Consider the following 56,140-nt stretch of genomic DNA (forward strand, 5'->3'; position numbering starts at 1 on the left):
TTTCGGCGCGCATCAAGGCCGATCTGGCGAAATGGAAGCCGGTCATCGAGGCCGCGGGAATCCAACCGGAGTGAACGGTCAGCGAGCACGCCGCCGGGGCGGGCGGCGGCGTGCCGCAGAAGGGCTTTGCGCAACCGCGCCAGGCGCACGGCTATGATGCCGGATGCGCGGGCCGACCGGGCAGGCTGGCCGCCTTGAACCGTTTCCAGCGGCGGCGCAGCGGCTGCCTGTCAGCGCCGACACACCGTGCGATATAGCCGCGCGCGTAGCCGCAGCCAACGGCCAGCTCCTGTCGCTCCGTGCCCAGGCGCAACAGCAGTTTCTCGGCAACCGCCATATCGTTGCGCCATCCCAGGTCATCCTGCAGCCGCGACAAGTGCCGGCGATAGCCGTGCACCTGGTTTGCGGCAAACAGGGATCCAAAAAACTCGGTGGCGTAACGCAGCTTTTTTGCGGCGATACGCGCACGATGGCGCCGTTGCTCATCGATCTTTGCCATACCCCGCCCACGCTTGAGCAACCTGCGTTGCCGCTGGCGCAACGTGGTCAGCGCGAAGTCGCCGGCGGGGCCGGTGAGCGCCGCGCGCTGCGCCTCGTCAAGACCGTGGCGCCAGTCCGCGCTGCCCAGCCAGTGACTCAGTGTCAGAATCAGGCGCGTATAACGGTCAGAGTTCACGGCCTGGGCGGCGCGCTGGCGGGCATCGGCCGCGGCCGCCTTCGCCGCGGCAAGCACCGCATCCGCCCTCATGTCTTGCGGCGCTCCCTTGAACGCGTCCCGCAGGGTGGTGTTGGCGAGCACTTCCCAGTCACGCGCGGGGCCGAGTTCATCGGCAATCCATTTGAGTTCCGCTTGCAGTGCCGGCGGGCAGGCAATCAACGGTTCGAAGATATCGAGCGCGGAACGCAGGCGACGCAGCCCGACCCGCATCTGGTGCACGCTTTCCGGATCTGAGCCGTTGACCACGCCACGTTCGTTTCGCGAGATTTGCGCCAGGCAGTTCCGGGCAATGCACTGAAAGGCCGCTTCAGCCGAACCGGCTGCGTTCAGTTCGAGGGGCTCCGCCCGCGCCGCCTGACCGGCATCGTCAGCGATCAGCGCATAGCCACGGTCGCTTTTGCTGAGGCGGCTCACGCGCATGGGAACGGCATCGAGCAATTGCAGGGCAAAGGCTGACAGATGGGCCGGCTCCCCGGCCTGGATCTCCATCTCAAGCTCGCGGATCGGCTCGGTGAGATCGTTGGCACGGACAACGCCGCGATCGACGGCCAGTTCGACCTCGTCCCCCTGTGGCAAGCGCAACAGCAGGACCATGCGCCGGACATCGGTGACGAAGACCGGCCTGAGGCGCTCTGCCAGATCGCCTTCCCGGAGCAGTATTGCCAACGCCGTGCCCTCGGGCACTTTGTCTCGAAGCGCGCCAAGATCCGGCACGTTGCCGGGGATGGCCGCCTCAAACTCTTCCCGCTCGTATAGCGCCCCGTGCTGCGTGCCCGTGGTTTTCAACGTCTGCACAAAACGCTCACCCGCTTGGCGCACGCGCAGCGATGCGTGCAGACGCCGGAACGAAAGCTCCGGCGTATCGAAATACGTGCTGACGAGCCTCTCTTCGTGTGGCGGTTCCACGCTGCAGGCGGACACCAGGGGCAAGCCGATCAGCCCTTCGGCCTGGTCCTGCAGCAATTCGAGCTTGAGTTCGCGTTCCATCTATCCAGGCATCTGGATTATCTGCTTAATAAATTGCTTTGCCCCGGACCTCGCCACCAGCCCGCAGAGTCAATGCGGCGGGTTTGCATTCGGCGCTCTGCCTGCGAACGGGGTTTCGTGCTCGCGCAAGCGCTGCAGTGATCTGGTCAGCCTGGCACCGTATGTGCGGTCCGCGGCCAGCAGCAGGGTCTCTATGCTCTGCTCCAGTCCTGCGAGCTCACTGCTGCCGGATTCCCTGCTCGCCTTCATGCCCTGGAATTCGTTGGCAATGCGCTTGCCCAGCTTGCGCACGAACTCCGGGTCGAGGTGGCCAAGTGCCGCCGCACTTCCAATATGATCGATCAGGCCCTTCAGGCCCTCCGGGGTGGTCTCGGTGGCAGTTGGCAAATCGTGGGACATGGGAAACTCCAGTGGGCAGTCAAATCATTCTAGGCATCGGATGCCCGTGCCGTGACACGTATTTCGCGGGTGCGGCGCGATCAAATTCGCCTCGGTATGCGTGATGCGCCAGCTAGAATCTGGAAGGATTCTCCCCGCAGGCACTCAAATCATGAAACACGATTCCGATCCCGTGCAGAACGCGTCACCGACCGTCCCGGAGATGCGGAGCCCCGATACCCTGGTGGAACCGGGTGCCCTGTTGAACGGCAATGAGCTCTACGTCAACCGCGAACTCAGCCAGCTGGCGTTCTTTGCACGCGTGCTGGAGCAGGCCGCCGATGCCGCGGTGCCACTGCTGGAGCGCCTGCGTGCCCTGTGCACCTTCAGCAGCAATCTGGATGAGTTCTACGAGATCCGCGTGGCGGGCCTGAAGGAACAGTGCCTGCTCCAGTCGCCGGTTGCCGGCCCGGACGGGCTGACGCCGCAGGTGATCTATGCCAGGGTCAATCAGCGGGTCCGGGAGCTGGTGGATCAGCAGTATCGGCTCTTCAATGACGTGCTGGTGCCGGCCATGGCCGGGCAGCAGATCTGCTTCCTGCGCCGGCCCTCGTGGAACCCCGCGCAGGCGGCATGGATCCGGAATTTCTTCTTCGCCGAACTGATGCCGGTCCTGACGCCGATCGGTTTGGACCCGGCGCATCCGTTTCCGCGGATTCTCAACAAGAGCCTGAACTTCGCCGTTGAACTCGAGGGCAAGGATGCGTTCGGGCGCAACTCCGGCTATGCGATCGTGCAGGCGCCACGCGCGTTGCCGCGCGTCATCGCGCTGCCGGCGGATATTGCCGGATGCGAGCATGGCTTTGTTTTCCTCTCCTCCATTCTGCATGCCCACGTCGGCGAACTGTTCAGTGGCATGGCAATACGCGGCTGCTACCAGTTCCGCGTGACCCGCAACAGCGAGCTGTTTGTGGACGAGGAAGAGATCAAGAATCTGCGCGAGGCACTGCAGGGCGAACTGCCGCACCGGCATCTTGGCGATGCGGTCCGGCTGGAGGTGGCAGACAACTGCACGCCGGCCATGACGGCGTTCCTGCAGGAACAGTTTGGCCTGGCGCCAGGCGAGGTGTTCTCAGTCAACGGGCCGGTCAACCTGGTTCGCCTGATGCAGGTGCCGGATCACGTGGACCGGCCGGAGCTGAAATACCTGCCTTTCCGGCCGGGCCTGCCAAAGGTCCTGCACGAATGTTCCGATATCTTCCGCGCCATCCGCGATGGCGACATCCTGCTGCATCACCCGTTCCAGTCCTTTGCACCGGTGGTGGACTTTGTCAGGCAAGCGGCGCGGGACCCCGACGTGGTGGCAATCAGCCAGACGGTATATCGCGCCGGGCACGACTCGGTCCTGCTCTCGGCACTCCTCGAGGCCGCGCGCAACGGCAAGGAGGTCACCGTTGTGGTGGAACTGCTGGCCCGCTTTGACGAAGAGGCCAACCTGGGCTGGGCCGCGCAACTGGAGGAAGTCGGCGCGCACGTCATCTACGGCGTCGTAGGTTTCAAGGCCCACGCCAAGATGGTCATGGTATTGCGGCGCGAGGGCGGGAAGCTGCGGCGCTATGTGCATCTCGGAACGGGGAACTATCACAGCCAGACGACGCGCACCTATACCGATTTTGGCTTGCTGACAGCCAATGAGCCGCTCACGCAGGACGTGGCGCAAGTGTTCAGCCAACTGACCGGACGCGGCCAGACCCACGGCATGACGCATATCTGGCAATCGCCTTTCACCATGAAGAAGGAACTGCTTGCCGCGATCCGGCGCGAAGCCGGGAATGCCAGGGCCGGCCGCAAGGGATGGATCATTGCCAAGATGAATGCACTGCTTGAGCCGGAACTGATCCAGGCGCTGTATGACGCCTCACGTGACGGTGTCCGTATCGATCTGATCATCAGGGGTGCCTGTGCGCTGCGTCCAGGCGTTGCCGGTCTGTCGGAGACCATTGAGGTCAAATCGGTCATGGGCCGGTTTCTCGAACACTCGCGCATCTTTTATTTTCACGATGACGGGGCGCAAAGGGTCATGCTGTCCAGCGGTGAATGGATGGAGAGAAGCCTGTCGCGGCGGATCGAGATCTGCTTTCCCGTTCTCGATGCCAGCTTGAAGGAACGCGTCATTGCGGAAGGGCTGAAACCCTACCTGACTGACCGCTGTGACGCCTGGCAGATGGCGCCGGATGGAAGCTACATGCGTCAGCCCTCGCGTGAGGGGGAGGCTGCGCAGAATGTGCTGCTGTCAGCGTTGACGTGAGCCCATGTGGCCCAGCGTGCTTCAGCCCGCCACGAAGCGCCTGGCCAGGCCCGCGTTGCGGAACGCGTCGACCACGAAATCGATAAACACGCGCGTCTTGAGGGGCAGCAGCTTCGTGCTCGGGTAGTACAGAGAAATGGGGCCGTTGTCGGCATGCCATCCTGGCAGCAGGCGCATCAGCGCGCCGGTTTCCAGCCATCGCGCGGCATGCGGCGTCGGCAACAGCGCGACGCCGTAGCCGAGCATGGCCGCATGCGCCATGGCTTCCGGGTCATCGAAAATCATCCGTGTGCGTGGCGCGGCCAGCGCCTCGTCGCCGTTCTGGTGGCGCAGCGTCCATGCACGCAATCGTCCGGTCGGGCCTGAGCGCCGCACGATCCCGTCCAGCATGGCAAGGTCGCCGGGGTGCGCCGGCATGGGCCTGTCCTTCATATACGCGGGCGATGCCGTCACGACAATGTGGGTATTGACGAGTTCTCGCGCCACGACGCCCTCGGTCAGTTCGATGCCGCCGCCGATCGCGGCATCGAAACCATCCTGGATCAGGTCCACCGGCCGGTTCTCGAAGTGCCAGTCCGGCACGATGGCGGGATAGCGTGCCAGGAACTCGCCCAGCAGCGGCACCAGGTATTCCCTGCCGAAGGCAAGCGCCAGGCTGATCTTGAGCACGCCGGCGGGTTTGCCTGCGTCTTGCGAGGCGCTGGCAAATGCATCGCGCAAGGTGGAGAACGGACCTGACACCTGCTGGAAGAACTGCTCGCCGCCGTCGGTCAGGGTGAGCTGGCGGGTGCTGCGCTGGAACAGCCGCACGCCCAGGTTTGATTCCAGCCGCGCAACGTTCTTGCTGACCGCCGCAGGGGTGATGCCAAGGCGGCGTGCCGCCGCCGAGAAACTGCCGGCTTCAGCACTCCGCACAAAGGATTCGAGCAGGTTCAGGGCTTCCATGCCACCAGCTTATACCAATGGTTGAAGAAGTTGATGCTGACTCACCGCTACCGGCGACGCAATGCACAGACCATACTGACTTCACCAACCTCTCTTGCTCAGGAGCACTTCATGACCACCCTCTCCGGAAAGATCGCCTTTGTCACCGGCGGCGCCCGCGGTATTGGCGCAGCCATCGTCCGCCGCCTGGCGCGCGAAGGCGCAACCGTCGCCTTCACCTATCAGCAGTCTGCAGCGACCGCCAATGCACTGGCCGCCGAGGTCGAAGCGGCTGGCGGCCGCGCACTGGCGATCCAGGCAGATGCCGCCGATGCCGCTGCGCTCACTGGCGCGATCAATGATGCCGCGCAGCGGTTCGGCAGGATCGATATTCTCGTGAACAATGCCGGCGTGCTGCGGCTGGGCCCGGTCGAGACCCTCTCGCTGGAGGACTTCGACCAGACGCTCGCTGTCAACGTGCGCGCTGTCTTCGTCGCCGCCAAGGCTGCGCTCGCGCACATGGGGCAGGGCGGCCGCATCATCAATATCGGCAGCACCAATGCCTACCGGATGCCGTTCCCTGGCGGCAGCGCGTATGCCATGAGCAAGTCCGCGCTGCTGGGGCTGGTGCAAGGCATGGCCCGCGACCTGGGCCCGCGTGGCATCACCGTCAACAACGTCCAGCCCGGTCCGACCGACACCGACATGAATCCGGAAGCCGGGGAGTTCGGCGCCACCATGCATGGCCTCATGGCGTTGCAGCGCCACGCGGCGCCGGACGAGATCGCGGCGATGGTGGCCTACGTCGCGGGTCCGGAAGCGGGATTCATCACGGGCGCCGGTCTGACGATTGATGGCGGATTCAGCGCCTGATCCAACAGCGGCGCAACGGTTATCGCGCAAGGCCGTACCGGGCGGCGGGCTGGTCACGTGAAAGATTGGGGCCGAGCGCGGCGCGTGCAGCGTCGAACGTGTTCCAGTCGGCCACGTCGGGCAACGACGGCACGGTGATCACCTCGCCCTGGTCCAGCCCTGCGAGGGCCGCATCGACCAGGTCGTCGCCCTGACGAAACGGGGCAGACCCCCGCCAAGGCCGTGGAGCACCTGCGCGTGGAGGCGGCCAGGCTGATGATGGAAGGCGGCCGCCATGCCATCGATGTAGTGGCGCGGGATACCGGCTTCGGCGACCGCGAGCGCATGCGGCGTGCCTTTCTGAGGGCGTTCGGCCAGCCGCCGCAGGCGATCCGGCGCATGGCGCGCGGCGATGCATTGCAGACTGCCTAGCTGCTGCTCGGGGCGACGGTGGCAGAGTTGCACATTGCTGTCCATACGGCGGATTTTGACTACAAGGGCCAAGTGCATCCCGCGTCGAAGGACGATCCGCAGTATGAGATCAAGAGCGACAAGACCGACCACGTCGCTGCCCATCGCGGTGCTGTCCTCGAACTGGTACGCCGCAAAGGCGCGGTGTGACACTGCCGTTCTTTGCCATCGGCCATTCCAACCGGGAATCTCCAGAGTTCCTCAACTTGCCGCACAGGCCCCGGGGCTGCGCGCCCGCGCAGAGGGAGGCGCAGGCGCATCCGAAGACTCAGCCCGCAGCGCTCTCCTGCGCCGCGTCGTATTGCCCCAGGCAGGCCATGCCATTCAGCCGTGAGCGCTGCAGCAGCGCCCGTTGCGCTTGCGCCGCGTTGGCGGCGTCGCCGCGCCAGGCCAGCAGGGGCGGCTCCTGCAAGGCGCGCCCGTAGGAGAAGGACAGCCGCCAGGGCAACGGAGCAAGCCGGTTCATGGCGTCGAGATTGACGGTGGCCTCGGTGGGCGTCTGGCCGCCGGACAGGAAGAAGATGCCCGGCACCGCCGCCGGCACCGTGCGTCTGAGCACCTGCACGGTCTGCATGGCGACCTCGGCCGGCGCCGCGTGCCCGGCTTCCTTGCCGGGCAGCACCATGCTCGGTTTCAGCAGCATGTGTTCGAGCACCACCGCATGCCGGTGCAAGGCGTGAAACACTGCATGCAGCACGGACTCGGTGACCTCGGCGCAACGGGCCATGGTGTGCGCGCCGTCCATCAGCACCTCGGGTTCGACGATCGGTACCACGCCAGACTCCTGGCAGATCGCGGCATAGCGTGCCAGCGCCTCCGCATTGGCCTGGATGGCAGCCCAGCCCGGCAGTTTGTCCGATACGTTGTAGACCGCACGCCACTTGGCAAAGCGCGCACCCTGCTGGCGATAGCCGGCAAGCCGCTTGGCCAGCCCGTCGAGACCCTCGGTAACCTCGTCCCCGGGCGCAAGGGCGAGCGCCAGCTTGCCCTTGTCCACCTTGATGCCGGGCACGATGCCCTGGCGCGCGGCCAGTTCCGGCAGCGGCGTGCCGTCGTCGGCGCGCTGTCCCAGCGTTTCCTCGTACAGGATCACGCCGCTGATGAACGCGCCAAGACCCGGCGTCGACAAGAGCAGGTTGCGCCATGTGCGGCGGTTCTCCTCGCTCGATTCCACCCCGATGCGTTCGAACCGCTTGGCGATCGTCGGGCCGCTCTCGTCGGCCGCCAGCAGTCCTTTGCCCGCTTGTGCCAGGGCGTCGACGGTGGCTTGCAGTTCGCTTCTTCTATCCATGATCAGGCTCCGCGCAGGTGACATAGGAACAAGCATTGACGCGAAAATGCCATCGCGCAAGCAAGGCGGGGCGGGTGGCGCGCGCTTATGGTGGCCGCCCGAACGCTTCGCGCAGCTCGGTGTGGGATAATTGCCCCTTTGCCCAGGGCGCAGCTCAAGAGGTTGTTCGCACGGGCATGCCAGGGCCCTTATTCCCGCGGCCCGCTTCCTATCGCGATATTTCTTCAGCAATAAAATGCCCACATACCGTTCCAAAACCTCCACCGCCGGCCGCAACATGGCGGGGGCGCGCTCCCTGTGGCGCGCCACCGGCATGAAAGACGAAGACTTCTCCAAGCCCATCATTGCGGTGGTCAATTCCTTCACCCAGTTCGTGCCCGGGCACGTGCACCTGAAGGACCTGGGCCAGCTGGTCGCGCGCGAGATCGAGGCCGCGGGCGGCGTGGCCAAGGAATTCAACACCATCGCGGTCGATGACGGCATCGCCATGGGCCACGACGGCATGCTGTATTCGCTGCCCAGCCGCGACATCATCGCGGACTCGGTGGAGTACATGGTCAATGCGCATTGCGCCGACGCCATGGTGTGCATCTCCAACTGCGACAAGATCACCCCCGGCATGCTGATGGCCGCCATGCGGCTCAACATCCCGGTGATCTTTGTCTCCGGCGGCCCCATGGAAGCCGGCAAGACGCGCCTGACCAACCCCGTCACCAAGGCCATGGAGTTCAAGAAGCTCGACCTGGTGGACGCCATGGTGATCGCGGCCGACAGCGCCTATTCCGACGCCGACGTGGCCGAGGTGGAGCGCTCCGCCTGCCCGACCTGCGGCTCGTGCTCGGGCATGTTCACCGCCAACTCCATGAACTGCCTGACCGAGGCGCTGGGCCTGTCGCTGCCCGGCAACGGCACCGTGGTGGCCACGCACGCCGACCGCGAACAGCTGTTCAAGCGCGCCGGCAGCCGCATCGTGGAACTGGCCCGCCAGTATTACGAGCAGGAAGACGCGCGCATCCTGCCGCGCGCGGTGGGCTTCAAGGCGTTCGAAAACGCCATGACGCTGGACATCGCCATGGGCGGCTCCACCAACACCATCCTGCACCTGCTGGCGATCGCGCGCGAGGCGGAAATCGACTTCGACATGACCGACATCGACCGCCTGTCGCGCGTCGTGCCGCAGCTGTGCAAGGTGGCGCCCAACACCAACAAGTACCACATCGAAGACGTGCACCGCGCGGGCGGCATCATGGCCATCCTGGGCGAACTGGAGCGCGCCGGCAAGCTGCACACCGACGTGCCCACGGTGCATGCCCCCACGCTCAAGGACGCGCTGGAGCAGTGGGACATCAGCCGCACCCGGGACGAAGCCGTCAGGAACTTCTACCTGGCCGGCCCGGCGGGCATCCCCACCCAGGTGGCGTTCAGCCAGAACACGCGCTGGCCCAGCCTGGACCTGGACCGCGCCGAGGGCTGCATCCGCTCCTACGAGCACGCCTTCTCCAAGGAAGGCGGCCTGGCGGTGCTGACCGGCAATATCGCGCTCGACGGCTGCGTGGTGAAGACCGCCGGCGTGGACGAGAGCATCCTCGTGTTCGAGGGCACGGCCCACGTCACCGAATCGCAGGACGAGGCGGTGGAGAACATCCTCAACGACAAGGTCAAGGCCGGCGACGTGGTGATCGTGCGCTACGAAGGCCCCAAGGGCGGCCCCGGCATGCAGGAGATGCTCTACCCCACCAGCTATATCAAGTCCAAGGGCCTGGGCAAGGCCTGTGCGCTGCTGACCGACGGCCGCTTCTCCGGCGGGACCTCGGGTTTGTCCATCGGCCACTGCTCGCCCGAAGCAGCAGCCGGCGGCGCCATCGGCCTGGTGCGCGACGGCGACAAGATCCGCATCGACATTCCCAACCGCACGATCAACGTGCTGCTGTCCGATGAGGAACTGGCGCGCCGCCGCGAGGAACAGAACGCCAGGGGGTGGAAGCCGGTCAAGCTGCGTCCGCGCAAGGTGTCTGCTGCGCTCAAGGCTTACGCCAAGCTGGTGATGTCGGCGGATAAGGGTGCGGTGCGGGACTTGTCGTTGCTGGACGATTGAGTCTGCGGCGAAGCGCTGGTCCGTTTGCCGGGAAGGCCGCTCTTTGGAGCGGCTTTTTCTTAGGTTCTTTCCAGGCACCAGCTTTTCTTGTACGGTCGGTGAAAGGCGTCGGATAAAACCAGGCCGGCAGCGGCCAAAAACATAAGGGCCGGTAAACCGGCCATGGCAGACTCGTATCCTTGCCTTCTAACGGCACCGTTTGTCAACGATCGATCATCACAGCTTCATCGGCACTTTGGGAGGTGCCGGGTCAGGTGTATTCAATAACTTGTCAATATCGTGAATAACACCGTAAAGCTCAACAAGGGCTTTTTCCTTGGCTACATCGTGTCCACCAACGATACGGGTCATTTGGGAAGAGGGCAGTTCGTCCTCTTGGTGCAGGTCAGCAATAGTCAGCGTGTTCATTTCGAATCTCCAATCAAAGTAGTCTGGTAACAGGGTTTGAGCAGTTGCTCGCTAACCTGCAGGGCACGATCTGTGCCAACTCGATCCCTGCACGCGCTGTGGCGTAACCTACTGTTTAATATAGAGATTCAAGGCCTCCCGCATCACTGGCAGCGATTCAGGGTACGCAGCATGTCGGCTTTATTCCAACAGGTGACAATCTTCTGTTGGTTATTTGACCGGGCTGTCCGCAAGGTCAAACGGTCCCCTCTTGAAATTGCATACGTGGCCAGCCGTTTCCGAGATGACATCCAGGGCCCTTGAGAAACCGGATTGCCGATACACCGCCGAGTAGATGAGAGGAGGCGGCATCGGATCGGTGCGCACCACGCGCAACAGGCCTGCATGGATATCTGAGGCGAAGTAGTCGACTGCCAACTGGCTGATGCCCAGTCCCTCGATGGTCAGCTCTCGCAACACCGTGAGGCTGTTGGTGGAAAAGACCTTCTTGAATCGGAAACCGTGCTCGCGGTTCCATTGGCCATAGAACGCATTCTTTGCCGATCCGGCTGCTTGTTCCAGCACCGGGTACTCTGCAAGCTCGTCGGGTTTCAGCGGGCGATCGGGGATGCCCAGCTTCGGGCTGGCCATCCAGAGATCCTCCACTCGGCCGACTTCGACGCACCGGTAGGCATCGCCCCAGTAGGTCCCGGGCAAGATGGTCAGATCAATCGTATTGGCTTCCAGTGCGGCGAACAGGTTCAGGCCCGCATCGACCACTGGTTCGAGCTCGAGCGCCGGGTGCTTCAATTTCAATTCGCGCAATAGCCGTGTGAGCCAGGTCAGCGCGACGAGTTCGGTCACGCCGATGCGAAACGTGCCGCGCACCTCGTCGTCGAGGCCCACTTCACGCGCGATCCGCTCCCTGAGCCCCATCGACTCTTCTGCAATCGGCATAAGTCTTGCGCCGGCCTGGGTAGGCACCAGGCCCTTGGGCATCCGGTGCACCAGTTGCACACCCAGCGCTTGTTCAAGCTCGATCACGCGCTTCGATACTGCCGATTGCGTCGTAAACAGCTTGGCCGCCGCGACGGTGAATGATGCGCTCGTGACGCTGAAATAGAACGCCTCAAGCTGTTTGAACGTCACATTCATGAATACCCCACCAACCGAATCGTGCAATAAGCACCACTATGGATCAGTGCACGAATATATGGAATGGCAAAATATTCATATTACTCGTTTGTGGCATGTAGAGACGGCTCACATACTGACGGCCATCGACACACCCATGAACCGCCATGCTGAAGCTTTCTGACAGACTCAACCGCATCAAACCATCCCCCAGTTCCATGGCCGGGCAACGCGTCCGGGAACTCCGGGCCGCCGGCCGCGATGTCATCGGCCTGACGGCCGGAGAGCCGGACTTTGCCACGCCCGCGCACATCTGCGAGGCCGCCCTGGTGGCGATGCAGTCAGGCAAAACCGGATACACGGATGTTGGCGGAACGACCGAACTGCGCGAGGCGGTCGCCCGCAAGTTCTTGCGTGAGAACGGGCTGAGCTATAAGCCTGGCGAGATCATGGTCAGCACCGGCGCGAAGCAAGTGATCTTCAACGCGATGCTCTGCACGGTGCAGGCAGGGGACGAGGTCATCATCCCCGCGCCGTACTGGGTGTCCTACCCGGATATCACGCTGTTTGCGGGCGGTACGCCCGTAATCGTTCCCGGCACACCGGAAACCGGTTTCAGGCTGACGCCGCAGGCGCTGGAGGGCGCGATCACGCCGCGCACCCGCTGGCTCATGCTGAACGCGCCGAACAATCCGAGCGGCGCCGCATATAGCCGCGACGAACTGGTCGCGCTGGGCGAGGTCCTGGAACGGCACCCTCACGTCTGGATCATGACCGACGACATCTACGAGCACCTGATGTACGACGGCACCGGCTTTTTCACCATCGCGCAGGCGTGTCCACAGTTGGCCGACCGGACGCTGACGATCAATGGTGTATCGAAAGCCTATGCCATGACCGGATGGCGAATCGGCTATGCCGGCGGCCCGGCGGGGCTGATCAAGGCCATGATCAAGCTGCAATCGCAAAGCACGTCGTGCGCCAATGCCGTGGCACAGGCGGCCGCGCTCGCCGCGCTCGAAGGCCCGCAAGACTTTGTCGCCGCGAACCGCGACGTCTATCGACAGCGCCGCGACTTCGTGGTGGATGCGCTGAACCGTATAGAGGGTATCGCGTGCGAACCCCCAGCCGGCGCCTTCTATCTCTTTGCGTCATGCACCGGACTGTTCGGCCGCAGGACCAGCGCAGGCCTGACTATCCACAATAGCGACCAATGGACGGCATGGGCGCTCGACGCTGCCAATATCGCCTTCCTTCCTGGCTCTGCTTATGGAGTCGATACACATTTCCGGCTCTCGTTCGCTACCAGCATGGACATGTTGGCCGAAGGCACCAGGCGCATTGCGCACGCAGCCGAAACATTGCTTGCGTAACGCCACGACGGCACAGGCACACCTAAACGCAGAGATCCGCCGGCAACTCCGCCAGCGCACCACGCCCCCCACGATGACGAACCGAAACATCATGCGCAGCCCGCCCAGCCCCCTGATCCGCCCACATTTCCTGAAGCTTCTCACCGTCTGCGTCGCGCTTGCCGCCGCAAACGCCGCGTCCGCGCTGGAATCGTGGCCGACCCGGCCGATCCGCATTCTCGTCGGCTTCTCGCCAGGCGGCTCGAACGACATCGTCGCCCGCCTGATCGCGCCCAAGCTTGCCGACGCGCTAGGAAAACAGGTGTTGATCGACAACCGGCCTGGTGCTGGCGGCAACATCGCCGCGGACGCCATGCTCAAGGCTCCCGCCGATGGCCATACGCTCATGATTTGCACGACCGGCATGCTGTCGATCCAGCCAAACCTGCAAAAGATGAGCTATGACGCCCAGGCGGACATCGTCCCGGTCTCGCTGATCGCCAATACACCATACGTGGCACTGGTCAACGCCTCGCTGCCGATCCACAACGTCAAGGAACTGATCGCCTATGCCAAGGCGAACCCCGGCAAGCTTAACTACGCTTCGTCGGGCAATGGCACGGCAGGGCACCTCGCAGGCGAGATGCTCAAGCTGCGCACCGGGGTCGATATCGTGCATGTGCCGTACAAGGGCACGGGCCAAGCCATGGCTGATCTGCTGGGCGGACAGGTATCGCTGATCTTTGACCAACCGATCAGTTCGATGCAATACGCGAAGTCGGGCAAATTGCGGGTCCTCGGCGTGGCCGCGGCCCATCGGCTGGACGGACTGCCCGATGTGCCTACTTTCGCCGAAGCGGGCGTGAAGGACTTCGAGCCCGTGGCCTGGACCGGCCTCTGTGCCCCGAAGGGAACGCCGGCGTCCGTGGTCGCGCGCTTGCAAAAGGAGGTGCAGCAGGTGCTGCGGCAGCCCGACATCGCGCAGCGGCTGCAACAGGATGGCATGGAAGTCGTGGGCAACTCGCCGGAGAAATTCCGCGAATTCCTGAAGGCCGACAAACAAAAGTGGGCCGGCGTGATCAAGGCTGCCAACGTTACCGTGAACTGAGAACCATCAATGAAAGACAGTCAAGACTTCCGCGCGATCGTGACAGATATCGCCCGTGTTCCACCGGAGCTTGTAACGCTTGCTTCCCAATTCGCATCTTCCCTGCTGGCTGATGTCAATGGCCGCCGTGGAGGGCTGCATGGCCGCGTCGCACCGCTGGACCGACGATTCCGCGTGTGCGGGACGGCGCTGACCGTCGAGGTTCGGCCCGGTGACAACCTCATGATCCACGCCGCGATCGCAATGGCCAGACCCGGTGACGTCATCGTTGTCGATGGCAAGGCGGATCAGACCTGCGCCCTGATGGGCGCAATCATGGCGAACCAGTGCCAGGCCAAGGGTGTGGCGGGCGTCGTCCTGGACGCTGCCGCGCGCGATGGCGACGAGATCCGCGAACTGGGTTTCCCGATTTACGCCGTAGGCACAAATTCCAATGGTCCGACCAAGCTTGTCCCCGGCTTGATCAATCACCCGGTCCAATGCGGTGGCGTGACCGTGCGTCCCGGCGATCTGGTGGTGGGCGATGCCGATGGTGTGGTCGTTATCGAGCGAGAGAAGGTCGCCACCGTACTCGAACTTGCGGCGGAAAAGCTGGAAGCGGAGCGCAGGCGCATTGCCAATATCCAGTCCGGAGCGGAGACCAGGCCTGCCTGGCTGGCCTCTGCGCTATCGGCTTCGGGGGTGCTCGCGCCGGGGCAGGTGCTATAGCACGGAGCGGCAATGCGCGCAGGAGCCGAACCGAGCGGGAAATGGCAAATTCCTACGTCAATCGCAGATCCCACAACGCATCGAGTACATGTTGCGTGGAACGCTCGACGTGCCCTGCACGATGCGCAATGCCGAGCCGACGCCACAACGCCGGGCGCAACGGGCGCATGACAATGCGCCCGTCGGGTAATGGCGTGGCGGCCTCATGAGGCAACAGCGCGGCGCCATAACCTGCCGCTACCAGACTCTTGATCGCATCGTTGTAATTGAGCTGAATGCGCGGCGCAGGATGGTGCCCTCCGGTCGCAAACCACTCCGCGGTCAGGCGCGAGAGGCGCGTAGTCGCATCATTAAGAATGAGAGGTTGAGCGGCGAGCCATTCAGGCGTAATGCGAGCCGGACACCGCCAATGCGCCGGCACAAAGGCCATCACGGGGTCGCGGCGCCAAGGCTTTATCACAACTCCAGCCGCCGGAGGCTGAGGCAGTGCGACCAGCCCGATATCCAGCGTCCCATCCGCCAATCGGGTTAGCGTTTCATGCGAGGTGAGTACCGCGATCTGAATATCGATAGCGGGGTGGTGCTGACGAAGCACTTCAAGCGCTTGCGGCAAAAGGTGCGCAATCGCGCCGGTCGATGCTCCGAGCCGAACGCGTCCGACAAGCCCTTGAACCTGGCGGTGAACATCGTCTAACGCCTGTTCCGCGTCGGCCAACAGTCGACGCGCGCGCTCGACCAACAACTCGCCTGTTGCCGACGGCCGAACATGTCCACGCTTGCGCGACAGGAGCGGAGCCCCGATGCGCTCTTCCAGTTCAGCGATGTGGAGGCTGACCGTTGGTGGCGCCAGATGCAACGCACGCGCCGCGTCGGCGAATGAGCCACGGTCGGCAATAGCGACCAGGGTGCGCAAGCGGTCCAGGCTGATCTCTCGCATGTCGGCGTCCAGATTCAGGGAAAATGAATGTCCAGGTTATGAAATTCAACTTTCGCTATTCTAGCGGTGCGCGGAAGATAACAGGCTCATTCCACCTGTTACCAGTCACCGGAGTATCGCGCGCATGAGCTCTCCCCTTGTTTTCATCGACGGCGACCAAGGCACCACCGGGTTGCAAATTCACGAACGGCTTCGTGGCCGGACCGATCTGAAACTGGTCACGCTTCCCGCAGCGGAACGCAAGGATTCCAGGCGTCGCGCCGAAGCCATCAACGCCTGCGACATCGCCATCCTCTGCCTGCCCGATGGCGCCGCGCGCGAAGCGGTGGACGCCATTGTTAACCCTGCCGTCAGAGTAATCGACGCAAGTTCCGCCCATCGCACAAAGCCGGACTGGACCTACGGCTTTCCGGAAATGAGTCCCGGACAGGCTGAGCGCATTGCGACCGCACGTCGGGTCACCAATCCAGGTTGCTATCCGACCGGTGCAATTGGCCTGCTGCGTCCCCTGCTGCACGCCGGACTCATTCCAGGGAAACACCCGGTCAGCATTTACGCGGTGTCTGGTTACTCCGGACGCGGGCGTGCCGGCGTGGAAGAACACGAGGGGCCGGGGGCTGTCAACGCGCCGCCGTACCAGGTGTATGGTCTGCAGCTCGCGCACAAGCACACCCCGGAGATCCAGCAGCACGCCGGCCTCGCGCGGCGTCCGATCTTTGTCCCTGCGTATGGTGCGTTCCGGCAGGGCATCGTGCTGACGGTGCCCTTGGATGTGCGACTGCTGGCACCCTGCGTGGACGGCGCCACGTTACACGCGTGCCTCGCACGCCACTATGCCGAGGCGGCCCACGTACATGTCGTGCCGCTGCACGAATCGTGCGCTTTAAAGCAGCTGGATCCGCAGGTACTGAACGGTACGGACGATATGCGCTTAAGCGTGTTTCCTAACATGGAACACGGGCACGTTTTGCTATCCGCGGTTTTCGATAATCTCGGCAAGGGCGCTGCCGGCGCTGCGGTTCAGAACCTGAACCTGATGCTCGCGCAGTAATGGTGGCCGATGGCTTACGCTGATGTTCGGCTGCACCTATATGCCACCGATTGTTGGCAATCTGGTCGTGGCAGTCGAATGTCTCCCCTGTGGCGCATGAGGATGCGGAGACTGCTGGCATGCATATCGACCAAGACTCTTATAGATCCTTGAGAGCGCTGTCGCGAAAATCAGAAGGACTGACGCCATTGGCGCGACGAAAGGCCCTGCTGAAGTTGGCAACGTCGGTGAAACCGAGTCGGTAGGCGATTTGCGAGATCGGGAGCTTTCCATCGAGCAGAAGCTTCCGCGCGCGTCTGTTTCGCAGTTCAGTTGCGAGCGTGCGGAAGCTGCTCTCTTCTTTCTTCAGATAGCGGTCAAGCGTGCGTGCCGAGATGCAAAGCAGATCAGCCAGCTCCTCCAGCGTAGGCCGGCTGTCCTCCGCTTCGTTCAGCATCATGGCCACCCACCCGGTCCAACTTCCTTGCTCACGGTACCGTTGCAGGACTGCCCGGCATCGCTCCTCCGCCACGCGTACGGCATGCGCATCGGCCATCGGCAGCGCTGCGTCGAGGCTCCACGTATCCGCCACCATGCGGATCTCCGGCAATGGTGAGGCGCCAAAATGCACGCGTGCGGGCGCCAGCTCGCGATAGCGTGCCGCATGCAGTGGCGCTTCCATTGACATGTAGATGTCGTAGACGCGCGAGGGGTTCTGCAACAAGGGCTTGCATTGCAGGTGCGTCGAAACGGCGATTGTCTCTTGAAGGAGGTTCAGCGTGTCTCTCGCCATTGGCATCGCTGGCCTGAAAATGATCTCCATGCGATTGCCGGCGCGTTGATAGCCCATCCGGAACATGGGCGTCACAAGCCCGTAATAACGAGAACACAACCGGATCAGTTGGTCCAGGGTGGAGCACGAAAGCATCGCATACCCCAGGATATCGTGCGAGTTCAACTTGAGGCGGCAGCCCCATTCGAAGCCAAAATCACTATATCCAGTCAACCTCCGGGCTTCTGCCGGCAAGCAATCGATCTGCTTTGTGGTGAGGCCAAAATCCGTTCCTGTGAGCCGGACAGGGTCGATGTCCAGGGCACGTAGCAGCTCGTCCAGTGAGGTGCCCACTGACCTGAGGTAATCGCCCATCAGCACGAGATAGCGGGCCGGTAATAGAGGGAGGGCAGAGGCTTTCATCAACCGGCAGGGAAATGTGGTGCAGTAGGTGGCGCAGTGAGTGGCGCGAACGGTGTCTGGAAATGATAGATCGTTGTCGGAAATGACAAGTCAAGGCAAAGGGGTCTCCCCAGAATGGATCCCTACAAGAGCCCACCGTCCTGGAGGGGGCGACACCACCGGAGACAGTCCCATGCTGTTCGAATCCATCAACACCGGTTGCCTGGACGGCAACGATACCCCCTGGATGCCATGCGCGCCCTACAGCAACGACGTAATGATCAAGTACTTCAAGATCGATCCGGTACGGGGGGAAATCATCACTTTGTTAAAGGCGCCTGCCGGCATGGAGATGCCACGCCATCATCACACCGGTACGGTGATCGTGTACACCGTTCAGGGGAGCTGGCGCTACAAGGAGCATGACTGGATCGCCCGTGCCGGCAGCGTCGTGTATGAAACTGCCTCCACGCGGCATACGCCCCAGGCGGCCTATGCCGAAGGCCCGGACATCATCACCTTCAACATCGTGGCGGGTGAGCTGCTTTACCTGGACGACAAGGACAACATCATCACCGTCGAGAACTGGAAGACGTCGATGGACCGCTACCTCAACTACTGCAAGGCCAACGGCATCAAGCCCAAGGACTTGTCTACCTTCGAAGACTGACTTCCTCCGCGGGGGCATCGCTCGGGCGCGAATCACGCTCTCGAAAGGGTCGGCAGCAGTGACGCGCGTTTGAGGCCAATGCGCAGCTGAGGGAACTGCCTGGGAGAGCCAGGGACGCGATCGTAACGTTTAAAGAAAATACAGGAGGAGACATGATTGCATTGACTCACACCCCGTGGCTGCGGCGCGTTCTGTGCGTGCTGCTTGGCTCGGCCGCATTTCAGGTTCAGGTAACCGCCGGCGCAATCGCGGCTCCGCCAAGCGCGGCCGATGCACGGGAAATCGCCACGGAGGCCTACATTTACGCCTATCCAATGGTGCTGATGGAGGTGACGCGGCGTGTTTCCACCAACGTCGAAGCGCCGGATTCCAGCCGCATTCGTGCGCCGATGAATCAGTTTGTGCACGCGGCCGCGTTTCCGGACGACAGGTTCGACACGGTGGTTCGCCCGAATGCGGATACGCTGTACTCAACGCTCTGGTTCGACGTCACGCGTGAGCCGCTCATCATCTCCGTGCCGGACTCCGGCGAGCGCTACTATCTGCTGCCGGCGCTCGACATGTGGACGGACGTCTTTACCTCGCCCGGCACGCGTACCACCGGTAATGGACCGCAGCACTTCGCTATTGTCGGCCCGCACTGGCACGGCAAGCTTCCGGCCGGCATCCTGGTCTACGTTTCACCGACAGGCTTAGGCTGGATGATCGGCCGGACACAGACCAATGGCGTTGCCGACTACGCATCTGTCCACAAATTCCAGGCCGCCCTCAAGGCCACGCCGCTCAGTGCATGGGGTAAGCCCGGCTATGTGCCACCAAAGGGCACCGTCAATTCACAACAGGATATGACGGCCCCCGTGGAGCAGGTGGCAAAGATGGACGGGGACACTTACTTTGCGACGTTTGCCCGGTTGCTGAAGGCCAATCCGCCGCATGCCAACGACTATCCGATTCTTGCCCGCATCGCGCGCCTTGGGCTGATGCCAGGGCGGGATTTTGATCTGAATCGCTTGCCGCCGGAGTTGCAGGCGGCGTTGCGCGCGGCGCCGGCCGCCGGGCGCAAGTTGATCGTGGCAGCGCTACCTCGCTCCGGTACCGTGACCAACGGCTGGAGACTGATTGGCAATCCGAGGACCGGGGATGTCCCCTCCTTCTGATTGGACCGTCTGGCGCATTAAACCTATGCCCTGGCACACTTGATGACCGTATCGAGCGTGCGCGTGGTGATGTCCTTCCCGAACGAGCGTTCGAGCAGGCTCATGAACACCGGGCCTTTCTTCGGGTCAGGCACATAGGCGCTGAAGACCTCCGCGGCATCGGCCCTGAAGATGCTTGCGCCGTCGCGCTCGATGGGCAGCTTCACGTCTGGCGGCACTGGGCTGCGCAGAAACGTGACCACCCGCTTGGCCGAAGGGGCAAGGCTGAATCCGGCGAAGGGGTCCGCGTCGATGAGGTTCTGGAGATAGCGGGCCGGCCGGACGAAGGTGTCGAAGCTGCGGCCCAGTTCAGACTGCATCGCCTTTTCGGCGCGTCGCTCCAGGCTGGCCAGTGACGACGATTTCGCGTTGAATACGACATTGCCGCTGGAGAGCAGGGTTTTCACTTCGGAGAAGCCCGCCGCCTCGAAGCAACGCTTGAGTTCTGGCATCCGGGCGTTCATCGGGCTGACGCCGCGAAGAAAGGCAACGTATCGGGACATGGCTATCTCGTCAGGGCCTCGGGTTCGTGGCAAACCACTTCGATGTTGTGCCCGTCCGGACCAATGACGAAAGCTGCATAGTAGTTCGCGTGGTAGTGCGGGCGCAGACCAGGCGCACCATTGTCTTTGCCACCCGCCTCCAGAGCCGCGCGATAGAATGCTTCGACCTGCTGGCGATTCCCGGCCGTGAACGCCAGATGAAGACGCGCCGGCTTCTCGTCGGTTTGGTACAGGCACAATGAAGCCTGGCCCTTTGGACTAAGCTCGACACCATACGTCGGCGGTCCCTCCGAGACAACCGCTACGCCGAGCGGTTCGAGTGCCTTGGGGAAGAACGCTTTGCTCGCTGCATAGTCGCTGACTCCGAATTTGACATGGTCAAACATGAGCTCTCCTGACGTGTGTGGGCCTGCGCGAGCATCCTAACCCGTCCGTCAACAGGACGTCCACCAGCGGGCTTCGCCCACCTGCGGCCGCCCCTCATTGCGCGCTTGTCTCGCCCGTTTCATGCCATCTTTATGCGTTCTTTATACGCGCCGGCCACCTTTCTACAATGTTTTTACTGCCCCGTCGCTAAGCTTCAAACCGAAAACCACGCAAAGGTGTTTTGTCATGGACGGGATCTTTCTGATCGTATTGATTGGCTTCGCTTTGCTGAGCGCGGCGCTGCTTGGGCTTTGCGTCGTGCTGGCCCCGCAATCTTCGCCGGGCACCGCGCAGGGCGGGCCGCATCAACAGGTGCCGGGAAAGCACAGCGCGTCGGACAGGGGGCAGTGATGAGCTGGACCGATCTGTTGAGCGGCGTGCTGGCCGCAGCCATTTTTGTTTACCTCCTCATTGCGCTGTTCCGGCCGGAGAAATTCTGATGTCCTCGCAATTTGTGGGCCTGCTGGTCCTGTATCTTGCAATCCTCCTGGCTTGCGCGCCATTCCTCGGCCGCTATATGAGGCGGGCCGTGGAGGATGGCCGCTACACGCTGACCGCGTGGGGCCGCCCCCTCGAGCGATTGCTGTATCGCCTGGGCGGCGTGCATGCCGACGCCGGGATGGGCTGGAAGCAGTACACCGTCGCGGTGCTTGCCTTCAACCTGCTTGGCGTGGTGGCGGTCTACGCGCTGCAGCGCGTGCAGGGCCTGTTGCCGCTGAATCCGCTGGGCTTTGGTGCGGTTACGCCGGACTCGGCCTTCAACACCGCCATCAGCTTTGTCACGAACACCAACTGGCAAGGCTATGCCGGTGAGTCGACCATGGGCTATCTGACCCAGATGCTCGCGCTCACGGTGCAGAACTTCCTGTCGGCCGCAACCGGCATCGCGGTGGTGTTCGCACTGATTCGCGGCTTCGCGCGCCAGAGTGCGGCCACCATCGGCAACTTCTGGGTCGACGTGACCCGGATCACGCTCTATGTACTGGCGCCGATTGCCACCGTGATCGCGCTGGCACTGGTCAGTCAGGGCGTGATTCAGAATTTCGATGCCTACAAGGAAGTCAGCCTTGTGACGCCGGTCGAATACAGCCAGCCCAAGGTCGATGGCGCCGGCCAGCCGCTGCTCGATGCACAGGGCAAGCCGGTCATGGAGGTCATGAAGACAGACAAGCAGACGCTGGCGATGGGGCCGGTCGCCTCGCAAGAGGCCATCAAGATGCTTGGCACCAATGGCGGCGGCTTCTTCAATGCCAACTCGGCGCATCCGTTCGAGAACCCGAATGCCCTGGCCAACTTCATCCAGATGCTGGCGATCTTCCTGATTCCCGCGGCGCTTTGCTTCACGTTTGGCGAGATGGTGGGAGACAGGCGACAGGGGGTGGCAGTGCTGGCCTCCATGACGGTGATTTTTGTCGCCATGGCTTGCGTCGCCGCGATGTCCGAACAAATGACCAATGCTGCGTTGTCCGGCTTGCCGGTCGACCATGCCAGATCCCTGTTGCAGGCCGGCGGCAATATGGAGGGCAAGGAGACGCGCTTCGGCATGGCGGCGTCGGCGCTGTTCGCCACCATCACGACCGCGGCTTCGTGCGGCGCCGTCAATGCCATGCATGACTCCTTCACCGCCATCGGCGGGCTGGTGCCGATGCTGCTGATGCAACTGGGCGAAGTGGTGTTCGGCGGCGTCGGTTCGGGGCTGTACGGCATGCTCGTCTACGCGGTGCTCGCCGTGTTCATCGCCGGCCTGATGATCGGCCGCACGCCGGAGTACCTGGGCAAGAAGATCGAAACCTATGAAATGAAAATGACCGCCGTCGCGATCCTGGTCACGCCGCTGCTGGTGCTGCTCGGCACGTCCGTGGCGGTGATGGCCGAAGCGGGGCGCGCGGGCGTATTCAATCCGGGTACGCACGGCTTCTCGGAGATCCTTTACGCGCTGTCGTCGGCGGCCAACAACAACGGCAGCGCGTTCGCCGGCCTTTCTGCCAACACGCCGTTCTACAACACGCTGCTGGCCGCGGCCATGTGGTTCGGGCGCTTCTGGATCATCATCCCGGTGCTCGCGCTGGCAGGCTCGCTCGCGGCCAAGAAGCGCGTGCCGCCCAGCGGCGGCACCATGCCCACGCACGGTCCCCTGTTCGTTGTCCTGCTGGTGGGGACGGTGCTGATGGTGGGCGCGCTGACCTACGTGCCGGCCCTGGCGCTCGGACCGGTTGCCGAGCAGCTCCAGGGCGCGGTGACGGCCACCGCGGCGAAGTAAGACGACCACTGACGAAGACATATCGAGCATTCCGACACGTCTGGTACCGCGCTGCGATGCAGCGGCGGGTGCCGGGTGTCTCCAGCGGATTGCGGAGAATCCATGCAACATGATTCGATGGCCCCAGCGGCCAAGCGCAGCGGCACGACGCCCGACGCTTCTACTTCCGACACGCTCCAGGCGAAGGGCGCGCCGGTGTCCGGGCTGCAACGCGATGCCTACCCTCCCCACCATCATCGCCCGGCCCCGCGCAGCATGTTCGCGCCGGAACTGGTCAAGCCGGCGCTCGCAGCGGCCTTCAGGAAGTTGTCGCCGCGGGACCAGTTGCGCAACCCGGTGATGTTCGTCGTCTATGTGGGGAGCATCCTGACGACCATCCTATTCTTCCGGGGGCTGTTTGCGCCGGCCGCGGCGCCTGGCGGAGAAAGCGCGGGGTTCATCCTGGCGGTGTCGGTCTGGCTGTGGTTCACGGTACTGTTCGCCAATTTTGCCGAGGCCATGGCGGAAGGGCGGAGCAAGCAGCAGGCCGAGGCGCTGCGCGGCCTCAAGACCACGGTCACCGCGCGTGTGCTGAAGGAAGGAAAGCGCGGCGGCGCCACCGAGGCCCGTCCAGCCACGGCGCTGCGGCGCGGCGACATCGTGCTGGTGCAGGCCGGCGAGATGATCCCCGGCGACGGCGAAGTGATCGAGGGCGTGGCCTCGGTTGACGAAAGCGCCATCACCGGCGAATCCGCGCCGGTCATCCGTGAATCAGGCGGCGACTTCTCCTCGGTGACCGGCGGCACGCGCGTGCTGTCTGACTGGATCGTGGCGCGCATTACGACCAACCCGGGCGAGAGCTTCATCGACCGCATGATCACGATGGTCGAAGGCGCCAAGCGGCAGAAGACACCGAATGAGCTGGCCCTGACCATCCTGCTGGTGGGCCTGACCCTCGTGCTGCTGCTGGCCACGGCCACGCTGCAGCCGTTCTCGCTCTACAGCGTCCTGGTGACAAAGGCCGGCATGCCGGTGACAATCACCGTCCTGGTGGCGCTGCTGGTCTGCCTGATTCCCACCACGATCGGCGGGTTGCTGTCGGCCATCGGTGTTGCCGGGATGAGCCGGATGATGGAAGCGAACGTGATCGCCACGTCGGGCCGTGCGGTCGAAGCCGCCGGTGACGTGGACGTGCTGCTGCTCGACAAAACGGGCACGATTACCCATGGCAACCGGCAGGCATCGCGCTTTATCCCGGCGCCGGGCGTGTCGCTGCTGCAGCTCGCGGAAGCGGCGTGGCTGTCGTCGCTGGCCGACGAGACCCCGGAAGGCCGCAGCATCATCACGCTGGCGCGCCAGCAGCCGGGGCTGACGGCGCCGGCGATGGCAAGCCTGAAGCCGGAGTTCGTGCCGTTCAGTGCCCAGACCCGCATGAGCGGTGTCGATCTGAGCGATGGCGGCAGTGAGCGTAACGTGCGCAAGGGCGCAGCCGATGCCGTGCGCCGGTACGTGACGGAACGCGCCGGAACGTTCTCCGATGCGGTCTTGCAGGCCGTTGATGAGGTCGCCCGTGTCGGCAGCACGCCGCTGGTGGTGGCGGACGGCAACGGCGCCACAGTGCGCGTGCTTGGCGTGATTGAGCTGAAGGACATCGTCAAGACCGGCATTCGCGAGCGCTTCAGCGAACTGCGCAAGATGGGCATCAGGACCGTCATGATCACCGGCGACAACCGCCTGACAGCGGCCTCGATCGCCGCCGAAGCCGGCGTTGATGACTTCCTGGCAGAAGCCACGCCCGAAGCCAAGCTCAAGCTGATCCGGCAATACCAGGCCGAAGGGCGGCTGGTCGCGATGACCGGTGACGGCACCAACGATGCGCCGGCGCTCGCGCAGGCCGACGTTGCCGTGGCGATGAACAGCGGCACGCAGGCGGCCAAGGAAGCCGGGAACATGGTGGACCTGGACAGCAACCCGACCAAGCTGATCGAGATTGTCGAGATCGGCAAGCAGATGCTGATGACGCGCGGCTCGCTGACGACCTTCAGCGTCGCCAACGACATCGCCAAGTACTTTGCGATCATTCCGGCTGCCTTTGCCACCACGTATCCGCAGCTTAACCTGCTGAATGTGATGGGGCTGGCCACGCCGGCATCGGCCATCATGTCGGCAGTGATCTTCAACGCGCTGATCATCGTCGTGCTGATTCCGCTTGCGCTGAAGGGCGTGGTCTACCGGCCGCTGGGCGCCGCGGTATTGCTGCGCCGCAACCTGCTGATCTACGGTCTTGGCGGCATACTAGTGCCGTTTGCCGGCATCAAGTTGATCGACATGATCCTTGCCCTGTTTGGCTGGGTCTGATTTCCCTCGGAGCTTTCATGAATACGCAAGCGCAGTCCCCGCAGGCATCCTCGCCTCCCGAGCAGGCGGGTCTTGTCCGGCCGATGGTGACGGTGTTTATCGCGCTGTCGCTGATTACCGGCCTGTTGTACCCCGGCGTGATTACCGCCATCGCCAAAGCCGTGTTTCCACATCAGGCAGGCGGCTCGCTGCTCGGGAAGGACGGCAGGGCCATCGGATCGGAACTGATCGGCCAGCCCTTCTCCGACCCGAAGTACTTCTGGGGCCGGTTGTCGGCGACGGCGCCGATGCCGTATAACCCCGCGGCTTCGGGCGGTTCGAACCTGGGCCCCACCAATCCGGCGCTGACCGACGCCGCCCGTGCGCGCATCGACGCGCTGCACGCCGCTGACCCCGGCAACCAGGCGCCGGTGCCGGTGGACCTGGCCACGGCATCCGGAAGCGGGCTGGATCCGCATATCAGTCCTGGCGCGGCCGAATACCAGGCGGCGCGCGTCGCCCGGGTCCGGGGGATTCCCGTCGAACAGGTGAAGCAGCTGATCGCCGCGAATACCGAAGCGCCGCTGCTGCCGGTATTGGGTGACCCGGGCGTCAACGTCCTGACGCTGAACCTAGCATTGGACGGCGTTGCGCCCGGGCGATGAAGAACCTGAAGAACGGGCGATGCTGTGGGACGGCACGCCCGCCACAGCGGCAGAGGCCCCCGGATGCGAGGCTGACCGGGTCTGCCTGCGCCAGGGTCAAGGGTGGGCCTTCCCATGCCTGACATCGAATCCCGCGATGCCGATGCACGGCCCGACCCCGACGCGCTGCTGCAGTTGGTGCAGGCCGAAGGTGAGCGGGCATCGCGCGGCAAGCTCAGGGTCTATTTCGGCGCTTCGGCCGGCGTAGGCAAGACCTTTGCCATGCTTGCCGCGGCGCGGGCGGCGTCCGCGCAGGGCACGGATGTCGTCATCGGCATCGTGGAGACCCACGGACGCGCGGAGACCGAAGCGCTGATTGCCGGTATCGAGCGGCTGCCGATGAAAGACGTGCCCTACCGCGAGCGGGTGCTCAAGGAGTTCGACCTTGACGCGGCCCTGGCCCGGCAGCCAGCGCTGATCCTGGTGGACGAACTGGCGCATTCCAATGCGCCGGGAAGCCGCCATCCCAAGCGCTGGCAGGACATACAGGAACTGCAGGCGGCCGGCATTGACGTCTGGACCACAGTCAACGTGCAGCACCTCGACAGCCTGAACGAGGCTGTGGGTGGCATCACGGGTATCCGTGTGTGGGAAACCGTGCCCGACATCGTCTTCGACAGCGCGGACGAAGTGGTGCTGGTCGACCTGCCCGCCGATGAACTGTTGCGCCGGCTGAAGGAAGGCAAGGTCTACCTGCCCGAGCAGGCCCGGCATGCGGCGCGCAACTTCTTCAGGAAAGGCAACCTGATCGCCCTGCGCGAACTGGCGCTGCGCCGCACCGCCGATCGCGTCGACGACGATGTCCGGGCCTGGCGTCAGTCCGAGGCCGTGCAGTCGGTCTGGCGGACCCGCGAGGCAGTGCTCGCCTGCATCGGCAGCGGCGACGATGCCGAGCACGTGGTCAAGAGCGCCCGCAGGCTTGCCGGCCAGCTTGATTGCGACTGGCATGTGGTGACGATCGCCACGCCGAGGCTGACGCCGCCGTCCGATGCCGCCAGGGTCCGCCTGCAGACGGCCATGCGCCTTGCCGAGGAGCTGGGCGCGCGCACCGAGACACTGGCCGGCAACGACATGGTCCAGGCGATCGTCGGCTATGTTCGCCGCCACAACCTGACCAAGGTGGTGATCGGCCGGGCGCCGGCAGACTGGCGCCGGGGCGGGGCCTCGCTCGCGCAACGGGCGCGGTCGCTGCTTGGCCTGGCCTTGTCGCCCTTTGTGAATGCGCCGGCCTGGCTGTTCGGCCGCCGCAGCTTTGCCGATGCGCTGGCGCTCGGGTGCCCGGAGATCGATATCATCCGCGTCGCGGCCGATACGACCCGCGCCGATATTCGCCCGCGCCACGGCGCAGAGGAGCCCGAAGCCCCCGAGGCCACCGAAGGAGCGACACGCAAGGACTACGTCTGGGCCGCGGTATGGTGCGCGGGTGCGACGGCACTGTCGGCGCTGGCGTTTCCCTGGTTCGACATCGTCAACATCGCCATGCTGTTCCTGGCGGCGGTGGTCGGGGTCGCGCTGCGTCATGGCCGCGGACCGGCCGCGCTGGCCTCGGTACTGGCCGTGGCCGCTTTCGATTTCTTCTTCGTGCCGCCGCGGCTGTCATTTGCCGTGAGCGATGTGCAGTACCTGCTGACTTTCCTGGTGCTGCTTTCCGTCGGACTGGTCATCGGGCAACTGACTGCCGGCTTGCGTGAACAGGCGCAACTTGCGGTGCGGCGGGAGGAAGACGCGCGCACGCTGTATGAACTGGCGCGCGAGCTGTCGGCCGCGCTCATGCCGGACCAGATCGTTTCGATCGGCAGCCGCTTCCTGCGCGCCGCATTCGATGCCAACTCGGCCTTCTTCCTGGTTTCGCCGCAGGGGCGCCTGCTGTCGCCGGTCACCGATGCCGGCCAGCAAGACACCCGTGCGCGCACCGACTCGATCGACCGTGTGCTGGCGGAGTGGGTATTCCATCACGGCCAGCCGGCCGGCACCGGCACGCACACATTGCCGGGCAGCACCGTGCTGTATCTGCCGCTGAAGGCGCCGATGCAGACCCGGGGCGTGCTGGCGGTGGAGCCCGCGGTCACGCGCGCCTTTGCGCAACCCGCGCTGCGGCGCCAGGCCGACGTATTCTGCACCCTGATCGCCATCGCGATTGAACGGCTGCACTACGTCGAGGTCGCGCAGCAGGCCTTGCTGTCGATGGAGTCAGAGCGCTTGCGCAGCTCATTGCTGGCCGCCGTATCCCATGATCTGCGCACCCCGCTGACCAGCCTGATCGGCATGGCGGAAACCATGCAGCGCAGCGAACCCGCGCTGGCGCCGCCGCTGGACGAAACGGTAGCCGCCATGCTTGAGCAGGCCAAGCGGATGCGGACGATGGTGGTGAACCTGCTCGACATGGCGAAGCTGCAGAGCCGCGATGTCCGCACGAACAAGGAGTGGCAGTCGGTGGAGGAACTCGTTGGCGCCAGTCTGGCCGCCATGCGCGATGCCCTGGGGCGGCATCGCGTTGTCGTCGCCGACTTGTCCAGGGTACCCCTGGTCGAATGCGACGCCGTGCTGATTGAACGCGTGCTGTGCAACCTGCTGGAGAACGCAGCCAAGTACACACCGGCGGGCACCGAGATCCGGCTGTCGGCCGCACAGGTCGACGACGAGATCAGGATCGCCGTCGAGGACGATGGCCCCGGCGTCCCCAAAGGCAAGGAGCGGCAGATCTTCGAAAAATTCACGCGTGGCGAGCGCGAGTCTGCCACGGCGGGTGTCGGCCTGGGCCTTGCCGTGTGCGAGGCCATCATGCAAGCGCATGGCGGGCGCATCTGGGTGGAACCGGCGCAACGGCCGGACTGGCCCGGCGGGCAGGCGGGCGCGCGCTTTGTGTTCGCATTGCAGCGCGGCAACCCGCCGGCAGTGGAGCCGGAGCCGGCTGATGCCGGGTAAGCCGCCGTAAGCCCACTGAAGCCAGACGCCTGTCAGCACTTCTACGAGCCCCTGTAGCCGAGGCGCTTCGAAACTGCCTGTGCACAAGCATTCAATGCTTTGGCCACCGGCCCCTCCCAACCGGTATCAACCGTGCCGGTCGGTCCCATGATGGTGATCGTCAGCGCAATGTTTCCCGAATAATCGAACACCGGCGCAGAAAAGGCGACGATCCCTGGCGTGGGATGGTTGATGCTGCGGGACATGTGGCGCGCCCGCGCCTCCTTGATCATTTCCTCGACCACGGCGGCGTCCAGCGGATGCGCGATATCGGGGCCCAGCCGTATGCGATCGTCCAGCAACAGCTTTTCGGTGAACTGACGAGGCAGGAATGCCGAGAAAACCCTGCCGGTCGCGGTATTGGCCAGCGACATGACGGTGCCGGTGCGGATGTTCGTGTGGATGGGATAGGACGCATCGATCAGCCGCACGATGACCGGCCCAAGGTTTCCCCAAACAGCAAGCGCGACCGCGTGCGACGTTTCTTCCGAAAGCGCCTCGGCGAATGGCGTGGCCTCGCGGATCGGATTCAGCGTCTGCAGGCTGGTCAGCCCGAGCTGGATGGCCATCGGGCCGAGCAGGTAGTGACCCGTGACCGGGTCCTGGGCGACGAGCCCGATCTTGCCAAAGCTCACCAGATACGGATGGATCTTGCCGGACGGCATGTTCGCCGCCTTCACGAGATCGCGTAGCGCCATCGGCCTGGCCTCGGAGGCCAGCACCTTCAGGATTTCTCCTCCCACTTCAATCGACTGGATGCCGCGGCGCTCTCGCTCGGGTGCCTGGTCGGTCTGGTCCACGGTATGTCCCTGCCATGAGATGGATCGTGCGCACAGTATAGCACTAGACATTATCTAATGAGCAAGCGTAGGGTTAATATGTAGATATTTCCAAGCGCGCTAGTACTAATCTAGCAAGCATGGTGGCGCCGCTCTTGGCGGCCATACCGCCCGCACTTGAATGGAGAGGTCGATGTCTACACTGCAACAGGAAAAATGTGATGTTCTGGTCATCGGATCAGGCGTCGCCGGCATGTCCGCGGCCATTGCCGCCGCCAGCCGGGGGCTGAAGGTCATCGTGGCCGAGAAGGCGAGCTACTACGGCGGCACGACGGCCCGCTCGGGCGGCTGGCTCTGGGTGCCGAACACCCATCTGGGCAAGGCATACGGCCATCACGAACTACCGGACCAGGCGCTGACCTATATCCGGAACCAGGCCGGCGCCGGGTTCGATGAGGCCCGTGTACGCGCCTTTCTGGCGAACGGCCCGAAAGCGATCGAGTTCTTCATGACAAAGACCGCCGTCCAGTTCGACATGCCGCTCACGTTCCCGGACTACCACGCCGAGGCGCCCGGCGCCGCGCAAGGCGGCCGCTCCATGGTGACGCGCCCGTACGACGCCCGCGAACTCGGCCCGTTGCTCAGGACCCTCGGCCCCGTGCTGCCGGAACTGACGGTCTTCGGCGTAACGATCGGCTCCGGCAAGGAGATTGTCCACTTCATGCGGGTGACGCGATCGCTGGAGTCCGCGTGGTATGTCACCAAACGCCTGACCAAGCATTTCCTGGAGGTAGTGAAGTACGGACGGGGCATGACGCTGACCAACGGCAATGCGCTGGCCGCGCGGCTCGCAAAGTCGGCAGCCGACCTGTCGATCCCGGTATGGCTGTCGTCGCCTGCCGTGCAGTTGTTGCAGGAAGGGGGGCGCGTCACCGGCGCGGTGCTTGAGCGCGACGGCCAGAGCGTCAGCGTGAAGGCGCGTCACGGTGTGGTGCTGGCCAGCGGCGGATTCCCGCACAACCTCGAGCGGCGCAAGGAGACTTACCCGCACGTGAAGGCCGGGCACGGCCACTTCTCGCCAACGCCGCAGACCAATGTGGGCGACGGCATGCGCATGGCCGAAGCGGTGGGCGGTGTGTTCGACAAGACCCTGTCGAATGCCGCTGCGTGGACGCCCATGTCGCTCGTGCCGCGCAAGGACGGCACGACCGGCATCATGCCCCACTTCATCGACCGGGCGAAACCAGGCGTGATTGCCGTCAGCCTGGATGGCAAGCGCTTCGCCAACGAGGCGAACTCGTACCACGATCTCGTGCAGGCAATGATCGCCGCCTCGAAGGGCAAGCCGGAGACGGCGTGCTGGCTGATCGCCGACCATGCGGCGATCCGGCACTACGGCCTCGGCTTCGTGAAGCCGTTCCCGATGCCGCTCGGGCCGCATCTGCGCAACGGCTACCTCAAGCGCGGCAAGACGATCGAGGACCTTGCGAAGCAGATCGGTGTCGATCCGGCGGCACTCGCCGCCACCGTTCGCCAGTACAACGAAACGGCGCAGTACGGCCGCGATCCCGAGTTTGGGCGCGGCAGCAAAGCCTACAACCGCTACCAGGGCGACGCGCTGCACACGCCCAATCCCTGCGTCGCGCCGCTGGCCAACGGTCCGTTCTATGCGCTCAAGCTCGTACCGGGCGACCTGGGCTCATTCATGGGCATTCGTACGAATGAGCACGCCCAGGTCGTCTCCCGGGACGGCGATCCGATCCCCGGCCTCTACGCAGCGGGCAACGATGCGGCAAGCATCATGGGCGGCGAGTACAGCGGTGCGGGCATCACGCTCGGCCCGGGTCTGACCTTTGGCTATGTCGCGGGCAACCACATCGCCGATCAGGTTCAGGCCACGCCCCCGAAAGCGAGTGCGGCCGCCGCGCGCGAGCCTCTGGCCATGCACTGAATTCCCTACCCGATTTTTTGTCACCCGCGCGGCCGCATTGCGGCGGCCGCGTGGCGGCGTTCACCCTGAAGTTCCCTCGACTGCAATCATGATGATTCCTCAACTCCTGACCGGGAAGGTCGCTTTCATAACCGGCGCTGGCCAGGGCAACGGCCGGGCCATCGCCATCGGCCTCGCAGAAGCCGGCGCGACGGTCGTCGTGACCGACATGAACGAAGCCAATGCCGATGAGACGGCGGCGATGATCGATGCCCATGGACATGCGGCACGCGCCTGCGCGCTGGACGTGACCGATGCCGCGCAATGCCGCGCCGTCGCCGAAGCGATCACCGCCTGCGTCGGCCCCGTCGACGTGCTGGTGAACAACGCCGGCATCCTCATTCGCGAGGGCATCGACAGCGAGAATGCGCTGGCCAACCTGCAGCAGGTGATGAAGGTCAACCACGAAGGGACGTTCAACGTCTGCCACGCGTGGCTGCCGGCCCTGCGGCAGACCCGTGGTGCCATCGTCAATGTCGCCTCGATCGCGTCGTTTTCGGGCCAGTCGAACACGCTCGGCTACTCGCCCTCGAAGGGCGCGGTGAAGATGCTGACCCAGTCGCTGGCAGCCGACCTCGCGCGCGACGGTGTGCGCGTCAATGCCATTGCACCGGGCGTCATCGAAACGCCCATGACCGTTTCCACGCGCACGGACCCGGCGAAGCTCGAACGCTTCATGTCGCGCATCCCGATGAACCGGGTCGGGCAACCCGAAGAACTGGTGGGCGCGGTGCTGTTTCTCGCCTCGTCGATGTCCACCTATGTGACCGGCGTGACCCTGCCCGTGGACGGCGGGTACCTCGCCGCCTGACTCTCACAAACGAGGCAAGCGCGCACAGCGCGCTTGCCCGCCCATCCAGGAGACAACGATGAAACAGGCATCCCGCACGATCGACGTGCAGTCCTTCATCGACGCCGAACGCTTTTCCCCTTGCCAGTGGCTGGTCCTCGCCTTCTGCTTCCTCGTCGTGGCGGCCGACGGCTATGACACGGCGGCAATCGGTTTTATCGCACCGTCGCTGGCGCACGAGTGGGGCATCGGCCGCGGCGAACTCGGTGTCGTCATGAGCGCAGCACTGGCTGGCCTGAGCCTGGGTGCGATCTTCGCGGGACCCGTGGCCGATCGCATTGGCCGCAAGACGGTACTGGTGGCGGCTGTCGCGTGCTTCGGAGGATGGACACTCATTGCCGCCCATGCACAGACCGTCGGCACATTGACCGTCCTGCGCTTCCTGACCGGACTCGGGCTCGGTGCGGCCATGCCGACGACCATCACGATGATGTCGGAATACGCGCCGTCGCGTCTGCGCTCCCTTGCGGTGAATGCCATGTACTGCGGCTTCTCCGGTGGGCTGGTGGCGGGCGGCGCGGCATCGGCCTGGCTGATTCCTCATTTCGGCTGGCGCAGCGTGTTGACGGCTGGCGGCATCGCGCCGCTGATACTCGCCGTGCTGCTGCTTGCGCTGCTTCCGGAGTCGGCCCAGTTCCTGGCGGTGCGCGCCGGGGGGGCCGAGCGGATCGCGCGCATCCTGAAGCGCATTGCCCCCTGGCAATCGCTCGAACACTGCGTGTTCGTCGCGCCGATGGCATCGGCAGGCAAGGCGGGAAAGGCTTCGGCTCTTGCACTCATCCTGTCGGCCGGATACCGGCGGCGCACGTTCCTGCTCTGGCTGTCGTGCTTCATGGGTCTGGTGATCTATTACCTGATGACGAACTGGATGCCGACGCTGTTCCGTGAAGCCGGATTCAGCGTGGAACGTGGCGCGTTGCTGGCCTCCCTGTTTCCCCTTGGCGGCTTGCTCGGCAACCTTGTTGCGGGCTGGCTCATGGACCGCTTCAATGCCAACCGTACCATCGTCGTAGCGTATCTGCTGGCCGCTGTGCTCGTCATCGTGGTGGGACGCGGTGTCGATCATCCGGAGTTCCTCGGCATCTCGCTTTTCCTTTGTGGCACCCTGGTCACGAGTGCGGCAACTTCGATGTCCACCTACGCCGCAGGCCTCTATCCTACCGAGGCGCGTACGACGGGCGTGGCGTGGATGCAGGGCATCGGGCGGATCGGGGGCATGGCCGGCGCCTTCATCGGCGCAGGCCTTCTCGGTCTTGGCTGGGGCTTCGGCGATGTATTTGGCCTGCTCGCCGTGCCGGCGCTGCTCGCGGCAGGGTCGGTCTTCATGATCGCGAAGCCCCGGCACGCCTATCCGATGGCAAGGGTGGCGGAGTGAGGCGGTTCGGAGCTCTCGCCATAGCGGCGGTCATAAGCATGGCGTCCATGCGCGCCTGTGACGCGTTGCTTCCGGCACTGTCGTCGGACTTCGATGTACCCATCGGCATGGCGGCGTGGTCCATCTCCGCGTTCGCGCTGGCCTATGGCCTGATGCAGCTCGTAGTTGGACCGCTCGGCGACCGCTTCGGCAAACTCCGCGTCGTCACTCTTGCGCTGACAGGCTGCGCCGTTGCGAACGTCATGGCCGCCGTGGCCCCGACCATGGCCGCCCTCGCGCTGGCCCGGGGACTCTCGGGCGCAGCCGCGGCGGGTGTCATCCCCATGAGCATGGCGATGATCGGCGATACAGTTCCGCTCAGGGACCGGCAGCAGGTACTTGCCCGCTTCTTCCTCGCGACCATCGGCGGGATGATCGGTGGCCAGTGGATGTCCGGGCTGATCGCCGACTGGCTGCACTGGCGCATTGTCTTCTGGGTGCTGGCGGCGGGCTCCGGCGTCGCGGCGCTCGTCGTGCGGATGCAGGGATCGGGCATGGTCTCCGACCTGATTGCCAGGCGTTCATTCGGGGAGCAGTTCCGCAGCGTGCTGGGTCAGCCACGCGCCAGACTGGTGTTCGCAGTGACGGCGATCGAAGGCCTGTTCACCCTGACGGGATTTGCCTTTGTGCCGACCTATCTGCACGGCCGCTTCGGGCTCGGCCTGGGTAAGGCCGGCGCGGTGATGGCGATGTATGGCGTCGGTGGCCTGGTATACGTGGCGCTGTCCGGCGTGCTGATCAGGCGTCTGGGCTCTGATGCGCTGGCCGCCCTCGGAGGCGCGCTCCTGGGCGCCGCCTTCGCCATCGTCGCGGTCGGACCACGGTGGGAATGGAGCGTGCCCGGATGCTTCCTCGGCGGACTCGGCTTCTACATGCTTCACAACACCTTGCAGACCCAGGCGACCGAGGTATTCCCGCCATCGCGCGGCACGGCGGTCGGGCTGTTTGCCGCGAGCCTGTTCCTTGGGCAGGCGCTCGGCATGAGCGGCGCTGCTGCCGTCGCCGGCACCCTCGGCGAGCGATGGCTGTTTGCCGCCGCCGCCGTGGCTCTCCCCCTTCTCGGCATGGCATTCGGAGGACGGCTCCGCACAGACGTTCCCCGTCACCGTCCCGGATAGCGGCGGCCGGGGGAAGGTGCCAGTCATGTCAGCTATCGGCGCATAGATCCGGGTCATCCCGCCTACCAGGCCGCGCTGCATAGGACGACCCGCTACCCTGCGGAGCACGTCACGTTGACGGCTAGCTCCAGGAAGAGGCTGCGCCCCTGTGTGCCGCATCGGAAGGTCGGGCGCGGCAAGGTCGGCATCGGCGGCAAGCGCAGCGGCAAGTAGGGCGTGAAGCGCTGATCGCCACGGCACGACGACACGCCGTTCTATCACGGCGGCGCCAGACCAGACGATTCAGGCGTTGGCGAATGGGAAAGTGATTGCCCGTTTCGGCCGAAAGCGAACCGGTCACCGTCGCCAAGCGTGCGGCCGATGCCGGCCATGAAGCGTCGTTCGCCAGTTCCGTGGTTCGGACTCACTGATGGCGCCTTTACGCACGATGATTCCTCGACCCTTGCATCATTGTTCCATGGTATAGCGAGTCAGCCCGACGGGCCACGCTCGACCGCGATACGCAATGCTTCGAGATCCAGAATGTCGATGGCGCGGTAACGGGTCTCAATCAGTCCGGCATCGCGGTATCGCCGCAAGGCCGCCGCGACGGCTTCACGCGTCACGCCCAGTGCGTCCGCAATGTCCGCCTGTCGCACGTCAAGAGATCGCCGTTCTACGCCGGCCACCTCCGCGACGAGAAATTGCGCAACGCGTTGCGGCACCGTCAGCCGGAGCGCGCTGTCGAGCTTGTCCGCCGCATGAATGAGCCTTTCGGCCAGTTCGGCGAGCAGGTAGTCACGCAAATCTGGCTTTCGGTTCAGCAGATCCCGGAACCGTTGATCGGAAATACGAAGCAACCGTACCGCACCGACTGCCACCGCGTCATGGGTGCGTGGACGCCCCGTCAACAAGGGCAGTTCGCCAAATGCTTCGCCGGGGCCAATAACGGCCACACTCACCCGCCGGCCCTCGCTATCCATACGGCTGAAACTCACCTTGCCTTCCAGGACGAACTGGAGCGAGCGGTCGTGGTCGCCCTGGCGGTGAATCGTTCTACCTGAGCGGTAGCGAACTTCCGTTCCCGCCGCCAGCAACTCCGCGCGCATCGTCTCCTCGAGTGCGGCAAGCAGCAGATGGGGGTCGATTCTGGCGTGGGCGGCCATCTGTCACCTCATCATTGTGAATTTGTTCACATTCTATATGGAAGGCGGCTGATATAAAGCCTGCATGGCAACAGTGGCGCGACCGTCTGGCCAGAGCAAGGCCGCGCCGACCATTGGGCAAGCCTGAGAAGCAGATGATGAATCACGCAGACAACACCGGCATGGCGAGCGGCGCCACATCGATTGGCGGCGTGGCCGTCGTGCCGGCCTTGTCCGCCATAGCCGGCGTGCCCCAACCACATTCTGAATGGAGATTCCGATGACTGAATCCGAAGTGAGAACGCTGATGGCCAAGTTTGGTGCCGCCTTCCGTGCAGGCGATGCTGACGCGGCCGCCGCCTGCCTTGCCGACGACTTCACTTGGCAGTTACCTGCCGGCAACGGCGATCCGCGCGGTCAGGTCCTGCAAGGCCGTGACGCTGCGCTGCGCTACTTGCGCGAGCGATTTGCAGAGCAGCAACGCGGCGGCAACGGCGTGGTCTTTTCGGACAGCCGCATGGAGGTGTTCGGCGACATGGTGATTCTGCGCTATCGCGTCCGCGGCATGGCTGAAGGTGGCCTGCCAGTGGATGCAATGGGGCTTGACGTATTCCGCGTTGCCAACGGGCGGCTTCTGTCGAAGGATGCGTACTGGAAGCAGGTGACCTGGCCGATCTCGAGCCAATGAGTGGTTCGGCTTCGCGGCCCACGCTGTGTCAGGGTCTGGCCTGCCATTGAAACTGCGGCGGACACTGCCCAGCCCGCAGATCTGCGATGAATCATCTTTATTGAATTTGCACGCAGGCATTGCGGCTTTTGACACCTTTTTTAGGTGTCAGGCCATATTGTGACAAAGCTCCCGGCAACGGGGATTTTCTCAACTTTCGTCACAAGAACAATGACTGACCTGCGCCATACCGCGGCTGCGCTGCTTGCGTGTTCCGTACCTTCCATCATCCTGTTCGCCGCCATGCCCGTCATGGCACAAGCCCAGCCGGCGTCGCCGCATGCGTTCACGGCCAACGTGTCGCTGGCCTCGGACTATCGCTACCGCGGTATCAGCCAGACCAACCTGCGCCCGGCCATCCAGGGCGGTTTCGACTACGCGCATCAGAGCGGCTTTTACGCGGGCAACTGGAACTCGAGCATCAGCTGGCTCGGAGATGCCAACCCGTCGGTGTCGGCGCCGGTCGAAATGGATTTCTACGGCGGCTTCAGGAACACCTTCAAGGTGTCCGGCCTCGAGTTCAGCTATGATCTGGGCGCGCTCGAATACTACTACCCGGGCGGCTACAACAACCCGCGTCCGTACACCACGGAACTGTACGCCGGCATCGGCTGGGGCCCGGTGTTCCTGAAGTACTCGCATGCCGTGACAAATCTGTTCGGGTTCAACGACAGCAAGAACAGCCACTACGTCGACCTGAGCGCCAACGTGCCGCTGAATTTCTGGGACCTGACGCTGAATGCGCATGTGGGCTACCAGGGCGTGATGCACAACAGCGACGCCTCATACACCGACTGGAAGATCGGCCTGAGCAAGGACCTGGGCAAGGGCTTTGCGCTGGCGGTGGCCTACGTGGACACCAACGCCAGGGAATCGGCCTACACCAGCGTCAACCGGGGCCGCTACCTCGGCAAGGCCGCGGCCTGGGCTTCGCTGACGAAGACGTTCTGAGCGTGTGAGCCTTGCCGGAACAGGGAGCAGCCGACCATCGCCGCCCTATTGACTCTCAACCCACTGAATGGCGAAGCGCATCAGCTCCTTGCCGTTGGCAATGCCCAGCTTTTCCTTGATGTTGGCCTGATGTGCCTCGATCGTCTTGATGCTCCGGTTCAGTTTCCCGGCGATCTCGCGGGTGCTGAAGCCTAGTCCGATCAGGTGCAGGACCTCGAACTCCCGTTCCGAAAGGCTCGCGATCGAGCCCGCCGGGATTCTCTCGGGAACCGTCAGGGCTCTGGCCAGCTTCTCATGCATGGCGGCGCTCAGGTAGATATTGCCGGCCAGCACCTCGCGGATGGCATTCACAATATGCTCGGTGGCCTCGAGTTTCATCAGGTACCCGTTTGCGCCTGCCCGCAGTGCGCGTTCGGCAAACAAGGCTTCATCATGCATGCTGAGCACGAGAATGGCCAACTCGGGGTAGTGCTGCCGGAGCGCCTTGACAAGGTCCAGCCCGGAGGTCGAGTGCAGGCTCAAGTCCACAATGGCCATGCCCGGCCGGCAGACCATCGCCGCCAGGGCTTCTTCGGCATTGCCGGCCACGCAGCAGACATGCAAATCGCCATGCAGATTCAGTAACTGGCTTAATCCGTCCCGGATGACGGGGTGGTCATCCACGATCAGGATCTGCGTCGCGCGGCCCGGACTAGACGGCTTGCCTTTCATGGCCAGGATTCTCTGGTATGGGATAGCTGATGGCAACCGTGGTGCCACCCAAGGCATTGCGGGTGACCGTGCAAACGCCGCCCAGCAGGCTGGCCCGGTGACGCAGGTTGTGCAGTCCCAGTCCCGATGCGCGCTCCATTTGCTCCGCGTCGACGCCGACGCCGTCGTCACTGACGGATAGCCTCTGTGTTCCGCCTTCGCGCTCGAGGCTGATCCAGATGTGGTGGCCGTGGCTGTATTTCAGCGCGTTGTTGACGGCTTCCTGTGCTGCACGGTATAGGTTCATCTGCATAGGCGGATCGAGCAGGTCCACATTGGCGTCGATGTGCAGCGTGCAGTCGATGCCATTCAGTGTGCTGGTGCTCTGCGTCAGCCCTTGCAGGGCCACTGCAAGGCCGCCGGATTCCATGGCCACCGGATCCAGGCCATGAGCGATCTTGCGAGTCATCAAGGACGCCTGCTTTACCAGCCTGGCAATGGTGGCCGCCTCGGCGGCGGCCGGGTGGTTGTGCTTCTGCAGTTCCTGGTTCAGGGTGGCACAGTAGAAGCCCAGGCTGGTGAGGTGCTGTCCGAGGCCGTCATGCAGTTCCCTGCCGATCAGTCTCTGCTGCTGATCGCTGATGCGGATCAGCTCCGCTTCCAGCAGGCGGCGCCGCGCCATCTCCTGCTTCAGTTCGTGGTTTGTCCGCTTCAGGGCCCGGGTTCGCGCTTGCACATGCTGTTCCAGCTCGAGGTGGGATGCGAGCAGGAGTTCATGGACGTGTTTCTCCTGGGCACGCGCGGCTACCAGCAGCAATCCGGTCACTGCCACGACGTTCGCAAAGGCGCACCATCTGACGAGGCTGTCCACTGGAGATTCGACGGCAAAGGGGCCGGTGCCGTGGGTCGTGCCCCAGATGGCCACGATCGATACCAGCAAGGTTGCCAGGCTCGCGCCCACGTGATCGAAACGCAGAGCGGCCCAGATAATGAACGGGAAAACCGCCAGGGCTGCCGGGTAGTAGCCGTGCCCGGCAAGTTCGGTGGCGCCGAAGATGAGGTAACTGATCCAGAAGAGGGATGCGGTCAGTCCGCACGCTTCCGTGGCCTGCCTGACAGAGCGGACAGGACTCGGATACGTGAACAAGCCGAGCAGCGCCGGGGCCACCACGAGCACCCCCATCATGTCACCGAGCCACCACTGCAGAACGGCCGCGCCGTACTCGGCGGCTGACACCATGCGTCCTTGCAGGAGGGCGGTGGTGCCAATCAGCGCGCCCACAACGGTGCTGGCCGTCGCAGCCAGGGTGATGAACGCCAGCACGTCCCTGATGCGGCCCAGGGTGACCTGGAATTGCGCCACCCGCGTCAGCAAGACTGTCGCCGTCAGGGCTGCAGCCGTTGCGCCGAGGCCAATCATGGCTGCCACCGGCAGGGGTACGCCTGCCGACATATTGGCAAACACCGAGCCAATGGCAATTCCTGGTGCCACGGCGAAGCCCAGTACCAGCAGCGCAACCAGGGCGATGCCGCTGGAAGGCCACACCAGCGACACCGCACCGCCTACCACCGCGTAGCCAAGCCCCAGCTTTGCGCCTGCGTAATACGCCAATGCGACAAGGCCGATGTCAGCGAGGCGGTCGAGCCAAGTCTTGCGCGGAATAATGACCATGGTTCGTCTCAGATACTGGGGACTGCCCCTGGCATATCAAGTCATTTTGCCGTTAGCCGCGATGGCATCACTCTTGCGCAAGCTAGCGTCCAATACACCTGTAGTGAATTACGCATTTGCAGCGAATTCACGCCAGGCAAGTGCTGCCAAACCATGGTGCCGTGACATATATCAATCTATGTCAGAACTCCCTTGTGCGGTAAGCGTAGCCGGATGGATTTAATCAGCGCCAGGCTATGCCGTGCGGGTGCGATGCCGGGTTCCGGATGTGCGCAGCACAAAGTCCGCCGGCTTGGCGAATAGGGCAATCCCCTAGCCTTCTTTCGGAATAGGGCCTTATTCATACGCTAGCCGTCAGCGCGTACATTGCATTCGTATGAAATTGCGGCGTCATGAGCCGGTGCGAAATGAGTTCGCTTCGGTGTTGTTGCAACCAACTGAAATGGAGGTATAAAAAATGTTAAAAACACTCTTGCTGCTCGCGGCGGTGCTTGGCGCCGTGGCGGCCTATGCCGGCATCGGGCCAAGAGACGTGTACACCGATGGTGCTAGCGTGATGGGGCCCCGAGACCCCTATACAGATGGGGGAAGGAGCATTAAGTTTGACGTTTATTCAGATGGGGCGAGAGTCACGGACAGACGAGACGTGTTCACCGATGGCTCGAGAATCACCAACCGCGACGGACTGGTTGAGGATATGTAAGACAAGGCCGAACGGTCCGCAACAGAGAATGTGGCAGGCGCACAGCGTCAACAGCCGCGAACCAGACACATCCCCCGAGCAACAGCCTCGGGGGAATCTTTTTGGCCAGCGTGGCCTCTGTCCGGAGGCAACTCCTGCCATTGTGCTCTGCCGGGCGAAGCCCCCACTGCGTTTGCTGCGTGCAGGTTCGGCCGGTTTCCGAACCAGCCTGTTGCAGTCCTGAAACCGAAAGGCGCTGATGCTGAGGCCGGATTCCCCGAAACGCCAAACGCTATTGCCACTTTGATCCCAGTGCGCCAAGTCCAGCTTTCCTGAGATCCTCCGGCGCCATCACCACGCGAAACTCGCAATCGGCATTGAGCATCAGAAACCAGGGCTCCGCGAAGGCAGGAATCTGCGATGGCTCAGCGAGGTCGACCACGAGAATCGCGCCACGTGTGCCGTTCTGTTCCGTAAAGTAGACCGCCTCTGGCTTCATTTCGGCCAGGATCCTTTCCATCACGTCACCGATGGTGCCATTGCGCACCAAAGTATTGAATGGCTCATGAGGTATCCGAATATTAAGAAGCATTCGCATGTTCAATCTCCTTGATTGGGCGCTGGATCTGTTCCGGCGACGCTGCGCGCAAGCGGTGCAGCAGGCCAACAGGAAGCGGACCAGGGCTTTCAACCTAGTCGATGGTCGCCGTGTCCCCCAGGTATGCGCTTCAGCGGGCGTGCGGTAAGACACGTACCACTGCATCTTCCTGGCCGCGCGCTTGCCAGGAGCGCTATCTCTCGATCCGGGCGCATGACCCGGACACCAACGCGTGACCATCTGGATCGACGTATCGGATTGGTAAGATGCGAACGATATGACGGGCCATGCCCAGCCGCGCCGACGCAACGTTGGATGCGGCTGAGCATGGCGCTTTTGAGAATTCCGTGGTTCAGATCGACAGGCAAGTGCAGGCAGGTGTCATGCAAAGCAAGAGTAAAGCAACCCTCATCGGGCTCATCGCGATTCTGTTATGGAGCTCGATTGTCGGTCTGATTCGCGGCGTCAGCGAGCACCTCGGGGCGACTGGCGGGGCGGCAATGATCTATACCGTCGCATCGGCCCTGCTGATGCTGACAGTCGGCTTTGTCAGAATGCATGAGTTTCCCAGGCGCTATCTCGTTTGGGGAAGCGTTCTGTTCGTTTCCTACGAGTTGTGCCTTTCTCTGTCCATCGGCTACGCGAACAGCGGCAGGCAGGCCATCGAGGTGGGCATGGTCAACTACTTGTGGCCGAGTTTCACCATGTTGTCTGCCATCGCATTCAACAAGCAGAAGTCCAACCTCTTGATCGTTCCCGGCTTCCTGATCGCCATTCTGGGGATCTGCTGGGTCCTGGGCGGGGATCAAGGGTTGGACTTCGCCGGGATGGCAGCGAACGTCAATGACAATCCGCTCAGCTACGGGCTGGCCTTCCTTGGTGCCTTGATCTGGGCGGCCTATTGCACTGTGACCAACAGGATTGCCGAAGGCAAGAATGGCATCACGCTGTTCTTCATGCTGACCGCACTGGCGCTGTGGATCAAGTATTTCGCCACGGAGAGCGGGACGATGGCGTTCAGCTTTCCGGCAATGATTTATCTTGCCTTGGCCGCCTCAGCGATGGGGTTCGGCTATGCGGCCTGGAATGTCGGCATCCTGCATGGCAATGTCACGGTGCTTGCCGGCGCTTCCTATTTCATTCCGGTGCTTTCAGCTGCCCTCGCGGCCATGCTCCTGCGCACACCACTATCGATCTCCTTCTGGAAGGGCGCATCCATGGTCTGTGCGGGGTCGGTCCTGTGCTGGATGGCAACACGGGGGCGACGATCCAAGGCACCCCCGTCGCCGGAATTGCCACGGTCGCATGAACGTGCACAGGAGCCATGAGAGCCCGCGCCAAGGGTGCCGCCGGCGAGCCTCGGCCCCTGACCTCATAGTGGATCGGAACACAGTCGGACGTTACAAATGGCACTTCCAGGTTCTGGGCCGTGGCTGTCGCCAGCGCTTGTTCCGCCGCCAGGCGTGAGCCGTCGCACCAAGTAGCCGTTCGTGGCGGCCTTGCACTGCCGATCCGCACCTAATATTCGGAATGGCCCTGAAAACCTTTTGAACGCTTGGAAGCGGTGGAAGGCATTGTCGGAAATGGCAAGCCCTTGCGGGATGCATCCATCGTCGGGCGTTGTGCCCTGGATCTCAACCCTTATCTGAGGAGCGCTGCCATGAAGCTGCTTCGCATTGCCACCCTGGCGTTCGTACTTTCTGGCTGTGCCATGAACCAGGGCACACCCGGCAGCGCGCAGGCGTCGCACACGGAAAGCTGCAAGGTAACGTCAGAGCAGGAGATCTCGGCGCTGTTTGATCGATGGAACCAGTCTTTGCAGACCGGCGATCCAAACAAGGTGGTGGCCAACTATGCGGAACGGTCGATCCTTCTTGCTACGGTATCCAACAAGCCTCGCCTGACCGTCGCGGAGAAACAGGACTATTTTCAACACTTCCTGCAGGACCGCCCCTTCGGGAAGATTGACTTCCGCAGCATCGAACTGGGCTGCAATTCTGCCGTGGATGCCGGGCTCTACACGTTCACCTTCGCACGGACGGGCGCAGTCGTTAAGGCCCGCTATACCTACACCTATCGCTGGGATGGCAGGCAATGGCTGATTACGAGTCATCACTCGTCGGCCATGCCGGAGAAGATGTAGCCGAGGCCGGTCAGTTCGCGCCGGGTTGAAAGCTGACCCCGGGAAGCCCCCCATCGGCGCCATTTGCCATGAACGCACCCGAGCCCGCCCGCAGTCACCGAACGCGGCACCGCGATGCGCGCGTGGGTGGGCTTGGACGCCGCTGGCGTACAGCCCTGGTCGTCACGGCCTTGCTGCTGAGTTACGCGGCCGTCGATATTTTCTTGCCGCTCCGTCGTGACCTGACCCAGTTTGATCCTGTCGCAGTGGGCGGGCTGGAAACGAAGATGTGGCGCTCTTACTATGAGCGCCAGCGCGTTGCGCTGTTTCTCGAACTGGCGCAAACCTTGCGCACCCAGTATCGCTTCCCCCTGCTTCGCTCGTACGTCGGCGCCTATTACGGGGCATCGGCGGCATTTGTGTTCAAGGAAGGCAGAGAGCGCAGCGATTACGAGAAGGCATTGCCAACGCTGCGCACTTACTTTGGCATGATCCGGAATACCGGAAGCATCGATTTCGATGTTGGACGCGCCACTACGCTGGAGTTGGAGTGGTGGATCGTGCATCGGGAGCACGAGCGCTATCCATCCGATGCCTTGGAACATGCGTGCGCCGAAGCCGCGGCGGCGCTCTACAGGGTTCCTGCGGCCTCAACACTCGAGCATGGTCGCTTGCGCGCGCAAGCCATGCTCTTGCGCGATGCGCGCGCCGAGGCCGGCGGTGTCACGGAACCGGAGTGGACGACCATCGAGCTGCTATTGCAGCAAAGTTATCGCGCGCTTCGCGCTGCGGTTGCGTCGGCGTCCGGAACTTCCGGCAACATTGATTCAGGCAAAGAGCCCTGACGAACTTCGACGCTGCGAGTGCACGTAGTCCCAACGGCGCTGGCCGGCATGCGGTGCCACGCCACTCAATCCAGCACAAGCCCCGCGTGCGCCAGCAACTGGCGAAATACAAGCAGGCGCACGTCGCCGGTCTGCGCCAGCCGGTCGCAGACATAGAGGTATGCGGGCATGTCGCTGTGTCCGCGCAGCGCATCCTTGCACTCCCGTTCGGAGATCTCCAGGTGGACGCCGGTGAGCACCGCGCGGCCCTTGCCCACCCGTGCACTGACGATGGCGGGCGGCGTGCCGTCGATGCCCGAGTAGACGGCCAGGACCTGCGTGCCGGGGCCGGGTGGGTCGTCAAAGTCGAAGCGGCAGCCACCGTGGTAATGCGTGTAGAGCGACATCGGGACATCGGTCAGGCTGTCCGTGGTCCGCAGTTCCACCGCGGCCGTGGTGCGCGGCGTGCCGTCATAGAGTCTGCCGCCGGTAAGTTCGGGCAGCGAGCCCACTGCCACGGCATCAACCAGGCGCAGTTCACGCGGGCCGCAGATTGCCCCTCTGGTGCCGGCATGAAAAGCCAGTTCCCGGCACGCGTAGTAAGCGCCCGCGCAAATCCCGAGGTAGACGCCGCCCTGCTCGACGAAATGCCGGATGCGCGCGTTCGGGGCGCCGTTCAGCAATGCGCAATAGGGAAGGTCGGCGCCGCCCGGCATGACAAACAGCACCGCATCGTCGAACAGCGTGGCGTCATGCCGGATCTCGTCAGCCATCACCGCGCGGATCTCGTAGGCGCCGGCATGAAGCTGGTGCCCGATGGTCCGCATCAGACATGCGGTCCACTCGGAAGCGCCGGCGTCGACGTAAGTGAGGATCTGGGGCCTTGGCATGTCGGCATCCGCTTCTTGTCGTTTCCGACTTTAGCCGTTCCGGGCCGAAAACGCCAAGCCGGGATCCGGTCAAGGCTTCTGCGGCTGCCCCAAGGCCGGAGGCGCCGGTGGCGGCAGAGGCGTCGCCACGGGTTCCAGTCCCGTGCTGCTGACCATCGCGGCCGCCGCCGGCGAGGCCAGGAACCTGACGAAGCGGGAAGATGCCGGTGTCTGCCGGCCTGCGATCGTTCCCGCGGAAAAGAACACCTTCTGCTGCAACTCGGCTGGCAACGGACCGACGTAATCCAGTTCCTTGAACGGCAGCAACTCGCTGACCTGCTGGAAGCCGATCTCGGCATCGCCTCGCGCCACCACGGTGCCGACACGCTCACTGTAGATCTTGCGGGCCTTGTCCCTGATCTTGTCCGCGACGCCAAGCCGGGCGAACAGTTCGCTGGAAAGATACGTGCCGCTGGCGCTCGCGGAATACGCGATGGATCTGGCGTTGAGCAGGGTCTGCGTCAGCGCTTCGGTCGTGCTGATATCCGGCTTTGGCGTGCCCTTGCGCACGGACATGCCGATCAGCGAGCGGGCCAGGTCGACCCGGCTGCCGGCGGCCACCTTGCCTTCCGATACCAGCTTCTCAAGGCCCGAGTCCGCCAGGATCACCACGTCGAAGGTCTCGCCCCGCGCCAGCCGGCTGGGGATGGAATCGGGCGCATTGCCCATCGACGCGCCGTAGGCCGTGATGACATGGTCCTGCGTGGCGGCCTCGTACAGCGGCACGAGCTGCTGGTAGGCGGCCGTAAAACCGCCCGAGGTGATCACGCGGATCTCATCTGCCTGGGCCGGAGCGGCCAGCCAGAGCATGAGAACCAGCAGGGCAGGCCTGGCGGCCTGAATATTCAGCTTCATGTCGTCTCCTGTTTTTCACCGCTGCGGGCGGCGGCGCCCGTCAGTCTTCTTTCATATTGGCTGCGCGCGCGATCGGGCCGAGGCGAGCCTTTTCGCCTGCCAGGAACCTGGTGAAGTCAGCCCGCGTGCCCCCCATCGGCTGGATGCCTTGCGGGATCAGCCTGGCGCGCAGCTCCGGGGACTTGATCGCGGCGTCGATGGCCTTGTTCATCTTGTCGAGGATCGCGTCAGGGGTGCCGTGCGGCGCGAAGACGCCGGACCAGTGACCGATGAAGATGCCGGGATAGCCGAGTTCGGTCGTGGTGGGCACATCCGGCATTGCGGCAATGCGCGTATTCCAGGTGGAGGCGATCGCCCGCAGCTTGCCGCCCTTGACCTGCGGCAGCACCACGACACTGGCCTCCGAGGTCGCGTCGACCTGTTTGCCGACCACGGCGACCATGCCTTCCGAGCCGCTCTTGTAGGGGATGATCTCAAGCTTTGCGCCGGTCGCCAGCTTCAGCATCTCTGCGACAAAGTGCGGCGTGCTGCCGGTGCCCGCCGTGGCGAAATTCAGGCTCGTGCCACCTTTGCCGCTGGCAATCAGGCTCTTGAGGTCCTTGAGCGGGGAGTCCGCGGGCACCACGATGACCGACGGGCTGACCGCCAGCATGGCGACGGGGACCAGATCCTGTTCCTTGTATGGCAGGTGGGTCTTGATCATCCCGTTGGTGATGATGCCGGCCGCCGGTGCCAGGAAGGTATAGCCGTCCGGGGCGGACTTGGCCACATAGTCGGCACCCAGTACCGAACCGGCGCCAGGCTTGTTCTCGACGATGATGGGTTGGCCAAGCTGCTTCGAGGCGGCCTCGGCCACGGCGCGGGCAACCAGATCGTTGGCGCCGCCGGGGCCGAACGGCACGACAAACTTCACCGGCTTTGCGGGCCAGGCTTCAGCCCAGGCGCTAAGGGTGCAGGCGCTCAGGGTAAGGGCTAGCGCGAGATGGCGAACGGCGAGTTTCAAGGTCAGTCTCCGGGATAGGTCTTCTGTTGTGCGCTTTTCGGCACGACACAACGTCCCGATCAGGCATTGCAAGCTTATCGACCCAAGACTATTCTGTGAATTGCAATGTTCTTATGAATTCATGCATGCCACGCATTAATTTCGCCCTGGAAGACTTACAGGCCTTTGTCGCGACAGCCGAAAGGGGAAGCTTCCGCATGGCGGCGGACGCCCTTCACATTTCACAGCCAGCGCTCAGCCGGCGGATCGAAAAGCTGGAAAAGACGCTCGGCTCTCGTTTGCTGGACCGGACCACGCGCCGCGTCGAGACCACGAATATCGGCCGCCAGTTCCTGGAGGAAGCCCGCGCTGCGCTGGACATTCTGGACAACGCCGTGTTCCGGCTCGGCGACGAGGCCACGCTTCAACGCGGCCTGGTGACCGTGGCCGCCATACCGTCCGCCGCGCTGCATTGCCTGCCCCATGCGATCCACGTGTTTGCCAGCCGGCATCCGGGTGTGCGCGTGCGCGTGATTGACGAAAGCGCCAGCACGGTGCTGGCCAGCGTCATGTCGGGGGAATCGGATTTCGGGCTCAATTTCATGGGTGCGCAGGAGCCCAATATCGAATTCCACGCCATCCGCGCCGAGCGCTATCAACTGGCAATGCGGCGCGACCACGAATGGTCCGCGCGAAATCACGTGGCCTGGGAGGCGTTGGCGGGGCAACGCATGGTCAGCGTGTCCAGGCAAAGCGGCAATCGCGCCCTGATCGAAAATGCCATCGCCCACCTCGAGCGACGCCCCACCATTCATTACGAAGCCAACCACGTCGTCGGCGTGCTGGCGCTGGTGGAAGCGGGTCTTGGCATGGCCGTGCTGCCTGGCATGGCGGTGCCGCGGGATCATCCCCGGCTTTGCGCCATCCCCCTGGTCGAGCCTGATGTGGACCGGGTCCTTGCGTTGATACGCCGTCGCGACAGGCCATTGCAGCCTGCCGCGCAGGCGTTGTACGAGACCATCACGTTGGATATGGCGGACACGTAAATTGTTGCCTGGGCTGATGGCGAGTTCAACGTCTATGCTCTCAATGTCGGCAGGATGAAGGTGCCCGGGGTGCTACGCGGACCGCTTCCGCCGTGGCTACGGCCAGGCAGACACTGGGTCGGCTGGCGACAGCAGCGGCGGCGACGTTTGCGGCGCAGCAAGAGCCGGATCGCCGCTTGAGGGGTCAAGGATATCGAGGAGCAGCGGTGGATTCCTATGCCATTAACGGTGAAACGCCAGCCGACACGCACCTGCAGCAATCCCGTGCAGCCCTCACGCTTGCTGCCCTGGGCGTCGTCTACGGCGATATCGGCACGAGCCCCCTTTATGCGGTCAAGGAGACCTTCAATCCGGCCCACGGCATCCCCCTCGTCACCGAAAACATACTTGGCGGGATCTCGGCGATCTTCTGGGCGCTAATGGTGGTCGTTTCGCTCAAGTACGTGATCCTCATCATGCGGGCCAACAACAGAGGGGAGGGCGGCATCATGGCACTGCTCGCGCTCGCCCTGTCGTCCGTGAAAAAGGTCGGCCGCTCCCCGACGCCGATCCTGCTCGTGGGCCTGTTCGGCGCCTCGCTCTTCTATGGTGATGCCGTGCTGACACCGGCCATGTCGGTGCTCTCGGCGCTCGAAGGCATTGAGGTGGGCACTACCGCGCTGCAGCCTTATATCTTGCCGGCATCCGTGGGTGTGCTGATCGCGCTGTTCGTGTTCCAGCGGCATGGCACCGCCGCCATCGGCGCGCTGTTCGGGCCTGTCACGATCGTGTGGTTTCTTGCCCTTGCCGCCGCGGGCATCCACGGCATCGCCCAGTATCCCGCCATCCTCGGCGCGCTCAGCCCGCTGCACGCGCTCGGCTTCGTTACGCAGCACGGGTTCGCCTCGTTCGCGGTGCTTGGGGCGGTGCTGCTCGCGTTCACCGGTGCCGAAGCGCTCTACGCGGATATGGGGCATTTCGGCAGTGCCCCGATTCGCCTGGCCTGGTTCGGCCTGGTATTCCCGGCGCTGGCGCTCAACTACCTGGGGCAGGGTGCGCTGATCATTGTCAATGCAAAGGCAATCGAGAACCCCTTCTACCTGCTCTATCCGTCCTGGGCCCTGTATCCGATGGTCGCCCTTGCAACCGCCGCAACCGTGATCGCGTCCCAGGCGACGATTTCTGGCGCCTACTCGCTGACGAAACAGGGAATCCAGCTGGGCTATCTGCCACGCATGAACGTGGTGCACACATCAGAACGAGCGATTGGTCAGATCTACATACCGACGCTCAACGGGATGTTGCTGGTTGCGGTTCTGGTAGCCGTGCTCGGCTTCGGATCTTCGACCAATCTGGCTTCGGCCTACGGTGTCGCAGTCACCGGCACGATGTTGACTACGACGCTTCTCACTTTCTTTGTGATCCGCTACGGTTGGCGCTACAACCTGCTGCTAAGCCTTTTCGCAACCGGCTTCTTTATTGCTGTGGATATGGCTTTCGTTTCCTCCAGCCTGTTGAAGGTTGCCGAAGGCGGATGGTTCCCGCTCGTTGTCGGGGCCGGGATGTTCATTGTGATGCTGACATGGGTTCGCGGCCGGCAAGCCCTGCTGGAGCGGCTGCAGAGCACCGACGTGCCGCTTAAGTCGTTCCTGGATTCGTTGTTTCTCTCGCCGCCACCGCGTGTGCCCGGCACGGCGGTGTTCCTCACCCCGACACCGGATGTGGTGCCGCACGCGTTGATGCATAACCTCAACCATAACAGGGTGCTGCACGAACGCGTCGTGTTCGTTACCGTGAAGATGAAGGATGTGCCATCGGTGCCGGTGACCGAGTGCGCGGCCGTCGAAGCGCTCGGACATGCCTGCTACCGGGTCACGCTGCGCTTCGGCTTCATGAACCGGCCCGATGTTGCGCAGGCGCTCGGGGCGCTGCCTCCGGCGGCCGGCCTGGCGTTTGACATCATGGAAACCTCGTTCTTTCTGAGTCGCGAGACCATCGTCCCTGCAGCCAGCATTCCCAGTGGCATGGCGTCATGGCGTGAACGCCTGTTTGCCACGATGACCAGGAACGCAGGCAACGCTGCCGATTACTTCAACATACCGGCAAATCGCGTGATCGAGATTGGCACGCAGATCCAGTTATAGATGCTCTCGTCTCCGGACCCTTGCATGGGACACCATTGCGCCCTAAGTTGGAGGAATCCGACGCTGTGATGGCAGGGCCGGAGTGTGCAACCGGAGACAATAATGACAACCCCCATTTCTGTCGTGAAAGCAGCCTATGAGGCGTATGGCCGCGGCGACGTCAATGCCATCCTCGATCTGGTGGCCGACCAGGTCGACTGGAAGATGGTAGGGCCACCCCAGATCCCCTACACCGGACAGCGCAACAACAAAGCCGAAGTCGCCAGCTTCTTCGCGCAGATCGCACAGGCGGATGACACGGAAATCTTCGAGCCACGCGAGTTTATCGAGTCAGGCGAGCATGTGGTCGTACTCGGCTTCCTGCGGGGGACCACGCGTCCTGAAGGTAAGCTGGTCGAAACCGAATGGGTGCATATCTTCACGGTCGTCGACGGCAAGATCCGGCGCTGGAAGGGCTTTGCCGATACGTCGGTCCGCTTTCTATAAGGTAAGACCGGCAATTTTCCGCCAGTCGGTTGCCGACCTGAGATCACATTTGGCTTTGCCATTTGGCAGGCTTTCAAGGCCCCAGAGTGCGCACGCTACCGCGCGCGCACGCGAACGTACGCCAGATGATGGGCCGCCCGGCATCGCGGCCTGCCCTGCGGCCGGTCAATGAGCGTGGCGCGAAGGGCATAGTCAGGCGCGAGGCATCTGCGCCGCCCTGTAAAGCACACGGACGGGCACCGGGCCATCGCGGCCTCGCAGGCGTGCAGCGAGCTGCGGCAGGCCCGCCGCTGAAACGCCGGCGGTCTGGAAGACTTGCTCTGAAACGATCGCCTCGCAAGCGATCTCTTTGGTCAACTGCTCAAGCCTCGAGGCCACATTCAACGGGTCACCAATTGCGGTGAAGGTGACATGCTCGCGAAAGCCGATCTCACCCATGACCGCCCGGCCGCAATGCAATCCAATGCCAAACCGGATCTTCGTCTGCAACTGCTGCTCGAGCGCAGCGTTGAGTTCCTCAATATTGGCTGCCACCAGAGGCACTGCGTTGAGCGCCTGACGACAGGCGGCGGACGGCTGGCTGCCCAGGCCAAAGATCGCGAGCACTGCGTCCCCCAGAAACTGGTTTGGCAGGCCGCCCGCCTGGACTACCGCGGCGCAGACCGAACTCAGGAATCGACTGATCACGAACAGACTGTCGAAGGGCAATTGCGCCGCCGCAAGCCTTGTGGAATTCCGCATATCCACGAACATGAACGCCGCGAATCGCTCTTGCGGCATGACGTCGCGCTGGCGCCGTTGCAAGAAGGCCGCGGATGCCGCCGGCGGCACCAGTGGCCACACGCAGAGATCATGGGTCGGCCGCAACTGGCAGGCCAGGCGCACGGTTTGCGAGTCAGCTCCCAGCCGCTCTAGAACACGCCGCTCCGCCTCGGCCGGCGCGGGCAGCGGCACATCGCTGAGCACGCGCACGCGGCACAACGTGCACCGGGCGCGGCCACCGCAGGTGCTGGCATGGGGAACGCCGGCCATGCGGCTGGCCTCGAGCACTGAAAATCCGAGCGGTGCGTATACCTTTCGTCCGTCTGGATACTGAACACAGAGCCGCCCGACCCGGCGCTCCCGCACCGTGCGCACCAGCCGCGCTGCGAACACAAGCAGCAGCGCACCACCGTCGAAGAGCAAGAAATCGTTGCGCAGCCCGGCGAGCCAGAGATTCTGCGAATCCGTTCCGATGATCGCCGGCCGCGCCGCCGCAGCGCGCCAGACAGGGTCCTGCGCGAGCGCAATCACTTCCCGTCCGCCCTGCAGGAAGCCTAGCAGCGCGAGCACCGGGAGCAGCACGGCGAGGCTCAGCAGCACGCTCCGCCATGCCCCAAACCATGGTTTCAAGCGCAACCAGAACCAGATGCCGTAACACCCATGCAGCCAGGCGGCCACCAACAGCATCGGCTGAATACGGCCGAAGAACGGTGAAGTCATCCAGAACGAGTACAGCAACTGCGCGTAACCCTTGTCGAGGCCGAACGCGGCAAAGGCAACCCGCGTATTCACAACATGGTTGGGCAGCAGCGGCGGTATGCACAAGCCGAGGACGAGTTGCGCCACCTCGCCCGGCGTCCAATGCAACGAGCGCCGTTCGTACAGCGCCCACAGGCCCAGGAAGAAGTGCGTCGCCAGCGCGCTGTACAGCAAGGCCGTTCCAAGCCATCCCTGCCAGATGAACTTCTGCACAAGCAGGTCGCGCTCCAGCCATGCGAGCGAGATATTGCCCAGCGAGTGATTCAGGAGGTGCGTGCCTACGTAGGTGAACAGCACCAGTCCTGCGGCCAGCCGGACCGATCGCACACCCGCCGGCCGCAATCTTTGAAGATAGGGAAAGAGTGACATGCGCTACTCTCCGCGTCGCCGTGCCTCTGTAGAACTGCCTGGCTACCAGATTTATTCCCACCAGAGTGCCGCAGGGATGCCATGCCGGGCGATTCCCAATGCCGGCGAAGCGGAACTGGCGGCTTCATATCGGACCTGCGTGCGCATCCTGCTTCCCAGCCTGCGCAGTGCGGTGCTCGCGATGGAATAAAGCGGGCGGCCCGGCAGTCTTCCTCGTGAACCCAGTCGGGAGGCCCGCCGGATAGTCTGGCGATCCGCCTCTCGATCGTTACTCGTGAGGGCACCATGTCATCAGATCTTCCATCCAATCCGTCGCGCCGCGACGCGTTGAAGTGTCTCGCTTTCGGTGGTGCGGGCACCGTCTTTGTCCTGGCCGGCGGTGTTCTCACGCCGGTGGAACTTGCCCTTTCCGCCTCGGGGAAGGGGCGCGCGGCTGACGCCGGCGTCCCGCTTTTTTTGCAGATCAGCGACACGCATATTGGCTTCAACAAGGAAGCCAATCCCGACGTCGCCGGCACGCTCAGGCAGACGATCGACTTCGTCAATGCGATGCCGGTCAAGCCGGCGCTGACGATTCACACGGGCGACATTACGCATCTTTCCAGGGCCGAAGAGTTTGACCACGCGGCCCAGTTGATGTCGGGGCTGAGTATCACCGAGTTGCATACCGTGCCCGGCGAACACGATGTCACCGATGGGCCTGGGACGGAATACTTCAAGCGTTTCGGGCAAGCCTCCGGCAACAAGGGCTACTACAGCTTCGACCACAGTGGCGTCCATTTCATCGGCCTGGTCAACGTGATGCATTTCAAGCCGAACGGCCTGGGGGGGCTGGGCGACGACCAGCTCGCCTGGCTGAAAGCCGATCTGAAGGGCCGCTCGTCCAGCACGCCGATCGTCGTTTTCGCGCATATGCCAATGTGGACGATCTACCAACCGTGGGGTTGGGGCACCGGCGATGCCGGCGAGGCGATGAGCTATCTGAAGCGCTTCGGTTCGGTCACTGTCCTGAACGGCCATATCCACCAGATCGTCTCGAAGGTGGACGGCAATATCACCTTCCACACGGCGCGCTCGACGGCCTATCCGCAACCGGCGGCAGGCGATGGTCCCGGACCCATGCCGCTGACTGTGCCGGGTGATCAGCTTCCCAGGATGCTTGGCGTGACCAGCATCAAGATCATGCGCCACCCATTCCAGACGACGCTTGCCGACACGACGCTCGCCTGAACTCCATGGACGGCTCACCAACCAGGGGCAACATCATGCTTACGACTATCCTTCGCCGCGCCTTCGTCGTCCCCCTCGGGGTCGCGATGCTCGTGGCGGCATCGGTTTCCGGGTTCTCCTTCGCGCAAGCGCAGGAAAGCAATGTCGTCGTTGTGAAGAATTTCATGTTCTCGCCGATGTCGCTCACGATCAAGGCTGGCTCGACCCTGACCTGGAAGAATCTTGATGGCGAACCGCACTCGGTTGTCAACGACGCCGGCCTGTTCCGCTCCGGCGCACTGGATCAGAATGACACCTTCAGCTTCAAGTTCGACAAGCCGGGGGTGTACAAGATCTTCTGCGGCATACACCCTAATATGAAGGCGACAGTCACCGTCCAGTAGGTGCGCGCTACAGGCGTTAGCGCCGCCGGCCGATGTGAGCTATCCGGCCCCCGCAGCTCGGGCGAGGCGTGGGGCTGCAACGCGACGTGCGACGTTCCGCCGCACGTCGGCGGCGGCGCCGATCCGCACCTCGCGGTGGGATAATCCCCGCAAATTGGCGCATCCGGCCATCTGCTGTGGCGCCAATTCAACATTTTCATGATGTGACTGACTCCCGGCCCCGGTACGCGGGCCTGGATTTGGTCGACGGAACTGCAAGCGGGCGCTGCCAGCCCATCTGCTTCACCATCTCGCATTGCGAGACAGCGCTCATTCATCGCATCAGCATGGCATCCAAGCTCCTTTCACGCCTCCTATTTGCTTCCACTGTTGCGGCGCCGATTGCCGCGCAAGCATGCGCGACCTGTGGCTGCTCGCTCAGCGCCGATGCCGCCATGGGCTACTCAACCATGCCGGGCTGGCGCGTCAGCCTCGACTACAGCTTTATCCCGCAGAACCAGCTGCGCCACGGGACTGGCGCAGTCCCCGCCTCCCAGCTAGCCGCCGTCAACGATGCCGGAGGCAGCCAGGAGGTGGAGAAACAGACGATCAACCGCTACTACAACCTGGGCCTGACCTACAGCCCGAACAGCAGCTGGAGCTTCAGCACCATTGTCCCCATCATCGACCGCAGCCACACCACCTATGGCAATGCGACCTCGGATCAGCTCACGCCGGACAACGTCAGCGGTGTGACCGCCAGCGGCCTGGGCGATATCAAGCTCATCGGCACCTACCAGGGCTTCCTGCCCACGCGAAACCTCGGTGTGCAGCTTGGCGTGAAGCTGCCCACGGGCGCCTACGGCGGCCAGAATGTCGTCACCGGCGCCACCGTGGGCCGCCCGGTGTTCTTCTCTTCAGGCCCGAATGCGGCCGCGGGCCAGGCGCTCGACGCCAGCCTGCAACCCGGCACCGGCAGCACGGACCTGATCCTCGGGGCGTACTACTACCAGCCGGTCAGCCAGAATTTCGACGCCTTCGTCAACGGCCAGTTCCAGGCGGCGCTGATGCAACGGCTGCGCGACGTGAATGCGGACTATCGCCCCGGCAATCTCCTGACCGTGAGCAGCGGCCTGCGCTACGTCGCCGACCCAAAGATGGTCCCTCAGCTGCAGTTCAATTTCACCCGCAAAAGCACGGACCAGGGCGCACTCGCCGATACCATCAGCACGGGAGGCAGCGTGCTTTACCTGAGCCCTGGCGTCACCGTGGCCGTAGGCGAACACGTGCACATGTACGCCTTCGTGCAGCGGGCAATCTATAGCAACCTCAAGGGGTATCAGCTATTCCCGCGCTGGAGCGGCAACGTGGGGGTGAGCTATGCGTTCTGATGTGTCGTCCCGGCGCGACTGGATGCGAACCGCCGCCGCCCTGGCCTGCGCCCCCGCGGTTGGCGGCTGGCACACACCGGCCCGTGCGGAAAGCCTGGCGGTGGGTCGGCCTGCGCCGCCGCTGACACTGCGCACGCTCGACGGACGCACCATCGATACGCGAGACTTGCGCGGCCAGGTCGTGGTGCTCACGTTCTGGGCAACGTGGTGCGGCCCGTGCCACACCGAGCTTCCGGTCCTGTCGGCCTATGCGGCGGCACACGCGGGCGAAGGGCTGAGCGTGCTGGGCTTCAGCCTGGACACGCCGGATTCCATCGCCGACGTGCGCAAGCTGGCTGCCGGCCTTGCCTTTCCGGTCGGGCTGCTGGGGAGTGCCTACGCCGGTGGCTACGGCCGGATCTGGCGCCTGCCC

Annotated in this window: 52 protein-coding genes and 3 pseudogenes (2 of these 55 running past the window's edge); 35 read left to right on the plus strand and 20 right to left on the minus strand. The window is 63.7% G+C overall.

Annotated elements, in window-relative coordinates; genetic code table 11:
* Positions 1-74 carry the 3' portion of a Bug family tripartite tricarboxylate transporter substrate binding protein gene (locus ACREYQ_RS19375; RefSeq protein ID WP_432261807.1) on the plus strand. 913 nt of this gene lie to the left of the window's left edge, so the window shows 74 of its 987 coding nt (coding positions 914-987); the start codon falls outside the window, past its left edge; it ends in the stop codon at positions 72-74.
* 77 nt (positions 75-151) lie between these two features.
* On the opposite strand, the gene ACREYQ_RS19380 is transcribed toward ACREYQ_RS19375, so the two are convergent.
* Together ACREYQ_RS19380 and ACREYQ_RS19385 are read right to left on the minus strand one after the other, a co-directional pair.
* Positions 152-1,705, minus strand: a complete 1,554-nt coding sequence (locus ACREYQ_RS19380) for a CHAD domain-containing protein (protein ID WP_432261808.1) — start codon at positions 1,703-1,705, stop codon at positions 152-154.
* 69 nt (positions 1,706-1,774) lie between these two features.
* Positions 1,775-2,104, minus strand: a complete 330-nt coding sequence (locus ACREYQ_RS19385; RefSeq protein ID WP_432261809.1) for a hypothetical protein — start codon at positions 2,102-2,104, stop codon at positions 1,775-1,777.
* A 151-nt stretch (positions 2,105-2,255) separates the two neighbouring features.
* On the opposite strand from ACREYQ_RS19385, the gene ppk1 reads away from it, so the two are divergent.
* Positions 2,256-4,391: a polyphosphate kinase 1 gene (gene ppk1 / locus ACREYQ_RS19390; RefSeq protein ID WP_432261810.1), complete on the plus strand. Its 2,136-nt coding sequence runs from the start codon at positions 2,256-2,258 to the stop codon at positions 4,389-4,391.
* Between the two features lie 21 nt (positions 4,392-4,412).
* On the opposite strand, the gene ACREYQ_RS19395 is transcribed toward ppk1, so the two are convergent.
* Positions 4,413-5,336 carry a LysR family transcriptional regulator gene (locus tag ACREYQ_RS19395; RefSeq protein WP_432261811.1) on the minus strand — a complete coding sequence of 308 codons (924 nt, stop codon included), beginning with the start codon at positions 5,334-5,336 and terminating at the stop codon, positions 4,413-4,415.
* 111 nt (positions 5,337-5,447) lie between these two features.
* On the opposite strand from ACREYQ_RS19395, the gene ACREYQ_RS19400 reads away from it, so the two are divergent.
* Positions 5,448-6,188 carry an SDR family oxidoreductase gene (locus tag ACREYQ_RS19400; protein WP_432262600.1) on the plus strand — a complete coding sequence of 247 codons (741 nt, stop codon included), beginning with the start codon at positions 5,448-5,450 and terminating at the stop codon, positions 6,186-6,188.
* 19 nt (positions 6,189-6,207) lie between these two features.
* Here ACREYQ_RS19400 and ACREYQ_RS19405 read toward each other — a convergent pair.
* Positions 6,208-6,381 (minus strand): annotated as a pseudogene (locus ACREYQ_RS19405) (SDR family NAD(P)-dependent oxidoreductase); the annotation flags it as partial.
* On the opposite strand from ACREYQ_RS19405, the pseudogene ACREYQ_RS19410 reads away from it, so the two are divergent.
* Positions 6,381-6,599 (plus strand): annotated as a pseudogene (locus ACREYQ_RS19410) (helix-turn-helix domain-containing protein); the annotation flags it as partial. The pseudogenes ACREYQ_RS19405 and ACREYQ_RS19410 overlap by 1 nt on opposite strands.
* A 33-nt stretch (positions 6,600-6,632) precedes the next feature.
* Positions 6,633-6,788, plus strand: a pseudogene (locus tag ACREYQ_RS19415) (DUF2945 domain-containing protein); the annotation flags it as partial.
* Between the two features lie 118 nt (positions 6,789-6,906).
* On the opposite strand, the gene ACREYQ_RS19420 reads toward ACREYQ_RS19415, so the two are convergent.
* Positions 6,907-7,929 (minus strand): class I fructose-bisphosphate aldolase, encoded by a 1,023-nt coding sequence (locus tag ACREYQ_RS19420; RefSeq protein ID WP_432261812.1) that lies wholly within the window; start codon positions 7,927-7,929, stop codon positions 6,907-6,909.
* A 235-nt stretch (positions 7,930-8,164) separates the two neighbouring features.
* On the opposite strand from ACREYQ_RS19420, the gene ilvD reads away from it, so the two are divergent.
* The gene (gene ilvD / locus ACREYQ_RS19425; RefSeq protein WP_432261813.1) at positions 8,165-10,024 is read left to right on the plus strand and encodes a dihydroxy-acid dehydratase; all 1,860 of its coding nucleotides are present in this window, start codon (positions 8,165-8,167) and stop codon (positions 10,022-10,024) included.
* 216 nt (positions 10,025-10,240) lie between these two features.
* On the opposite strand, the gene ACREYQ_RS19430 is transcribed toward ilvD, so the two are convergent.
* Positions 10,241-10,432, minus strand: coding sequence for a hypothetical protein (locus ACREYQ_RS19430; RefSeq protein ID WP_432261814.1), 192 nt, complete (start codon positions 10,430-10,432; stop codon positions 10,241-10,243).
* 210 nt (positions 10,433-10,642) lie between these two features.
* Positions 10,643-11,566: a LysR family transcriptional regulator gene (locus ACREYQ_RS19435; protein WP_432261815.1), complete on the minus strand. Its 924-nt coding sequence runs from the start codon at positions 11,564-11,566 to the stop codon at positions 10,643-10,645.
* 146 nt (positions 11,567-11,712) lie between these two features.
* Here ACREYQ_RS19435 and ACREYQ_RS19440 point away from each other — a divergent pair, with 146 nt between their 5' ends.
* The 3 genes from ACREYQ_RS19440 (at position 11,713) to ACREYQ_RS19450 (ending at position 14,713) form a co-directional block, all read left to right on the plus strand.
* Positions 11,713-12,918: a pyridoxal phosphate-dependent aminotransferase gene (locus tag ACREYQ_RS19440; protein WP_432261816.1), complete on the plus strand. Its 1,206-nt coding sequence runs from the start codon at positions 11,713-11,715 to the stop codon at positions 12,916-12,918.
* 91 nt (positions 12,919-13,009) lie between these two features.
* Positions 13,010-14,005: a Bug family tripartite tricarboxylate transporter substrate binding protein gene (locus ACREYQ_RS19445; protein ID WP_432261817.1), complete on the plus strand. Its 996-nt coding sequence runs from the start codon at positions 13,010-13,012 to the stop codon at positions 14,003-14,005.
* A gap of 9 nt (positions 14,006-14,014) precedes the next feature.
* Positions 14,015-14,713: an RraA family protein gene (locus tag ACREYQ_RS19450; RefSeq protein ID WP_432261818.1), complete on the plus strand. Its 699-nt coding sequence runs from the start codon at positions 14,015-14,017 to the stop codon at positions 14,711-14,713.
* Between the two features lie 52 nt (positions 14,714-14,765).
* Here the strand turns inward: ACREYQ_RS19450 and ACREYQ_RS19455 are convergent, their stop codons facing one another.
* Entirely contained in the window at positions 14,766-15,650 is an 885-nt protein-coding gene (locus tag ACREYQ_RS19455) for a LysR family transcriptional regulator (RefSeq protein ID WP_432261819.1), read from the minus strand.
* A 124-nt stretch (positions 15,651-15,774) separates the two neighbouring features.
* On the opposite strand from ACREYQ_RS19455, the gene argC reads away from it, so the two are divergent.
* Positions 15,775-16,701 carry an N-acetyl-gamma-glutamyl-phosphate reductase gene (gene argC, locus ACREYQ_RS19460; RefSeq protein WP_432261820.1) on the plus strand — a complete coding sequence of 309 codons (927 nt, stop codon included), beginning with the start codon at positions 15,775-15,777 and terminating at the stop codon, positions 16,699-16,701.
* Between the two features lie 139 nt (positions 16,702-16,840).
* On the opposite strand, the gene ACREYQ_RS19465 is transcribed toward argC, so the two are convergent.
* Entirely contained in the window at positions 16,841-17,875 is a 1,035-nt protein-coding gene (locus ACREYQ_RS19465; protein WP_432261821.1) for an AraC family transcriptional regulator ligand-binding domain-containing protein, read from the minus strand.
* 172 nt (positions 17,876-18,047) lie between these two features.
* Here ACREYQ_RS19465 and ACREYQ_RS19470 point away from each other — a divergent pair, with 172 nt between their 5' ends.
* Together ACREYQ_RS19470 and ACREYQ_RS19475 are read left to right on the plus strand one after the other, a co-directional pair.
* Positions 18,048-18,524 (plus strand): 2,4'-dihydroxyacetophenone dioxygenase family protein, encoded by a 477-nt coding sequence (locus ACREYQ_RS19470; protein WP_432261822.1) that lies wholly within the window; start codon positions 18,048-18,050, stop codon positions 18,522-18,524.
* 152 nt (positions 18,525-18,676) lie between these two features.
* Complete coding sequence (locus ACREYQ_RS19475) at positions 18,677-19,681, plus strand: DUF1254 domain-containing protein (RefSeq protein WP_432261823.1); 1,005 nt, start codon at positions 18,677-18,679, stop codon at positions 19,679-19,681.
* A 23-nt stretch (positions 19,682-19,704) separates the two neighbouring features.
* Here ACREYQ_RS19475 and ACREYQ_RS19480 read toward each other — a convergent pair whose 3' ends face one another.
* Entirely contained in the window at positions 19,705-20,184 is a 480-nt protein-coding gene (locus ACREYQ_RS19480) for a DUF1697 domain-containing protein (protein WP_432261824.1), read from the minus strand.
* 41 nt (positions 20,185-20,225) lie between these two features.
* On the minus strand, positions 20,226-20,609 hold the full coding sequence (locus ACREYQ_RS19485; RefSeq protein ID WP_432261825.1) for a VOC family protein: 384 nt from the start codon (positions 20,607-20,609) through the stop codon (positions 20,226-20,228).
* Between the two features lie 226 nt (positions 20,610-20,835).
* On the opposite strand from ACREYQ_RS19485, the gene ACREYQ_RS19490 reads away from it, so the two are divergent.
* The 6 genes from ACREYQ_RS19490 to ACREYQ_RS19515 all read left to right on the plus strand — a co-directional run bounded on the left by ACREYQ_RS19490 (position 20,836) and on the right by ACREYQ_RS19515 (position 28,854).
* Positions 20,836-21,000, plus strand: coding sequence for a hypothetical protein (locus tag ACREYQ_RS19490; protein ID WP_432261826.1), 165 nt, complete (start codon positions 20,836-20,838; stop codon positions 20,998-21,000).
* On the plus strand, positions 21,000-21,089 hold the full coding sequence (kdpF, locus tag ACREYQ_RS19495) for a K(+)-transporting ATPase subunit F (protein WP_432261827.1): 90 nt from the start codon (positions 21,000-21,002) through the stop codon (positions 21,087-21,089). Before ACREYQ_RS19490 ends, kdpF begins: the two co-directional genes overlap by 1 nt.
* Positions 21,089-22,909 (plus strand): potassium-transporting ATPase subunit KdpA, encoded by a 1,821-nt coding sequence (kdpA, locus tag ACREYQ_RS19500; protein WP_432261828.1) that lies wholly within the window; start codon positions 21,089-21,091, stop codon positions 22,907-22,909. Before kdpF ends, kdpA begins: the two co-directional genes overlap by 1 nt.
* A 102-nt stretch (positions 22,910-23,011) precedes the next feature.
* Entirely contained in the window at positions 23,012-25,246 is a 2,235-nt protein-coding gene (kdpB, locus tag ACREYQ_RS19505; RefSeq protein WP_432261829.1) for a potassium-transporting ATPase subunit KdpB, read from the plus strand.
* Between the two features lie 17 nt (positions 25,247-25,263).
* The gene (gene kdpC, locus ACREYQ_RS19510) at positions 25,264-25,890 is read left to right on the plus strand and encodes a potassium-transporting ATPase subunit KdpC (protein WP_432261830.1); all 627 of its coding nucleotides are present in this window, start codon (positions 25,264-25,266) and stop codon (positions 25,888-25,890) included.
* A 114-nt stretch (positions 25,891-26,004) separates the two neighbouring features.
* Positions 26,005-28,854, plus strand: a complete 2,850-nt coding sequence (locus tag ACREYQ_RS19515; protein ID WP_432261831.1) for a DUF4118 domain-containing protein — start codon at positions 26,005-26,007, stop codon at positions 28,852-28,854.
* A gap of 41 nt (positions 28,855-28,895) precedes the next feature.
* On the opposite strand, the gene ACREYQ_RS19520 is transcribed toward ACREYQ_RS19515, so the two are convergent.
* Entirely contained in the window at positions 28,896-29,693 is a 798-nt protein-coding gene (locus ACREYQ_RS19520; RefSeq protein WP_432261832.1) for an IclR family transcriptional regulator, read from the minus strand.
* 172 nt (positions 29,694-29,865) lie between these two features.
* Between ACREYQ_RS19520 and ACREYQ_RS19525 the strand changes: the two genes are divergently transcribed.
* The 4 genes from ACREYQ_RS19525 to ACREYQ_RS19540 all read left to right on the plus strand — a co-directional run bounded on the left by ACREYQ_RS19525 (position 29,866) and on the right by ACREYQ_RS19540 (position 35,044).
* Positions 29,866-31,623 carry an FAD-dependent oxidoreductase gene (locus tag ACREYQ_RS19525; RefSeq protein ID WP_432261833.1) on the plus strand — a complete coding sequence of 586 codons (1,758 nt, stop codon included), beginning with the start codon at positions 29,866-29,868 and terminating at the stop codon, positions 31,621-31,623.
* Between the two features lie 91 nt (positions 31,624-31,714).
* The gene (locus ACREYQ_RS19530; protein WP_432262601.1) at positions 31,715-32,473 is read left to right on the plus strand and encodes an SDR family NAD(P)-dependent oxidoreductase; all 759 of its coding nucleotides are present in this window, start codon (positions 31,715-31,717) and stop codon (positions 32,471-32,473) included.
* Positions 32,474-32,531: 58 nt separating this feature from the next.
* The gene (locus tag ACREYQ_RS19535) at positions 32,532-33,887 is read left to right on the plus strand and encodes an MFS transporter (protein WP_432261834.1); all 1,356 of its coding nucleotides are present in this window, start codon (positions 32,532-32,534) and stop codon (positions 33,885-33,887) included.
* Between the two features lie 38 nt (positions 33,888-33,925).
* Complete coding sequence (locus ACREYQ_RS19540; RefSeq protein WP_432261835.1) at positions 33,926-35,044, plus strand: MFS transporter; 1,119 nt, start codon at positions 33,926-33,928, stop codon at positions 35,042-35,044.
* 470 nt (positions 35,045-35,514) lie between these two features.
* On the opposite strand, the gene ACREYQ_RS19545 is transcribed toward ACREYQ_RS19540, so the two are convergent.
* Positions 35,515-36,189, minus strand: a complete 675-nt coding sequence (locus tag ACREYQ_RS19545) for a Crp/Fnr family transcriptional regulator (RefSeq protein WP_432261836.1) — start codon at positions 36,187-36,189, stop codon at positions 35,515-35,517.
* Between the two features lie 259 nt (positions 36,190-36,448).
* Here ACREYQ_RS19545 and ACREYQ_RS19550 point away from each other — a divergent pair, with 259 nt between their 5' ends.
* Positions 36,449-36,856, plus strand: a complete 408-nt coding sequence (locus tag ACREYQ_RS19550; RefSeq protein WP_432261837.1) for a nuclear transport factor 2 family protein — start codon at positions 36,449-36,451, stop codon at positions 36,854-36,856.
* 210 nt (positions 36,857-37,066) lie between these two features.
* Positions 37,067-37,846 (plus strand): TorF family putative porin, encoded by a 780-nt coding sequence (locus ACREYQ_RS19555; RefSeq protein ID WP_432261838.1) that lies wholly within the window; start codon positions 37,067-37,069, stop codon positions 37,844-37,846.
* A 45-nt stretch (positions 37,847-37,891) separates the two neighbouring features.
* Here the strand turns inward: ACREYQ_RS19555 and ACREYQ_RS19560 are convergent, their stop codons facing one another.
* From ACREYQ_RS19560 to ACREYQ_RS19570, 3 genes are all read right to left on the minus strand, one after another.
* Entirely contained in the window at positions 37,892-38,557 is a 666-nt protein-coding gene (locus ACREYQ_RS19560) for a response regulator (RefSeq protein ID WP_432261839.1), read from the minus strand.
* Complete coding sequence (locus tag ACREYQ_RS19565) at positions 38,538-40,208, minus strand: MASE1 domain-containing protein (protein ID WP_432261840.1); 1,671 nt, start codon at positions 40,206-40,208, stop codon at positions 38,538-38,540. Before ACREYQ_RS19565 ends, ACREYQ_RS19560 begins: the two co-directional genes overlap by 20 nt.
* Positions 40,209-41,182: 974 nt before the next feature.
* Positions 41,183-41,488, minus strand: coding sequence for a panthothenate synthetase (locus ACREYQ_RS19570; RefSeq protein WP_432261841.1), 306 nt, complete (start codon positions 41,486-41,488; stop codon positions 41,183-41,185).
* Between the two features lie 383 nt (positions 41,489-41,871).
* On the opposite strand from ACREYQ_RS19570, the gene yddG reads away from it, so the two are divergent.
* The 3 genes from yddG to ACREYQ_RS19585 all read left to right on the plus strand — a co-directional run bounded on the left by yddG (position 41,872) and on the right by ACREYQ_RS19585 (position 44,455).
* Complete coding sequence (gene yddG, locus ACREYQ_RS19575) at positions 41,872-42,816, plus strand: aromatic amino acid DMT transporter YddG (RefSeq protein WP_432262602.1); 945 nt, start codon at positions 41,872-41,874, stop codon at positions 42,814-42,816.
* Positions 42,817-43,148: 332 nt separating this feature from the next.
* A complete protein-coding gene (locus ACREYQ_RS19580; protein ID WP_432261842.1) occupies positions 43,149-43,631 on the plus strand; it encodes a DUF4440 domain-containing protein in 483 nt (160 codons plus the stop codon).
* Positions 43,632-43,699: 68 nt separating this feature from the next.
* The gene (locus ACREYQ_RS19585; RefSeq protein WP_432261843.1) at positions 43,700-44,455 is read left to right on the plus strand and encodes a hypothetical protein; all 756 of its coding nucleotides are present in this window, start codon (positions 43,700-43,702) and stop codon (positions 44,453-44,455) included.
* A gap of 65 nt (positions 44,456-44,520) precedes the next feature.
* On the opposite strand, the gene ACREYQ_RS19590 is transcribed toward ACREYQ_RS19585, so the two are convergent.
* The 3 genes from ACREYQ_RS19590 to ACREYQ_RS19600 form a co-directional block, all read right to left on the minus strand.
* Positions 44,521-45,324: a BPL-N domain-containing protein gene (locus ACREYQ_RS19590; RefSeq protein ID WP_432261844.1), complete on the minus strand. Its 804-nt coding sequence runs from the start codon at positions 45,322-45,324 to the stop codon at positions 44,521-44,523.
* A 69-nt stretch (positions 45,325-45,393) separates the two neighbouring features.
* Complete coding sequence (locus ACREYQ_RS19595) at positions 45,394-46,218, minus strand: substrate-binding domain-containing protein (protein ID WP_432261845.1); 825 nt, start codon at positions 46,216-46,218, stop codon at positions 45,394-45,396.
* A gap of 40 nt (positions 46,219-46,258) precedes the next feature.
* Entirely contained in the window at positions 46,259-47,221 is a 963-nt protein-coding gene (locus ACREYQ_RS19600; protein WP_432261846.1) for a Bug family tripartite tricarboxylate transporter substrate binding protein, read from the minus strand.
* A gap of 125 nt (positions 47,222-47,346) precedes the next feature.
* On the opposite strand from ACREYQ_RS19600, the gene ACREYQ_RS19605 reads away from it, so the two are divergent.
* From ACREYQ_RS19605 to ACREYQ_RS19615, 3 genes are all read left to right on the plus strand, one after another.
* Complete coding sequence (locus ACREYQ_RS19605; RefSeq protein WP_432261847.1) at positions 47,347-48,246, plus strand: LysR family transcriptional regulator; 900 nt, start codon at positions 47,347-47,349, stop codon at positions 48,244-48,246.
* 221 nt (positions 48,247-48,467) lie between these two features.
* On the plus strand, positions 48,468-50,369 hold the full coding sequence (locus ACREYQ_RS19610) for a potassium transporter Kup (RefSeq protein WP_432262603.1): 1,902 nt from the start codon (positions 48,468-48,470) through the stop codon (positions 50,367-50,369).
* 102 nt (positions 50,370-50,471) lie between these two features.
* Positions 50,472-50,855: a nuclear transport factor 2 family protein gene (locus ACREYQ_RS19615; RefSeq protein WP_432261848.1), complete on the plus strand. Its 384-nt coding sequence runs from the start codon at positions 50,472-50,474 to the stop codon at positions 50,853-50,855.
* A 192-nt stretch (positions 50,856-51,047) separates the two neighbouring features.
* Here the strand turns inward: ACREYQ_RS19615 and ACREYQ_RS19620 are convergent, their stop codons facing one another.
* Positions 51,048-52,745 (minus strand): adenylate/guanylate cyclase domain-containing protein, encoded by a 1,698-nt coding sequence (locus ACREYQ_RS19620; RefSeq protein ID WP_432261849.1) that lies wholly within the window; start codon positions 52,743-52,745, stop codon positions 51,048-51,050.
* Between ACREYQ_RS19620 and ACREYQ_RS19625 the strand changes: the two genes are divergently transcribed.
* The 5 genes from ACREYQ_RS19625 to ACREYQ_RS19645 all read left to right on the plus strand — a co-directional run.
* On the plus strand, positions 52,744-52,935 hold the full coding sequence (locus ACREYQ_RS19625) for a hypothetical protein (RefSeq protein WP_432261850.1): 192 nt from the start codon (positions 52,744-52,746) through the stop codon (positions 52,933-52,935). The genes ACREYQ_RS19620 and ACREYQ_RS19625 overlap by 2 nt on opposite strands.
* Positions 52,936-53,030: 95 nt before the next feature.
* Positions 53,031-53,975, plus strand: a complete 945-nt coding sequence (locus tag ACREYQ_RS19630; protein ID WP_432261851.1) for a metallophosphoesterase family protein — start codon at positions 53,031-53,033, stop codon at positions 53,973-53,975.
* Positions 53,976-54,010: 35 nt separating this feature from the next.
* The gene (locus ACREYQ_RS19635; RefSeq protein ID WP_432261852.1) at positions 54,011-54,358 is read left to right on the plus strand and encodes a cupredoxin domain-containing protein; all 348 of its coding nucleotides are present in this window, start codon (positions 54,011-54,013) and stop codon (positions 54,356-54,358) included.
* A 326-nt stretch (positions 54,359-54,684) separates the two neighbouring features.
* The gene (locus tag ACREYQ_RS19640) at positions 54,685-55,728 is read left to right on the plus strand and encodes a transporter (protein ID WP_432261853.1); all 1,044 of its coding nucleotides are present in this window, start codon (positions 54,685-54,687) and stop codon (positions 55,726-55,728) included.
* Positions 55,718-56,140: the 5' portion of a TlpA disulfide reductase family protein gene (locus ACREYQ_RS19645; protein ID WP_432261854.1), read on the plus strand. 117 nt of this gene lie beyond the right edge of the window; the window shows 423 of its 540 coding nt (coding positions 1-423); it begins with the start codon at positions 55,718-55,720; its stop codon lies beyond the right edge, outside the window. The genes ACREYQ_RS19640 and ACREYQ_RS19645 overlap by 11 nt, the downstream gene beginning before the upstream one ends.

It is taken from the genome of Cupriavidus sp. TMH.W2 (assembly GCF_050847365.1).
In the GTDB taxonomy this organism is placed as follows: Bacteria; Pseudomonadota; Gammaproteobacteria; order Burkholderiales; family Burkholderiaceae; genus Cupriavidus.

Coding starts and splice junctions, on each gene's coding strand:
- ACREYQ_RS19380 (WP_432261808.1), bottom strand. CDS start 1,705: ATGGAACGCGAACTCAAGCTCGAATTGCTGCAGGACCAGGCCGAAGGG.
- ACREYQ_RS19385 (WP_432261809.1), bottom strand. CDS start 2,104: ATGTCCCACGATTTGCCAACTGCCACCGAGACCACCCCGGAGGGCCTG.
- ppk1 (WP_432261810.1), top strand. CDS start 2,256: ATGAAACACGATTCCGATCCCGTGCAGAACGCGTCACCGACCGTCCCG.
- ACREYQ_RS19395 (WP_432261811.1), bottom strand. CDS start 5,336: ATGGAAGCCCTGAACCTGCTCGAATCCTTTGTGCGGAGTGCTGAAGCC.
- ACREYQ_RS19400 (WP_432262600.1), top strand. CDS start 5,448: ATGACCACCCTCTCCGGAAAGATCGCCTTTGTCACCGGCGGCGCCCGC.
- ACREYQ_RS19420 (WP_432261812.1), bottom strand. CDS start 7,929: ATGGATAGAAGAAGCGAACTGCAAGCCACCGTCGACGCCCTGGCACAA.
- ilvD (WP_432261813.1), top strand. CDS start 8,165: ATGCCCACATACCGTTCCAAAACCTCCACCGCCGGCCGCAACATGGCG.
- ACREYQ_RS19430 (WP_432261814.1), bottom strand. CDS start 10,432: ATGAACACGCTGACTATTGCTGACCTGCACCAAGAGGACGAACTGCCC.
- ACREYQ_RS19435 (WP_432261815.1), bottom strand. CDS start 11,566: ATGAATGTGACGTTCAAACAGCTTGAGGCGTTCTATTTCAGCGTCACG.
- ACREYQ_RS19440 (WP_432261816.1), top strand. CDS start 11,713: ATGCTGAAGCTTTCTGACAGACTCAACCGCATCAAACCATCCCCCAGT.
- ACREYQ_RS19445 (WP_432261817.1), top strand. CDS start 13,010: ATGCGCAGCCCGCCCAGCCCCCTGATCCGCCCACATTTCCTGAAGCTT.
- ACREYQ_RS19450 (WP_432261818.1), top strand. CDS start 14,015: ATGAAAGACAGTCAAGACTTCCGCGCGATCGTGACAGATATCGCCCGT.
- ACREYQ_RS19455 (WP_432261819.1), bottom strand. CDS start 15,650: ATGCGAGAGATCAGCCTGGACCGCTTGCGCACCCTGGTCGCTATTGCC.
- argC (WP_432261820.1), top strand. CDS start 15,775: ATGAGCTCTCCCCTTGTTTTCATCGACGGCGACCAAGGCACCACCGGG.
- ACREYQ_RS19465 (WP_432261821.1), bottom strand. CDS start 17,875: ATGAAAGCCTCTGCCCTCCCTCTATTACCGGCCCGCTATCTCGTGCTG.
- ACREYQ_RS19470 (WP_432261822.1), top strand. CDS start 18,048: ATGCTGTTCGAATCCATCAACACCGGTTGCCTGGACGGCAACGATACC.
- ACREYQ_RS19475 (WP_432261823.1), top strand. CDS start 18,677: ATGATTGCATTGACTCACACCCCGTGGCTGCGGCGCGTTCTGTGCGTG.
- ACREYQ_RS19480 (WP_432261824.1), bottom strand. CDS start 20,184: ATGAACGCCCGGATGCCAGAACTCAAGCGTTGCTTCGAGGCGGCGGGC.
- ACREYQ_RS19485 (WP_432261825.1), bottom strand. CDS start 20,609: ATGTTTGACCATGTCAAATTCGGAGTCAGCGACTATGCAGCGAGCAAA.
- ACREYQ_RS19490 (WP_432261826.1), top strand. CDS start 20,836: ATGGACGGGATCTTTCTGATCGTATTGATTGGCTTCGCTTTGCTGAGC.
- kdpF (WP_432261827.1), top strand. CDS start 21,000: ATGAGCTGGACCGATCTGTTGAGCGGCGTGCTGGCCGCAGCCATTTTT.
- kdpA (WP_432261828.1), top strand. CDS start 21,089: ATGTCCTCGCAATTTGTGGGCCTGCTGGTCCTGTATCTTGCAATCCTC.
- kdpB (WP_432261829.1), top strand. CDS start 23,012: ATGCAACATGATTCGATGGCCCCAGCGGCCAAGCGCAGCGGCACGACG.
- kdpC (WP_432261830.1), top strand. CDS start 25,264: ATGAATACGCAAGCGCAGTCCCCGCAGGCATCCTCGCCTCCCGAGCAG.
- ACREYQ_RS19515 (WP_432261831.1), top strand. CDS start 26,005: ATGCCTGACATCGAATCCCGCGATGCCGATGCACGGCCCGACCCCGAC.
- ACREYQ_RS19525 (WP_432261833.1), top strand. CDS start 29,866: ATGTCTACACTGCAACAGGAAAAATGTGATGTTCTGGTCATCGGATCA.
- ACREYQ_RS19530 (WP_432262601.1), top strand. CDS start 31,715: ATGATTCCTCAACTCCTGACCGGGAAGGTCGCTTTCATAACCGGCGCT.
- ACREYQ_RS19535 (WP_432261834.1), top strand. CDS start 32,532: ATGAAACAGGCATCCCGCACGATCGACGTGCAGTCCTTCATCGACGCC.
- ACREYQ_RS19540 (WP_432261835.1), top strand. CDS start 33,926: ATGGCGTCCATGCGCGCCTGTGACGCGTTGCTTCCGGCACTGTCGTCG.
- ACREYQ_RS19545 (WP_432261836.1), bottom strand. CDS start 36,189: ATGGCCGCCCACGCCAGAATCGACCCCCATCTGCTGCTTGCCGCACTC.
- ACREYQ_RS19550 (WP_432261837.1), top strand. CDS start 36,449: ATGACTGAATCCGAAGTGAGAACGCTGATGGCCAAGTTTGGTGCCGCC.
- ACREYQ_RS19555 (WP_432261838.1), top strand. CDS start 37,067: ATGACTGACCTGCGCCATACCGCGGCTGCGCTGCTTGCGTGTTCCGTA.
- ACREYQ_RS19560 (WP_432261839.1), bottom strand. CDS start 38,557: ATGAAAGGCAAGCCGTCTAGTCCGGGCCGCGCGACGCAGATCCTGATC.
- ACREYQ_RS19565 (WP_432261840.1), bottom strand. CDS start 40,208: ATGGTCATTATTCCGCGCAAGACTTGGCTCGACCGCCTCGCTGACATC.
- ACREYQ_RS19570 (WP_432261841.1), bottom strand. CDS start 41,488: ATGCGAATGCTTCTTAATATTCGGATACCTCATGAGCCATTCAATACT.
- yddG (WP_432262602.1), top strand. CDS start 41,872: ATGCAAAGCAAGAGTAAAGCAACCCTCATCGGGCTCATCGCGATTCTG.
- ACREYQ_RS19580 (WP_432261842.1), top strand. CDS start 43,149: ATGAAGCTGCTTCGCATTGCCACCCTGGCGTTCGTACTTTCTGGCTGT.
- ACREYQ_RS19585 (WP_432261843.1), top strand. CDS start 43,700: ATGAACGCACCCGAGCCCGCCCGCAGTCACCGAACGCGGCACCGCGAT.
- ACREYQ_RS19590 (WP_432261844.1), bottom strand. CDS start 45,324: ATGCCAAGGCCCCAGATCCTCACTTACGTCGACGCCGGCGCTTCCGAG.
- ACREYQ_RS19595 (WP_432261845.1), bottom strand. CDS start 46,218: ATGAAGCTGAATATTCAGGCCGCCAGGCCTGCCCTGCTGGTTCTCATG.
- ACREYQ_RS19605 (WP_432261847.1), top strand. CDS start 47,347: ATGCCACGCATTAATTTCGCCCTGGAAGACTTACAGGCCTTTGTCGCG.
- ACREYQ_RS19615 (WP_432261848.1), top strand. CDS start 50,472: ATGACAACCCCCATTTCTGTCGTGAAAGCAGCCTATGAGGCGTATGGC.
- ACREYQ_RS19625 (WP_432261850.1), top strand. CDS start 52,744: ATGCGCTACTCTCCGCGTCGCCGTGCCTCTGTAGAACTGCCTGGCTAC.
- ACREYQ_RS19620 (WP_432261849.1), bottom strand. CDS start 52,745: ATGTCACTCTTTCCCTATCTTCAAAGATTGCGGCCGGCGGGTGTGCGA.
- ACREYQ_RS19630 (WP_432261851.1), top strand. CDS start 53,031: ATGTCATCAGATCTTCCATCCAATCCGTCGCGCCGCGACGCGTTGAAG.
- ACREYQ_RS19635 (WP_432261852.1), top strand. CDS start 54,011: ATGCTTACGACTATCCTTCGCCGCGCCTTCGTCGTCCCCCTCGGGGTC.
- ACREYQ_RS19640 (WP_432261853.1), top strand. CDS start 54,685: ATGGCATCCAAGCTCCTTTCACGCCTCCTATTTGCTTCCACTGTTGCG.